We start from the raw sequence: 57,671 nt of genomic DNA, 5'->3' as shown, positions 1-57,671 counted from the left end.
GCACGTTGCTGATCCGATCACAACCGCCTCGATCTCGACTCCATTTCCGTAAATTCTGCAAAGGCGTCTCGATCGCACTTTCGACGTGGCGTGGTTGGTAAAGCAAGAAGCAGGGACGCAATCGCAATGCACGAGGAGACGAATGGGTAAGTGCCGTCTCGCGAGTTTCATGCCGACATCAACGGCGCAAACACCAGGTGATTGCCGTGGAACTCCAAGTCACTGGCCAAGCAATCCGGCATGCCATTGGTCCCGGTGCGCTCCCCAATAAGCTTATGCTTCCGTCCAGCTGGAGAACGTGGCAGCCTGCCCCAGCCGTATTCCGGCTTCTGACCGCAGTTCCCAGACGAGCCCGTCCTCCATCCAAAAATGCGCGCCGGACTTGCGAACTCTAAGTCCACGGTAATTCGCGATAAATCCTTGCCGTGCGACTGCATCGAGAAGCGCCTGGCGCTCCAGTCGATCCGGCGCTTCAGCTGATAATCGAGAAGGCAATTTCGTAAACTCGTCCCACGAGTATCCGAAACATCGCTGTGCCGTGAGATTTGCATAAATGAACCGAGGGTCCCGCTCGGTATTGTGAGCGACAACCACAAAAGGGGCGTCAAAGAAGAGCCATTCGGCTCCCTGCCCTGGCTCAACAAGCGGTCGGCCGACAGCACGCAGACAGCTTTGCGCAAGGAGTTCGAAGAAGGCTTGACTGGTTGAAGGCTCATCAGGCGACATTTGGCTATCCTTACTCCCGTTTGGGCTCTTGTTGAGGCGCGCCATGATGCCGCCGACTTTGACACCAAGAACCAGGATAAGGTCGCTGGCGTGTGATCCGGCCACCTTAAGCTATTTTTCAAATCCACTACCGATATCGGAGTTGCAATGAAAACGATACTTACCTGGGCAGTCATGGCCTCTTGCGGCGTTGCCGCTCTATTGCCGATGGCCGCGCCTGCATCTGCCCAGGAGTGGCGAAGGCCACATTATGACGATCCGCCGCCTCCACGGCGGCGCCATCACCATCACGACAATGGCGCCGCGATTGCCGGTGGTCTGGCTGCCGGCGTCATCGGCGGTTTGATCGGTGGCGCGATCGTAAACAACAGCGGGCCCCGCTACATCGATCCGCCGCCTCCACCACCGCCGCGTTGCTGGTTCGAAGACCGGCGAGTGCCAAATGCCTACGATGGTGGATGGCATATGGAGAGCATGCGCGTTTGCCAGTAGCAATTGGCTGATGTTTTTCAGGTCTCAGCGCCTCGTTGCAATGTCAACGTGGCGCTGGCCACGCTGCATAGATCAGACGCTAGATATCAACGACAATTTCGGGATGGCTTCAAACGTGCTCGCAGGTGCCCGGCCAGCGCGCTTGGCTGGGTAAGAAATGGCTGGGATTCAGATTTATTGCACGACTTGAAGCCAATGGCTGTTGTCGCTTAGGCGAGGACGGCAGGCAGCACAATCACTTGTGAAGCGCAGCGGTAAGCCACGACGAGGCCCGGTCGATCGCCACCGTCCTTCTGGATTTCAATGGCAGCAGGACATTGTACCGGCCTTCCGGGGACAGTCTCGTCTCATCGAGCGCCACCAACGTGCCGTCATCAAGGAATGTCTGAACAAGGGTGCCCCAGCCAAGCGCAACCCCCTGACCAGCGCGCGCAGCGAAGATCGTCTCCGTGTAGTGACTGAAGCGCAGAGACGGCTTCACCTCGAAGTGCACGCCAAGTTCGGCGAGCCATTGGCCCCACGACAGCCAGGATCGGTCTTCAGCATCGGTCTCGATGAACTCGTCAGTCGCGGCCAATGGGCCGTTGCCGCGCCGGTCGAGGTAGCCCGGCGAGCAGACGAGCATTATGACGTCACCGCGCGAGGCGACCACCGTTGCGTCGTTGAAAGGTGGCAGCCCGAAACGGATGGCAAGATCGACGGCACCGCTGTCCAGATCGATTTTCGCATCCTGGGAGATGACGCGGATCTGAATGCCCGGATTCTGGGCGCGAAAATCGGCGAGACGCGGAAGCAGCCAGAAAGACGAGAAGGCCACGGTCGCGCCGATGGTGACGACATCCTGAGCCGCCCCCTTGATGGCATCGATCGCATCGGAAATGTTCGAGAAACTCTGCGCGAGCGACGCACCCAGCACGAGGCAGGCGGCAGTCGGCTCGATCGCGCGGTGCTTGCGCACGAACATTGGCTGCCCCAGCTCTTCTTCCAGCAGCGCGATTTGCCTGCTGACGGCCGCCTGGGTAACCCCGAGCTCGCCTGCCGCAAGGGTAAAACTCTTTCGGCGAAGGACCGCTTCCAGCATGATCAGCGCCGTCATCGACGGCAAGCGCCTGCGAAACTGCATTTCATGCCCCGTCACATTACCATTCGTTATGCGAACGTGAGAATTAATGCCGTTGAAGAGCCTTGAGAGCAAGAGCAGTTTGCATGAAGGCAAGCATAAGGGGCTCTCATGCTAAACAAACTTCCCTCTTCCATCTCCGCCCTTCTCGACGCTCGCACGAACGGGCACTCGCTGCCCGCCGGCCTCTATACGCGTGAAGACGTCTTCGAAGCGGATATCGACGTTTTCTTCCACAAACACTGGATCTGCATCGGTCTCGACTGCGATGTGCCGGAAGCTGGCGACGCCACTGTCATCGACATCGGCAAGACGAGCCTCATCCTTTTGCGAGATGACGACGGCGACATTCGGGTGCTGCACAACGTCTGTCGCCACCGTGGCTCGCGCCTGTTGGATGCAGGAAAGACGATCGTTTCAAAGCTGGTCTGCCCCTACCACACCTGGACCTACGAGCTTACGGGAGAGCTCAGCTATGCTCCCCACATGGGCAAGGACTTCGACAAGGACTGTCACGGACTGAAGCCCGTGACCTTCAAGTCGATCGGCGGGCTTATCTATGCCTGCCTTTCCGACACCCCACCAGAGGACATCGACGTCCTCGAACGCACGATGGTCGAGCGCCTTGCTCCCTACGACATCCGCAATGCGAAGGTTGCGCATCAGACAGACGTGATCGAGGACGGCAACTGGAAGCTGACGATGGAGAACAATCGTGAGTGCTACCACTGTTCGGCAAACCATCCCGAGCTCTGCGTATCCTTCGTCGACCTCGACTTCGGCTTCGACCCGGAAACCTTGAGCCCGGAGGATCGTGCGCAGGCTGAAGAGCATTTCCGGCTGTATGAGGAGCGGACCAGGGCATGGGAGGCGGATGGCTTCCCATCTGCTGCCGTCGAGCAACTCTCCGACTGCGCCACGAATTTCCGCACGCAAAGGCTGATCATCGCCGGCGCAGGCGAGTCCCAGACCCATGACGCCACCGCAGCGTCATCGAAGCTGCTCGGCCAGATAACGCGGAAGGACCTGGGGGACACCCATCTCTGGGGTCACAACTCCTGGAACCACTTCATGGGCGATCATGCTGTGATCGCCATCGTGATCCCGCTGTCCGCGGGCAAGACGCTCGTGCGGACGAAGTGGCTGGTGCACAAGGATGCAGTCGAGGGCGTCGATTACGATCATGACAAGCTCACTGACGTCTGGATTGCAACAACCGACCAGGACGCTGACCTGGTGGCGCGCTCCCATGCCGGCGCGCTCGATCCTGCTTACCTGCCGGGCCCCTACTCGCAATTCTCGGAGACGAACCTCGACAAGTTCGCAAGCTGGTATATCGATCGGATGCGCGCAAATGGATATTGATTTCGCACTGAAACAGGGCGGCTCAGTCTCGCGCGATACATGGGATCCCGAGCACGACGACACATTGGTGTGCCTGGACGTCCATCAGGAAACCCACGACGTCAAGAGCTTCACCTTTGCGTCGCCGCAAGGCAAGCGCTTCAGCTTCGATGGCGGGCAATACTTCCTCTTCGACTTCCCGATTGGCGATGACGCCGAGGCCCGCTGCTACAGCATCTCCTCGTCACCGCACCGCTCCAACGCTTTCACCGTGACGGTGAAGCGCGTCGTGAACGGAAGAATATCGAACTGGCTTCATGACAACATGCAAAGCGGGATGACCGTGAAGGCTCAGGGCCCGCTCGGCTATTTCGTCTGCCCGCGCGTTGCCGCGCCGAAGCTTCTGCTTCTTTCCGGCGGCTCCGGCATTACGCCCGTCATGTCCATTCTGCGCGGTCTGGCGGATCGCTGCGAGCCTGCCGACATCGTCTTTCTTCATGCCGCCCGCTCGCCGGTCGACCTGATCTTTCGCGATGAGTTGAGCTGTCTTGCGGCACGAATGAAGGGTCTTCGCCTGCAGTTTCTGCCCGAAAGCGTCGATGGAGAGCCATCCTGGCCGGGGCTGACGGGGCGCATCTCGCCCGAATTCCTGAAGCTCGCCGTGCCTGATATCGCGGAAAGAACCGTGATGTGCTGCGGTCCAGCACCTTTCATGGCCGCGGCACGCTCGATCACCGCACAACTCGGCGTGCCCCAGGGGAGCTACATCGAAGAGAGCTTCGATGCCGCCATCATCGAGGAACCGGCGGCCATCGGCGAGGCCACGATGCCAAACAAGGTTTTCCAGGTCGAGTTCGCCAAACAATCGAAAAAGATAGAGGTCGCAGACGACCAGACGGTGCTTTCCTGCGCCAAGAAATCGGGCGTGCGGCTGCCGTCATCCTGCTCCAACGGCGTCTGCGGTACCTGCAAGTCGAAGCTGGTTTCCGGTGCGGTGGATATGAACCACAATGGCGGCATAAGGCAAAGAGAGATCGACGCCGGATTATTCCTGCCTTGCTGCTCCAAGCCTCTCAGCGACTTGGTGATTGACCGCTAGGCCCGGCACAGGCCCGGCACACTATCCTTCGACAACAATTAGGGATCGACCATGCTGCTTAGCGACAGCATTTCCGACCAGGGCTCCTCGGTATTCAAGGACGAACGCAAGCAGGCCTATCTCAATCCGGCAGGAGCCGACCGGCCGCTCATCAGTCCGATCCCCCTCCAGACGCTCGATGCCGCGCGGCGATATCGTCTGAACCGCCTTCGATCGAAAATGCGGGAATGGGATTGTTCGGCGCTACTCTTATACGATCCCGTCAACATCCGTTATGCGTTCGATTCATCGAACATGAGCATCTGGACAATGCATAACCCATCCCGATATGCGCTCATTCTGGCTGATGGGCCTGCAATCATGTTCGAATTCGAGGGCGCGGAGCACGTCAATGACGGACTTCCCGGTATCGATGAAATCCGGACGTCGAAATCCTTCCTGTTCTTCACGTCAGGCAATCTGGTCGAGCAAAGGAAGCAGGACTGGGCCGACGAGATTGCAGATGTCCTGACGTCCCATGGTCGCAATAAGAGGCTAGCGGTCGACAGGCTGGAACCAGCGCCAGCATCCGAGCTTCGAAAGCGCGGTTTTCAGTTGCTCGACGGCCAGGAGCTGGCCGAACGAGCGCGCTCGATCAAAAGCCCCGAAGAAATCGAACTGATGCGCTGGACGATCCGGGTGTGTGAAGCCGGCATGGCGCGCATGTACGAGATGTCCGAGCCCGGACGAACCGAGCGGGAAATCTGGGCGGAGCTACACTTTGAAAACGCCCGAAGCGGCGGCGAGTGGCTCGAGACGAAGCTGTTGACCGCCGGCCCACGGACGAATCCCTGGTACCAGGAGTGCTCCGACTACGTGACAAAGCGCGGCGAGATGATCTCTTTCGATACCGACATGATCGGACCATACGGATATTGCGCCGACCTCTCGCGCTCATGGACCTGCGGCCATGTGCCAATGAATGACAGGCAAAGGGAGCTTTATTCCGCAGCACTGGACCAGATCGAGCACAACCTCTCGATCATTCGTCCGGGCATGACATTCGTCGAATTCAACGAAAGAAGCTGGCGCATTCCTGAAAAGTACCAGCCTTATCGCTATACTCTGGCAGTGCATGGGACAGGAATGGCCGACGAATGGCCCGGCATCCTGCTCCACCCCGATTTCGACCCGAACTTCGGCGGTTTCATTGAAGAGAACATGGTTCTCAATGTCGAAAGTCTGATCGCGGAGGCAGGCTCGGAGAGCATAAAGCTGGAAACTCAAGTGCTTGTCACATCCCGTGGGGCGGAGCGGCTGGATTCTTTCCCCTGGGAGGACATCTGAAGCAGTGGCGGCGCCCGGTCTGGCAACGCATCAGGATTGGCAGATGACGGAAAGGCGAATGAGCGACTTCACCATCTCGTCTGCACTGTTTTCAGACTGTGGCTGCTACCGTTACCGGCTGGAGCGGCAGTGGGACCCTCGCAAGGAAGCTGTTGGCTTCCTGATGCTCAATCCGTCCACCGCCGACGCCCACAGCGTTGATCCGACGCTTCGCAGATGTATCGCCTTTGCAAAATCATGGGGGTTCGGTGGTCTTGTTGTCGGAAATCTCTTTGCTCTCCGATCGCCCAAGCCAAAGCTGATCTACGAATGCGCGGACCCCGTTGGGCCGGAAAACGATCGCTACTTGCGTAAAATGCCCGAAAGCTGCGAGCGCATCGTCTGCGGTTGGGGAAGGCATGGCGCCTACCTTGATCGAGCCTCCGGCGTTTGTCGAATGCTTGCAACATCGAAGCTCTACGCGCTTGAGGTCACGGCGGGCGGGTACCCGTCCCACCCGCTCTATATTTCCGCCGCAGCCGAACCAAAGCCATTCCAAATCCTGAACCCATGATTTCCCCAGCCGCACCCGATCGACAAGGCGCATTATCGCTGGGCTAGACGGACTGCCCCAGCTCCGGCAGGACGTCGAAGAGATCGGCGACGAGGCCGTAGTCGGCAACCTGGAAGATCGGAGCTTCCTCGTCCTTGTTGATGGCGACGATGACCTTCGAATCCTTCATGCCGGCGAGGTGCTGGATGGCGCCTGAGATGCCGCAGGCGATGTAGAGATCAGGAGCGACGACCTTGCCGGTCTGGCCGACCTGCCAGTCGTTCGGGGCGTAACCGGCATCGACGGCAGCGCGCGAGGCGCCGACGGCAGCACCGAGCTTGTCGGCGACCGGCAGGATGACTTCCTTGAACTTCTCGGCAGAGCCGAGGGCACGGCCACCGGAGATGATGATCTTCGCAGACGTCAGTTCCGGGCGGTCGGAGGCCGACAGTGCGTCCTTGACGAAGGTCGACAGTGGCGATGAAGAAAGAGCTGCCGTCGAGATTTCCTCGACGGCAGCAGTTAGGCCTTGGGGAACGGCCTGGGAGAACGACGCGGTACGCACGGTGATGACTCGTCTGACGTCGGTCGCCTGCACCGTCTGGATGGCGTTGCCGGCATAGATCGGCCGCTTGAAGGTGTCAGCGGAAACCACCTCGATGATCTCGGAGACCTGCGCGACATCGAGCAGGGCTGCGACGCGCGGCATGACGTTCTTGCCGGTCGAGGTGGCGGCGGCGATGATCGTATCATAGCTTGCGGCCAGCGAAACGATCAGGGCGGCCAGCGGCTCGGCCAGATTGTTGGCAAGGCTTGCGTCCTCGGCAACCAGCACCCTGGACACGCCCGAGAGCTTGGCAGCCTGTTCGGCCGCGGCCTTGGCGCCGGCGCCGGCGACAAGCACGGTCACTTCGCTTCCCTGTTCCTTGGCGATCTGTGTCGCCGCCGTCAGCGTCTTGGCGGTCTGGTCGGAAAGGTGGCTGCCGTCGTGATCAGCCAGAAGAAGAATGGCCATGGATATATCTCCCTTTCTCGAACCTTTAAAGCACGCCGGCTTCGACTTTAAGCTTCTCGACCAGCTCGGCGACCGACTTGACCTTGACGCCTGCCTTGCGGCCGGACGGCTCCTCGGTCTTCAAGACCATCAGACGCGGCGCGGTGGAGACGCCGAAGTCGGCCGGCGTCTTCTTGTCGAGCGGCTTCTTCTTCGCCTTCATGATGTTCGGCAGCGAGGCGTAGCGCGGCTCGTTCAAGCGCAGATCTGATGTGACGACGGCCGGCAGCTTGACCTCGATCGTCTGCAGGCCGCCATCGACCTCGCGGGTCACCTGGGCCTTGCCCCCAGGGCCAGCAGCTTCGATCTCGATCTTCGAGGCGAAGGTCGCTTGCGCCGTGCCGAGCAGGGCCGCCAGCATCTGGCCGGTCTGGTTGCTGTCGTCATCGATCGCCTGCTTGCCTGTGATGATCAGGCCCGGCAGTTCGGCGTCGACGACGCCCTTGAGGATCTTGGCCACAGTGAGCGGTTCGACGGCATCGTCGGTCTCCACCAGGATGGCGCGGTCGGCACCCATGGCAAGTGCTGTGCGCAGCGTCTCTTCGGCCTTGGCCGGGCCGATCGAGACGACGATCACCTCCTCGGCCTTGCCGGCTTCCTTCAGCCGCAGCGCCTCCTCGACCGAGATCTCGTCGAACGGGTTCATCGACATCTTCACATTCGAAAGCTCGACGCCTGTGCCATCCGGCTTCACGCGGATCTTCACGTTGTAATCAACCACCCGCTTGACGGGGACGAGAATTTTCATGGCTGCACCTGTCCGTTAGAGTTCGGGGTCGAACCAGCGCCTCGTTTGGGCAGGAGCACCCAGAACGCAAACAGCGGCTGATCCGTCGATCGCATGGCATGCCTTATCCCTGGCGGGTTGTAGAAGGATCCGCCGATACCAGGTGAGAACCAGCCAGAGTCCCCATGCCGGAACTCTCCCTCGGACATCACCAGATAGATCTCTTCGGGGGCATGGTCGTGATCGGGATATCGCACATTCGGCGCCATCAATGTGGCACCAAACCAGACGTCGTTGCGCTCCTCCAGGCCTCCCGGCCCGACGATCATCGCGTTCGCATGCCCGTCCTGAAAGTTTTCACTTGCGGTGCCGGATATGTCCTGGCGATGCCGCCAGATAAGGAGGGGTTCAACTGCCTGGAAGCAAGCGAGGAGTTCCCCAAGCACCGGTGAACCGACGTCGACCGAAATCTTCGACAAGAACTGGCACACCGGTAGCTGTCGCCCGTTTTCCGACAGCTGTCCGCCTGACGTCTGAAGCACCGAAAATGCCTGACCGAGCGAACGGCGGGCTTCCGGATCCCTGGCATGTTCATCGAACGCCAGATAGGCGGCGTCGATTAGAAGCTGTAGCTGTTCGGCCCGTTGTGCCACTGACAAACCTCCGTCTGCTAGGATGCGTCTTTCGTGGTCTAGAGATCCTTCGCGATGCGCAGGCCATCGTAGATGGCCGCATGGGTATTGCGCGCTGCGACCGCATCGCCGATGCGGAAGAGCTGGAATGTTCCCTCCACATTGCGGACGACGGACTGCCGCTCGCCTGACAGGAGTTGGTCGTACGAGGTCTCGCCGAGATTGCTCGACAGAGGCTTGAGGTCGAAATAGAGGTCGTCGAGCGGGATCGTGCCGTGGTTGACGACAATCTGGTCGACGACGCGCTGTTTTGATACGCCGCCGTAATCACTTCCGACGCTGGCAACGATCTGGTTTCCGTTCCTTTCGGCGGCCTCGAGGCGGAATGTAACTGTGAATGTCACGTCCAGCTTCTGAAGAGACCGCATGTAGGGAACAAGGTTCATGGCCATGACCTCGGGCGCGAAGGAACGATCGGGCGTCATGATCTCGACCTTTGCTCCGGCCTTGGCCAGAAATTCGGCGGCCTGCAGGCCCGCGTGGTCTCCGGCATCGTCGAAGACGAGAACGTTCGAACCCGGCTTCACGTCTCCTGAGATGATATCCCAGGACGACACGACAAGATCGTTGCCCTTGGTCAGAACCTCCGTGTGAGGAAGGCCGCCTGTCGCGATGATGACGACGTCTGGCTTCTCCGCGGTGATCGTGTCCTCCTCGGCCCATGTATTGAAACGGAAGACGACGCCGTGTTTTTCGCACTGGGCCATCCGCCAGTCGATGATGCTGATCATCTCTCGGCGACGTTCGCTCTGGGCGGTCAGCCGGATCTGTCCGCCCGGATTGCTTGCCGCCTCGAAGACGATCACCTCGTGACCGCGCTCGGCGGCGACCCGGGCCGCTTCGAGGCCGGCCGGGCCAGCTCCGACCACGACAACTTTCCTGCGGACTTCGGCCTTTGGGACGATGTGCGGCATCGTCTCCTCTCGCCCGGTGGCAGCGTTGTGGATACAGAACGCCATGCCGCCCTGATAAATGCGGTCAAGACAGTAATTGGCCCCGACGCATGGGCGAATGTCTTCTTCCCGTTTCTCAATGATCTTGCGGACGATATGAGGATCGGTCATGTGCGCACGCGTCATGCCGACCATGTCGACCTTCCCGGCCGCAATTGCGTGACGAGCCGTGGCGACATCGGGGATCTTGGCGGCATGGAAGGTTGGGAAGTTGGTCGCCGCCCTGATTTCCCCGGCAAAGTCGAGGTGCGGCGAGTTGGCCATACCCTGGATCGGAATGACATCCGTCAGCCCCGGATCAGTGTCGATATGACCACGGATGACGTTCAAATAGTCGATGAGGCCGCTGTCGCGTAGCCTGCGGGAGATTTCAATGCCCTCTTCCTTGCCGGTGCCGCCAGGAAGGCGTTCGTCAGCGGTGTAGCGAACACCGAGGATGAAGTCGTTGCCGACCCTCTCGCGCATCGCCTTGAAGACATCGAGACAGAAGCGCATGCGGTTTTCGAGCGATCCGCCGTAAGGGCCCTCGAGTTCGTTGGTCAATGGCGAAGCGAACTGGTCGATCAGATGGCCGTAGGCCTCGAGTTCAACGCCGTCCATCCCGCCGGCTTTCATGCGCTCGGCGGCGTCGGCAAAGTCCTTGATGATGCGCTCGATATCCCAATCTTCCAGCTTCTTCGGAAATGCTCGATGTGCAGCTTCGCGGTGGTGAGACGGAGCAACGACGGGGAGCCAGTCACCCTTGTCCCAGCGCGTTCGCCTGCCGAGGTGCGTGAGCTGAATCATGATCGCAGCGCCCTCTTCATGGACGGCGTCCGTCATCTCCCTGACCCAGGGCACGATCTCGTCCTTGTACGCCAGGAGATTGTTGAAGACCGGTGGACTGTCCTTGGACACGGCTGCCGATCCGGCAGTCATAGTCATGGCAACGCCGCCTTTGGCCCGCTCGACCGTATAGGCCCGGTAGCGCTCCTTGGGCATGCCATCCTCGGGATAGGCTGGCTCATGGGATGTCACGATGATGCGGTTGCGTAGCGTCAGATGCTTGAGTTGATACGGCTGCAGCAGGGGATCGTTCGACATCTGTCATGCTCCGAATTAGGAAGTGGTCGGAACGCTAGGCGGAATGTACACATGTGTCAACGGTGAAAACACGACAGTCAAATTTAATAGACAGTCATGTACATTTTGATTGTGCGGAGCTTAACGATTTGCTAGGAATTGAACATGGACCAGAATTTGAGCGACAGTGGCTGGCGTGGATCGCAGGAGGGATGGCTCGAGGCAGCCTATGACTCCCTGCTGGAGTCCGGGATAGACTCCGTGAAGATCCTGCCCCTGGCAAAGAAGCTCAACCTGTCGCGCACCAGCTTCTATTGGTTCTTCAAGGATCGCGAAGAGCTTCTGGACGGGCTGGTCTCGCGCTGGCGGGAGAAGAATACAGGTTCGATCGTCAAGCAGTCGGAAGCCTATGCGGAGACCCTGGCGGAAGCGATGCTGAACGTCTTCGACTGCTGGCTGGACAGCCGGCTGTTCGACAGCAAGTTCGAGTTTGCCGTGCGAAGCTGGGCGCTACAGTCGGAGGAGATCCTTCAGGAGGTTCAAGAGGCCGATCGAACGCGGATGGACGCGCTTGCCAGCATGTTCAAACGCTTTGGCCATCCAGAAATCGGCGCGGATGTTCGCGCACGGACAACCTACCTCGTTCAGATCGGCTATATTTCGATGCAGTCGAACGAAAGTATCAGCGTCCGCATGAAGCGCATCCCCGAGTATATCGCAATCTACACGGGTGAAACTCCGCAGCAGCGAGAGCTTGACCGGTTCTTTGCGAGACATAGCTACAAGCCAGGCTAGGGATGAGATGAGCGGAAAAGCAAGGATCGGGATCATTGGTGGCGCAGGTTGGCTTGGCGGTTCCATCGCAGAGGCGATCCTTCGCACAGGCCTCGCCGATCCTGACGATCTGACGCTCTCCTATCGCCGCTCTCGGCCAGACCGCCTCGCCGCCTCACACTGGACAACGGACAATCAACTCCTTGCGGACCGTTCGGATGTGGTGATCTTGTCTGTGCGCCCGGAAGACTGGGGTTCGGTGCCTGTAAAGCTGGAGGGGAAGCTCCTGATCTCGGTCATGGCCGGTATCCGCGTCTCGGCGCTGATCGAAAGGCATGCGACCGAAAGAGTTGTCAGAGCCCTCCCCAACGCTGCCGCCGAAGTCTCCTGTTCCTACACGCCCTGGATGGCATCGGCCGGTGTCTATACCGATGATCGCAGTCTGGTGCGAAAGATCTTTGGCGCCTGTGGTGTCGAAGACGAAGTGGGCAGCGAAACGCACATCGATTACCTGACGGGCATGTCTGGCACCGGCCCCGCCTTTCCCGCGCTCCTTGCCGCGGCAATGATGAAGCACGCGATCAGTCAAGGTTTGCCTGCGGAGATTGCCCGGCGAGCTGTCCTGACGATGCTGACGGGAACCGGACGCCTGCTGGAACGACAACAGGACGACCCGGCCGAGATCGTCAATCGCTTTCTCGGATATCGCGGCGTGACCGCGGCGGGCATTGAAGAGATGCGCGCTTCGGGCTTCGACCAGGCTGTTTCCAATGGCTTGTCCGCAGCTTTCAAGAAATCGGTGAGTATGGGAGACGCTTCCTAACGACCGTTGCAGCGGGTTTTCGCGGCGTCCCGCTCAGGAAGACATGCCGCTAAAAAAAGGGAACGATAATGACCAAGTTATTGGCTTCTACGTGCATGGTATTTGGGCTGCTGGGAGTGGCCTCTTACGCAAATGCAGCAGAGTGTGGCAGCGTCACAATCGCGAGCATGAACTGGCAGAGTGCCGAAGTCCTGTCGAACCTGGATAAGATCATCCTGAACGAGGGATATGGCTGCCAGGCGGAAATCACTGTGGGTGATACCGTTCCAACGATCACGTCGATGGCGGAGAAGGGCGAACCCGACATCGCTCCCGAAGCCTGGATAGACCTTCTTCCTGAGGTCGTGAAGAAGGGCACAGATGAGGGACGTATCATCAAGGTCGGTTCGCCACTTCCCGATGGAGGCATCCAGGGTTGGTGGATCCCCAAATATCTGGCGGACGCCCATCCTGACGTAAAAACGATTCCTGACATGCTCAAGCACCCGGAATTGTTCCCGGACGCGGAAGACGCCTCGAAGGGAGCAATTTACAACGGACCGCAGGGCTGGGGCGGCACGGTGGTCACGTCGCAGCTCTTCAAGGCGTTCGATGCTGAAAAGGCGGGCTTCAAGCTCGTGGACACTGGTTCCGGCGCGGGCCTTGATGGCTCGATCGCAAAGGCATACGAGCGCAAGCAGGGCTGGGTCGGCTACTACTGGGCCCCGACGGCTTTGCTTGGCAAGTATGAAATGGTGAAACTCGAAGCCGGCGTCCCAGCCGACGCTGCCGAGTGGAAACGCTGCAATACCGTTGCTGACTGTGCCGATCCGAAGCCGAACGCATGGCCGGTCGATACAATCGTCACGCTCGTTGCAAAGCCATTCTCCGAAAAGGCCGGGCCCGATGTGATGGCCTACCTGGAGAAACGCTCGTGGAGCAATGACACCGTCAACAAGCTGATGGCATGGATGACTGACAATCAGGCGAGCGGCGAGGACGGCGCCAAGCACTTCCTGAAGGAAAACAAAGACATCTGGGCAAAGTGGGTGTCGGCAGACGCAGCAAAGAAAATCGAAGCCTCGCTTTGATTGTTGAATGGGCGGCGCGTTTTGACACGCGCCGCCACTTCAGAAGCCGGAAAACAACCAGAAGACTTGTCACGGCTCTTTCAGAGAAAGGGGAACCGAATGGAATGGTTTTACAAATTTCCGCACATGAATGACGACAGTCTTCGCGACCTCAAGAAGATGATCGACGACGGATTTCGCGCCTTCACGAGGGCATACGGCGATTCAATCGAGAGCTTCTTTTCTCCGTTGCAACACTTCCTGATCGCCGTCGACCGCTTCATGACCCAAACGCCGTGGCCGATCATAACGCTGATGGTCCTCGTTGTTGCGTGGCTCGGAAGCCGCAGCTTGAAGATCGTGCTGGGCTGTCTCGTGACGTTGCTGCTCATCGGCTACTTCGACATGTGGGAAGACACGATGCGGACCGTGTCGATGATCTTCGTCTGCACGGTCTTGTCCATCGCGCTCGGCTTGCCCATCGGGATCGTGATGGCGCGATCCGACCGGTTCCAGCGCGTCGTCCATCCGATCCTCGACGTGATGCAGACCATGCCGAGTTTCGTCTATCTCATCCCCGTCGTCATGCTGCTCGGGATTGGCCGTGTTCCCGGTCTCATCGCCGTCGTGATTTATGCAATTCCGCCGATGATCCGATTGACCGACCTCGGCATTCGACTGGTCGACAAGGACGTGCTTGAGGCAGCTGACGCCTTCGGGGTTTCAAATTCCCAGAAGCTTTTCAAGGTGCAGATGCCGCTTGCCCTGCCAACCATCATGGCCGGGATCAACCAGACCATCATGATGGCGCTGGCAATGGTCGTGATAGCCTCGATGATCGGCGTCCAGGGGCTTGGACAACCGGTCCTGAAGGCGATCGCCAATCAATACTTCACGCTGGGCATTTTCAACGGCCTTGCCATTGTCGGCATTGCTATCATCTTCGATCGGGTCAGCCAGGCATATGGCAAGCGGCTCCAGAAGCATCGGGAGATCGTTCATGGCTGATCACGATTTCGGCGGCATCAAGATCCGCCATCTCTTCAAGATCTTCGGTCCGAACGCGAGATCGCACATCGAGGCGGTCCAGAACGGACTGACAAAGGCCGAGTTGAACCGGAAGCACGGTCACGTACTTGGGCTTCGCGATATCAATATCGAAATGCCGTCGGGCTCCATCCAGGTCATCATGGGCCTGTCCGGCTCGGGGAAGTCGACGCTCATTCGCCACATCAACCGACTGATCGACCCGACCGCTGGCGAGGTGCTTGTCGACGGCGTGGACGTGGTCAAGATGGATGAGACCGAGCTTCGCACATTCCGCCGGCATCAGACGGCGATGGTGTTTCAAAAGTTCGCCCTCCTGCCGCATCGCAACGTTCTCGACAACACGCTATTTGGCTTAGAAGTCCAGGGTATGGAGCGTTCGAAGGCGGTCGACGTGGCGATGCGATGGCTGGAGCGCGTCGGATTGAAGGGCTTCGAGGAGAAATACCCGAACCAGCTTTCGGGCGGCATGCAGCAGCGCGTCGGCCTGGCGCGCGCCCTTTCGAATGACGCACCCGTTCTCTTGATGGACGAGGCCTATTCCGCGCTCGATCCGCTGATCCGCACGGATATGCAGTCGGTGCTGCTCGACATTCAGCGGGAGATCAAGAAGACCATCGTCTTCATCACGCATGATCTCGACGAGGCGCTGCGACTGGGAGACCAGATCGCCATCCTGCGCGATGGCGAAATCATCCAGCAAGGCAGCAGTCAGGACATCGTGTTGCGACCGGCAGACGAATACGTCGCCAACTTCGTCAAGGAGGTCAACCGCGGCCGCGTGGTTCAGGTCAGCGCCATCATGAGTCCGATGCGACCCGGAGCTGCCGTCAGCGGTGTCACCGTCGATGCTACGACGACGGTCGAGGAGGCCGTTCGCCTGCTTGCGTCGGTTCCGGATGGCGATGTGACTGTCATCGGGCAAGGATCTCGTCCCGTCGGGATGGTCACCTTCCGTCAGCTTGCGACCGCGATGGTCAACTCGGATACGGTCCAAACGCGCGAGGATGCCATTGCGCTCGCGCAGTAAGGCTCCCGCGAAGAGGTCCGGCCCTGATGTCCGCTGAACGCGTGTGCGGAATTCATCGCGAGTTCCGTGCCCACACGTCCCCAAGGGACAGTCGTTCGGCCCGGCAGGTCCCCTCACAGCAAGTTCAGTCCAGACAAAGACACGTGGCGCCTCCCTCCGCCAGGTGTCAATGGATCCTGCCCAAGGCCACGGCGTCGATAAGACCGTCATAGCCAGAAACCTAGCAACGACCCACATCCGGGAGCGACCATGCCCGAAAAGTTCCCCCGCCTCTTCAGTCCGCTTCAGATTCGCGGGCACACGCTCCGCAATCGCATCGTGTTTGGCGCTCACACTGCGAACATGGCTGTCGACGGGTTGCCGACCGAGCGCCATGTCGCCTACTACGCCGAGCGTGCTATCGGCGGCGCCGGGATGATTGTCGTCGAACCGATGCCGGTCCATGCTGCCGCGGTTCTGACGCAGAGAAACTTCCGTCATTGCGACGATACCGTGATTCCGCACTTTGCCAGGCTTGTTCGCGCCATCAAGGAGAATGGAGCCGTCGCAATCCAGCAGCTCTACCACGTCGGGGCGCATGGAGACTCCGACAACTCCTTCCATCCCCATTGGTCGCCGTCCGGTCTGCCGAGCTACCACGATAGTGACGGCTCGCATCCAATGACGGAAGCCGAGATTTGGGAGACCATCGACGGGTTTGTTCAGGCGGCGCGCCGATGTCGCGAGGCCGGCTTCGACGGTGTCGAAGTATGGGCAGCCTATCTGGGGATGGTCGACCAATTCTGGACGCCTTGGAGCAATCGACGCGAAGACCAGTGGGGAGGCTCGCTCGAAAACCGCACGCGCATGTCTCGCGAGATTCTCTTTCGGATCAGAGAAACATGCGGACCCGATTTCATCATAGGCCTCGCAGTGAGCGACGAGCCGGATGTGAAGGCCGCGCTGCAGCGAGACGAGCTCGCGGAGATCGTGAAGCTGCACGACGAGCTCGGCCTGATGGACTATGTCACATGCGGGTCTGGCGGATACCTCGACTTCTACAAGCTCATGCCGACATTCATTTATCCCGAAAAGCTCGGCGCCGATCTTGCCTCCTGCCTCAAGAAGGTCGTGAGAAATTCCGCCGTCATTGCCGAAAGCCATATCCGAACACCTGAAAACGCGGAGACGGTTCTTGGCGAAGGCGCATGCGACCTTGTGTCGATCGTTCGTGGACAGATCGCCGACCCTCAGCTGGCGCGCAAGGCAGGTGAAGGCCGCCCCGAAGACATCCGCGGCTGCATATCCTGCAACCAGATGTGCTGGGGGCGCCGTTCCCGGGACTACTGGATAAGCTGTCTGATCAATCCTTCGGCGGGACGAGAATTCGAATGGAACGGCGATCGTTTCACCAAAGCATCCAATCCAAAACGCGTATTTGTCGTCGGTGGCGGCCCGGCGGGGCTGGAAGCGGCAAGGGTAGCGGCTGAACGCGGCCACAGGGTCGTCCTCTCGGAAGCCGGAACGCGTCTCGGTGGCAATTTTCTCCTCGCCGGCCTGCAGCCGAGGCGTGGCCAGATCCTTGATCTGCTTGCCTGGTATGAACGCCAACTGGAAAAGCTCGCCGTTGACGTCAGATTGAATAGCTATGTGGAAGCAGATGACATCGACCCGTCGAAGGTGGACGTCGTGATCGTCGCGACCGGCTCCTATTCTCCGGAGACCGGGTTCCAGAAGGCCTTACCGACGATTGCAGCGATGCCCGGGCTAGACAAGGGCGGCGTGTTCACCGTCGAGGCAGTCATGGCAAGGCAGGCAAGGCCAGGCAAGCAAGTCCTTCTCTTGGACGAGGGCGGCGGCTGGCGCGGTTGCGGGACGGCTTGGAAGCTGGCGGAGGACGGCCATCAGGTCACGATCGTCACACCCGACCCGTTCGTCGGAAAGGAGCTTCAAAGAACGGCTGCCGATCTTCCGATGCGGCAGGCTTTGAAAAAGCTTGGCGTGCAGTGGATCACGGAGGTCAGCATCGCTGAATGGCACGGAAACGGTGCAACGGTTCTGGATCACAACACTGGTGAGCGCAACTTTGTAGAGGCGGACAGCCTGGTCACAGCAACGACAAATCATCCGATGGACTGGCTGATGCCAGGCCTGCTCGAACTGGGTGTTCCCGCGCGACAGATCGGCGATTGCGCGGCACCGCGGCAAGCTCCTTACGCCTTCTACGAAGGCAGAAAAGCGGGATTGGAGATCTGACATGTCCGAGGAGATCTTGCTCAAAAGGAAGGACGCCGAGGAACTTGCAATGAAGGCGTGCCTGGCCTCGGGCGCGGCTCGCGCGAGCGCACGCTCCCTCGTGGACGCCACGCTTTCGGCGGCAAGCTTCGGTCCCCCTACCCTCGGGTTTCCGCACTTCGTGGATTATCTCGATGGATTTCGCGAGGGACGAATAAATCGCGAGCCCAAGCCGCGATTGGACCGCGCCTTCCCCGCATTTCTCGTTTCCGATGCAGATCGCGGCATCGCTCAGCTCGGCTTCGATCTCGCTTTTAAAGATCTGCTCGACGCGGTTCGCAGCTTTGGAGTTGCTGTCTTCACGCAAACCAACAGCTACACCACCGGCGAACTCGGATACTACGTCCGCAGACTTTGCAATGAGGGTGTGATTGGACTGGCGGCAACCAACGCAAATGCCATGATGGTCGCGCAAGCCGGCGGACCTGTCGTCTACAGTACAAATCCGATGGCGTTCGGATTTCCGCTCGGCGAGCACACGCCCATGATCATTGATCAGGCGTCGAGCGCCACCGCCTTCGTCAACATCGTCAGAGCGGCCGAAGAGAAAGAGCCAATCCCGAAGGGTTGGGCAGTCGACGCAGGAGGCAACGCGACTGAGGATGCGGAAGAGGCGTTGACGGGAGCTCTGTTGCCCTTCGGCGGCCGCAAAGGAGCCAATGTAGCACTGCTGGTGGAGATGCTGTCTGCTGGCCTTTCCGGTGGCCCCTGGTCTCTGGACACGCCGGATTTCAGGTCGGGGACCACGTCGCCCGCGGTGGGGCTCAGCGTGATTGCAATCATGCCCGGTCCGGGAGCTGACGGACGGATCGAGCGGGCACTTCGCCAAGTAGAACGCCTGCAAGAAAAAAGCGTGTTCGTGCCGGGCGTTACGGGAGTTAATTCTACTCACGCATCAGGAGAATTCTCCATCCCCCGAAGCGTATATGAAAAGATCGCCACCATCGCAAAGCCAGCTTTAGACGGGGAGCCCTCCAACCGCAAACATTGCGACGGCTATCCAAAATAGCAGGCACACTTCTGTCGCAACCAAGAAGCCCATTGCACGATCGCTCATCATCCCCTCCTCGACCGCGCTGCGTTGAAGCGCTCACTCGGCTAAGATATGCCTTTGTCGCCAGGCGATATCGCGCTTACGCAGCAACTCGATAGACCGCTTTCGAAGAGTGGAAATGTTGATGTCTACGCACTCACTCCCAACCACCCTTCGAACTCCTCACACAATTCAAGAGGCCCGACCTTTTTGGCACGGTTGAATGCCCCTGCTGTATGCCGAGCTTCGATCGATCTCACTCCCTCAACCGAAGCCTGTTAGAAAGCTAGAATCGAGCATGGCGGCGCACCACCAACCAGCGCGCGAATTTCGACATTGCCACACCGTTTTCGTTAAGGCGTTGCTAAATTACAGCAAGATGCCATTGCCGTTCCGGCAATGTAAAATGTTTCTTCCTTCGAGCCATGTCTTGACCGGCTGCGTGCTGGCCAACTGATTGCGCATTCTAGGCGGATCCGACGCCAGACGATCGGCATTGTCTTCGACCTAGTCATGCGGATATATATGACGAAAGGAAAAATATCGGAGATAGGCGTGCAGAGAGAGACTGCGGACGAAACTGTCGCTGAAAGCAGCTACAGGCAGATACGGGCGGACATAATCTTCGGTCGCCTTGCGCCGGGCCTGAAGCTCAAGCTTGATAATTTGAAGAGTGCCTACGAGACGAGCGTCAGCACTCTGCGGGAGATTCTCAACCGCCTGACGTCCGAAGGGCTCGTCGTGGCTGAAGGACAGCGGGGTTTTGAGGTTGCCCGCGTGTCGGTTGCTGACCTGAAAGAGGTCGCGGCTCTCCGTTTGCTTCTCGAAGAGCATGCGCTTGAGCAGTCGTTCGAACAGGGCGATGTAGAGTGGGAAGCGAGGCTGGTGTCTGCCCACTACAAGCTGGCACGCATGGAAGAGGTCATGGCTTCGGGCGATTCCAGCAGGGCGGAAGACTGGAAGCGCTATGACTGGGAGTTTCACCAAGCGCTCATTTCCGCCTGTGGATCACGTCTGCTCATGGAGACCCATTCGGCCGTCTTCGACAAGTACCTGCGTTATCAGATGGTTGCGCTGTCTTACCGTGGACGTGTTGCCGAGCAGGAACATAGGCAGCTCCTGGAAGCCGCCCTGCAACGCGACAGCAAGACGGCAAAGAAAATCCTGCAGCGTCACATACAAGGCGGCGTCGAGCATGCGCTCGAAAAGGGATCGCTATCGGCCCTTTCGTCACAAACGTGATAGATGCCGACCTGGCGCTTGATCAAAGCAGAGGATCTCATGCTCAAAATTGCTGCTGAAACAGCCGAGACTGTCAGCGACATCGTCTTTCGACAGATCCGTCAGGATATCATTTCGGGGACCTTGGCGCCTGGTGCAAAGATCAAGCTTGAGCAGGCCAAGGAGCGGTATTCCATCAGTGTCTCGTCACTGCGCGAGATATTGAGCCGCCTGACCACGGAGAACCTGGTGTTGGCCGAGGGCCAGCGCGGTTTCGAAGTCAGTCCCGCAACCCGCAAGGAACTCGAGGAGCTTGCCGATCTTCGCACCGTGCTGGAAACGCATGCGATCGGATTGTCATTTTCGACTGGAAATCTCGAGTGGGAGGGACGCATCGTTGCCGCCCACCATAAGCTGGCGGCTGCGGAAAAGAAGCTGCTTGCAGGCGATGCCTCGCGTACCATCGACTGGGTTCGCTATGACTGGGAGTTTCACCAGGCGATCGTATCGGCCTGCAATTCGGCCACGCTGATGGCGGCACTATCTTCGGTGTTCGACAGGTTTCTGCGCTATCATATGCTTGCCCAGAGCTTTCGCGGTCGGGCGGTTGTCGAAGACCACAAGCTCCTCTTCGAACTCGCCTTGAAGCGTGACGTCGAAGGCGCCCGTTCTGTCATCCGCCGACATATAGAGAGCGGCGTGGCACACGTTCTGAGGAGCGGGCGCATTACCTGACGAGGAGCCGCTCAGACGGCGTCCTTCGGAATGCCCTCCGGCCGCATCTGCTTCTTGAGAGCTGCGATACGGAAAATGGCATTTGGCGCCCCATAGCCCCGATAGCCGCGTCGTTCGACGATTTCGAAGAAGAAGCCCTCGCCATAGGTGCCGCTGTAGAGCTGAAAATAGTCTCCGTGCTCGTCACGGTCATAGAGGATGTTTTCTGCTTTCAGGCGCTCGGTCAGATCGGGGTCAAGTCCGAAGCGGGCTTCAATATCATCATAATAGTTGGGCGAGATATGGAGTGGCTTGAAGCCCTGGCTACGGAGTGATCTGGCGGTGACGAAAATGTCGTCGGTGGAAAACGCCAGATGCTGAATGCCCGAACCGAATTTCTCGGCGATGAAGTGCCCCGCCAGCGTACGGCGGTTTTCGGCACCGTTCATGGTAATCCGCAGCGTCCCGGGCTCATTCTCGACGACCTGGCTGCGCACGATGCCGCTCGGGTCGATGATATCGACCATCGGCGTTTTTCTGGTTTCGAAGATCGATGTGTAGAAGAGCAGCCAGGTCAGCATTTCGTCATAGGCAACCGTCTGGGCGACATGGTCGAACTGCAGCAGTCCGGAACCAACGGTGCCGCTTTCATCCGAAACCGCCTCGAAGTCGATCTCCGGGAACCGGCCGAGCGGGCTCGTGTCGTCGATCAGGTAGATCAGGCCGCCGCCGACACCCCGGACAGTGGGAAATTCGAGCTCCCCATCGACAACAGGCTGTCGGAATGGTTCTGCGTCCAGGGCAAGGGCACGCTGGTAGGCCTTTGCGGCATCCTCGACATTGAGTGCGATCGCATAAGCAAATGTGCCGTGGACTGCATAGGCTGCGCTGGCAAAGCCAAGCGGATCTGTGTTGACCAGAATGCGAATGCTGCCCTGTTCGAACAGCGTGACCTTCTTGGACCGATGAATTGCCGTCTTGCGGAAACCAAGGGTCCGCAAGAGGGAGACCAGTTCGACGGACTCGTCTGCGTCTGTGGCGAATTCGACGAAGCCGACGCCCTTGACCAATGCCCGCTCCGGCATGGCGGCGCCGATCGGCGTATGGACATTGCGACGAACCTGATCTGCCAGATAGATCAGGGAGCGATGGCCATCGGCAGCGATGGCCCGCGTCGAGCCGCCGCGGAATTGATCGTTGAAGATCTCGAGCGAGAAATAGCCGTCATACCCGGTCGAGGCGACCGCCTCGGTGAACGCTGTCACCGGCAGATCGCCCTCGCCTGGCATGTTGCGAAAATGGCGGCTCCAATAGAGCAGATCCATGTCGATCAGCGGCGCATCGGCCAGCTGGACGATGAAGATCTTCTCCTTTGGAATGGAACGGATCGAGTTGATGTCGATCTTGCGCGAGAGCGAATGGAAGCTGTCGAGGATGAGCCCGACATTCGGATGATCGGCACGCCGCACGATTTCCCAGGCATCACGGTGGTCATTGACATAGCGCCCCCAGGCAAGCGCTTCATAGCCCACCTTGAGGCCGCGCCTGGCCGCTCGTTCACCCAGTTCCTGAAAGTCGGCGGCCGCGCGATCAATGCCGCCAAGGGCCGCCTGCGAGACATTCGAGCAGACAAGAACCATGTCGGTTCCGAGCTCCTGCATGACGTCGAACTTACGCTCCGCCCGATCGAAGGTGCGGCTTCGAAGTGCATCGGGCATGCCTTCGAAATCGCGAAAGGGCTGGAAGAGCGTGATCTTGAGCCCCAGATCCCTCGCCATCTTGCCAACATCGGCTGGGCTTCCATCAAAGGCAAGGAAGTCGTTCTCGAAAATCTCGACGCCATCGAATCCTGCTCGTGCAATGGCCTCAAGCTTGTCGGGCAGTTCACCGCTGAGCGTCACCGTCGCAATCGAGGTCTTCATAACCCAATACCTTTCTGTTGGCGCCACGAGAGCGCTGCGAACGGCCGATTTCGCCTCACGCGCCGCCCTCGATCATGGCATTATGTCAAATGTCGTGAGCATTTCAAATCAATTGGTCAAATCAAAAGTCTCATACGATTTTCAAAAACTCGGTTGATTTGCGCACGATCCTCTGGCAAAAAGCTGAACATGCAGTCGGGAGAGGAAGACTGTTGGGTCCAAGCGACCGTTCAAAGGAGGAGGAATCAATGTTCAAGTCGATGCTGACGCGCCGAAACGCGATGCTGGGTGTCGCTGCTGCCGTGGCTGCGATCGGGCTCGCCAACCCCGCTGCCGCAGTCACCCCCGAAGAAATCAAGGCCAAAGGAAAGCTCGTCGTTGGCATCCAGGGCGACAACCCGCCATGGGGCTTCGTGACATCAGGTGGCAAGCAGGACGGCCTCGATGCTGATATTGCAACGCTCTACGCAAAGGAACTCGGCGTCTCTGTCGAGTTCGTGCCTTTGGAAGTCAACAACCGCATTCCCGCCCTGACAACTGGTCGTGTCGATGTTCTCTTCGCGACGATGGCCATGCTGCCGGAGCGTGCCAAAGCCGTTCAGTTCAGCAAGCCCTACGTTGCAAACGCCATTGTGCTGATTGCGCCGAAGTCCATGTCGGTCAAGACGAATGATGACATGGCCAATCTTTCGATTGGCGTTGCCAAGGGTGCGGCTCAAGATACCCAGGTCACCAAGAATGCACCCCAGAGCGCCACGATCCGCCGCTTCGATGGTGATGCGCCAAGCGTCCAGGCGCTCGTGTCGGGCCAGGTTCAGGCGCTTGGCGGCAACATCTTCTACATGGACCGTGTCGAAAAGGCTCGTCCAGGCGAGTTCGAAAACAAGCTTGAGTTCCAGAAGCTCTACAATGGCGCTTGCACGCGGCTTGGCGAGAAGGAAATCAACGCTTCGATCAATGCCTTCATCGACAAGATCAAGGCCAATGGCGAGCTCAAGAAGATCTACGACAAGTGGATGAAGGTGCCGGTTCCGGAATTCCCCGCGAGCCTCGAAGGCATTCCGTTCACCGCAAACTGAGCCACAAGCGCTCAAGCAAAAGCAAACTGGCGGGCGTTTCGATGCCCGCCGACGGTGTCGCGACGCCACGGCTTTGCGCATTTCGAGGAGCGCAATCATGAACAAGACGATTTTTGTGCTCAACGGGCCAAACCTGAACCTGCTCGGACAGCGGGAGCCCGCCATCTACGGCACGACAACGCTTGGGGACATCAAGGAAAAATGCCTCGCCAAGGCGAATGACCTCGGATTCGACGCCGACTTTCGCCAGACAAATTTCGAGGGCGAACTGGTGGAGAGCGTGCATCAGGCCCGCAACGAGGCCTGCGGCATCATCATCAACCCGGCAGGCTACACGTTCACGTCGATCGCGCTACTCGACGCGCTGAAGACGTTCGATCACCCGAAGATCGAGCTCCACATTTCGAACGTGCATGCGCGCGAGAGCATCTACCATAATTCCCTTATCTCTCGCGTCGCGACGGCAATCATGATCGGCTTTGGAGCAGCTGGTTATGAACTGGCGATCCAGGCCATGGCCGGCATGGTCGGACGCGATTGAGGAGACGCGATGAACTACACGCTGGATTTCACGCCTGTCATTGACGGCCTGCCAAGCCTGCTGCTTGGCTGTCTCGGCACGTTGCTGCTTGCCATCTGTGGCATGCTGCTGGCAATCGTGATCGGCATAGGCGGTGTGGCCTTGCGGGATTCTCGCTACAAACCGCTGCGCTGGCTGGTGATCAGCTTTGTCGAGCTCATCCGCAACACGCCGTTCCTGGTTCAGATCTTCTTCCTGTACTTCGCCCTTCCCCTTGCAGGCATCAGGCTCGATCCGACGCCAACAGCGATCATTGCTCTTGGGATCAACGGCGGCGCCTACGCCATCGAGATTATCCGCGGTGGCGTCCAGTCGATTTCCAAGGGCCAGATGGAGGCCGGCCTCGCTCTTGGCCTGCACAAGGCGCAGGTCTTCCGGCTGATCATCCTCAAGCCGGCGCTCAGGGCGATCTATCCATCGCTGACCAGCCAGTTCGTGTTGCTGACGCTGTCGACCAGCATTGCCTCGGCGATCTCGGCCTATGAGCTCACCTCGGTTTCGCAGCGCATCGAGTCCGAAAGCTTCCGCAGCTTCGAGGTCTATTTCACGGTGACGGTTTTCTACCTCGTCATTTCCTGGCTGATGATGCGCCTCTTTGCGTTCTTTTCGGCACGTTACTTCACCTATCCGGTCAAGTAGGAGCATTCGATGGGCAGCGAAGAATTCGTCTTCCTTCTGATCGGTCTGAAATGGACCGTCGTCTTGTCCGCGGTTGGCTTTGTCTGCGGATGCGTTGCCGGGCTTGGTGTGGCGCTCGCTCGGACATCGGAAATTCCTCTGCTGGAGCGAGTGACGGCCGGCTATATCGCGGTCTTCCAAGGCACTCCTCTCCTGATGCAGCTGTTCGTGGTTTATTACGGTCTAGCCCTCATCGGCTTCAAGCTCGATGCCTGGGTGGCAGTTGCCATCGGTCTGACCCTGCATGCCAGCGCCTATCTGGGCGAAATCTGGCGCGGCTCGATCGAAGCGGTTCCGCGCGGCCAGAGCGAGGCCGCAAGAGCGCTCAGCCTCAAATATGTCTCGCGCATGAGGGACGTGATCCTGCCACAGGCACTGCGCATCTCGCTGCCGGCAACGATCGGTTTCCTGGTGCAGTTGATCAAGGGAACCTCGCTCGCCTCCATCGTCGGCTTCACGGAACTTACCCGCGCCGGCAACATCATTTCCAACCAGATCTTCGAGCCGCTGACGGTCTTCGGGATCGTGGGCGCACTGTATTTCCTGATGTGCTGCCCGTTGACGATCTTCGGTGCCCGTCTTGAACGGAAGTTCGCCGCGGCATCGCGGTGATCTCCGGCGACGACCACGAAAGAGACGGAACCATGAACAGTCCTTCGCCCGCATCGACCGCCGAGACCATGATCACCATGAGCCACGTGGAGAAGTGGTATGGCGCCTTTCAGGCCCTGCACGACATCAACCTGTCGGTTCGCAAGGGCGAGAGAATCGTGCTCTGCGGCCCCTCCGGCAGTGGAAAATCGACGCTGATCCGCTGCATCAACCATCTGGAGACCTATCAGAAGGGCGAAATCCGCGTCGGCGGCATCCTGCTCGGAAACCAGGCAAAGGCGATCGACGCGATCCGCCGTGAAGTCGGCATGGTTTTCCAGCAGTTCAATCTCTTTCCGCATCTGACCGTGCTGCAAAACTGCATGCTGGCACCGATACGTGCGCTTGGCATCGGAAAGGCGGAGGCAGAGGACCGCGCACGCTCTCTGCTTGCCCGCGTCAAGATCCTCGAACAGGCCAGCAAATATCCTGTGCAGCTTTCCGGTGGCCAACAGCAGCGTGTCGCAATTGCGCGGGCGCTCTGCATGCGGCCGAAGATCATGCTCTTCGATGAGCCAACCTCGGCACTCGATCCGGAGATGGTCAAGGAAGTCCTCGACACCATGATCAGCCTTGCTGACGAAGGCATGACGATGGTCTGCGTGACGCATGAAATGGGCTTCGCCCGGCAAGTTGCGAACCGCGTCATCTTCATGGCGAGCGGCGCGATCGTCGAGGAAGCGCCACCCGGGGAATTCTTCACCAACCCCCGCCATGAGCGCACACGCAAATTCCTCGGTGAAATCCTGCGCAACTAGGATCTGTGAGGGAATTTTCATGTCAGCACAATCGCAGACGCCTCCCCTGAAGATCGCGGTGATGGGTGCCGGTCTTATCGGAAGGCGCCATATCGAAGGCATTCTGGGCGAGCCGCGCACGACACTATCGGCCGTGATCGATCCCTCCGATGCCGGGCGCGACTTTGTGACAAGCAAGGGTGCTGCATGGTTTTCAACGTTTGGCGAAGCCATAGCACGCGACCGACCGGACGGCGTCATCGTTGCCACCCCGAACCAGCTTCATGTCACCAACGCCCTTAATGTCATCGCCGCAGGAATTCCGGTCCTTGTCGAAAAGCCGATTGCTGACAAGGCGCAAGCAGCGGTGGCTCTTGTCGATGCTGGTTCAAAGGCAGGTGTCCCTATCCTCGTTGGTCACCATCGCCGCCACAACCCGATGATACGACAAGCAAAGCAAATCCTGGACAGCGGTCGGCTCGGCAAGATCCTGACCGTTCAGGGAACATTCTGGGTTGCCAAGCCGGACGGTTACTTCGATGTCTCCTGGCGCCGGGAGGAAGGTGCAGGGCCGGCCTTCATCAACCTGATCCATGACGTTGATCTCTTCCGTTATTTCTTCGGAGAGGTGGAAGCTGTCCATGCGATGGAGTCGAATTCGGTGCGTGTGCACTCCGTCGAGGATAGCATTGCTATCCTGCTTCGTTTCGCGAGCGGTGTCCTTGGAACGTTAAATGCATCCGACGCCGTCCCGTCTCCCTGGAGCTGGGAGATGACGACGGCAGAGAACCCCGCCTTTCCGCAGCAGGATCAATCTTGCTACCAGATCGGTGGGACAGGGGGATCGCTCGCCATTCCCCAGCTTGCACTTTGGACCAATGCGTCGAAACCGGATTGGCTGGAGCCGCTTGACAAAGAGCGCGTGCCATTTGAACCAGCCGACCCGCTGGCGATACAGCTTCGTCACTTCTGCGACGTCATTCGCCGCGAGGCCGAACCGCTTGTTAGCGGAGCGGAAGGTCTCGCCACCTTGCGCGTCATCGAGGCGATCAAGGCATCCGCGCGCTCGGGCGAAACGATCCAGCTGGATGAACGCAGCGTGAGGCCCCTGATATGATCACCGGAACCACAAAGCTTATCGCGCACCTCGGCTATCCAACAGAATCCTTCAAGGCGCCTCTCATCTACAATCCCTATTTCGAAAACAGCGGCATCGACGCTGTCGTCGTACCGATGGGCTGCAAGCCGGAAGACTATCCTTCGTTTCTCAAGCTTATCTTCAGGCTCTCGAACATCCATGGTGCCCTCATCACCATGCCGCACAAGATTACGACGATCGGATTGCTCGATGGGGTCTCGACCAACGCCAAGGTTGCCGGCTCCTGCAACGCCGTCCGACTCCAGCCGGATGGCAAGCTAATCGGCGATATGTTCGATGGTGAAGGCTTTGTCCGCGGCTTGTTGCGCAAAGGACAATGGGTGGCGGGAGCCCAGGTGCTGATCGTGGGTGCTGGCGGCGTCGGCTCCGCGATCGCTGCCTCGTTGGCAGGAGCCGGCGCAAGACGGATTGCGCTTTACGATGACAACCCGGCTACGTCGGCGGGACTCGGCAACCGGCTGAAGACACACTACCCAATGACTGAGGTGAGCATGGGTTCGACCGATCCAGCCGGTTTCGACATCGTCGTCAACGCAACCCCCCTCGGGATGCGCAAGGACGATCCCCTGCCGCTTGACGTATCGCGCCTTTCACCCACCACTTTCGTCGGCGAAGTCGTCATGAAAGAGGAAATCACGCCGTTTCTCGCGGCAGCCCGCGAACGGGGGTGCGCCTTTCAGGTCGGGACGGACATGCTGTTCGAGCAAATACCGGCCTATCTGGAGTTCTTTGGCTTTCCCACGACAAGCGCAGAATACCTGCGCTCGATCGCACAGCTTCCGTAGGGAAGCTGCCGCAGGCGTCAGTAACAGGTGCGAACTGCTTGCAACTGGAGAGCCGAAACGGGCCCTGTTGCCGAAGAGCGGCAAGAGATCAATCGGGACATTCGGCACCTGTGTTCGTCCACGCGGCGATCAGGGCGGCAAGTGCCTCCTGTGAGCCGGGAGGTGTGCTACGTCCCGCGCCCGGATGCCATGCCCACCCTACCAGATGGTCTTCACCCATGTGGCGAACGAGATCGGCATGAGACCGATTGCCGTTCCGGCTCGTGTCTTGCACCTGCCTGCATATTTCACCCACCGTTAGCCCTTGCCATGCCATACTGGCCGGTGCCAGCGACCAGTGCGCATTGCCCGGAATGGATTTCAGGCGGCTGCCAACGATCGGACGGTTCTCGGCACCGTGGCACGTGCTGCAGGCAAGCCCCGGCGGGCCCAACGGACCTTGGCTGGCGTTCATCAATGGCACATGCGGATGTTTGTCTTCACCTTGCGTCGGGCTACGCGTCGCCGGGTGGCAGTTGATGCAGCGCGGATGCGTCAGGACCCGGCTCGCCTCTTCGAAGATGGCCTTCGAGCGCGCGCTGGTGTCCGCGATGGCATCAAAGTCGGAGACGGCCTTGAGGGCTCCGCCGTCCGATGTTTCGGCGTAGCCGTTCAGGGGGCCGACAAGGGCAGCAATAGCTGCCGTGCCGAGAATGGCGGCCAACGGCACAGCGACGATCCGCTTCCTCACCATCACACCCTCCGCAAGTCGTTCTGGTCGATTGGCAGCGACCGCAACCGCTTGCCGGTTGCCATGAAGATCGCATTGAAAAGCGATGGCGCGACACCGGGTGTGCCGACCTCCCCTATGCCACCTGGGGCCTCGGAACTCGGCACGATGTGGACCTCGATCTTCGGCGTCTCGTATATTCTGAGAACCGGAGAGTCATCGAAGTTGCCTTCCACGACAGCACCATTGCGGACCGTGATGCGACCGTAGAGGGCTGCGCTCAGCCCGTAGATGATGCCGCTCTGTATCTGGGCTTCCACCGTGTCAGGATTGATCACCTGGCCGCAATCGACGGCGCAAACGATACGGTCGGTCTTGAGCGTGCCGTCCTCTCCGACGCTTACCTCCGAGATCGTGGCTGCAAAGCTACCAAAATCCTCCGAAATGGCGATACCTCTTCCCTTTCCCTGCGGAAGGGTGGTTGACCAACCGGCCTTCTCCGCCGCGAGATCGAGCGCTGCGAGGAGACGCGGCTTATGCTGAAGCAGCCGCCTGCGGTATTCGAGCGGATCAATGTTCGCGACGTGGGCCAACTCGTCAATCCCGCCTTCAATGACGGGGATGTTGCGTGTTGCGCCGACGCCGCGCCAGTTGCCCGTCAGCATTCCATCAGGCGCCTCGTGTCGGGCGAATTCCGTATATTTGTTAGGGATTGCATAGGGCGACTCCGCGCCGCCCATGCTATCGAGGTCAATACCGTCACGGGTGAAAGCCGGCAGCCAGCGCGCCATGACGGACGGCCCAATCACCCGGTGCCGCCAGGAAACGGGCATGCCGTCGGCACCGAGTGTTGCCGTGACCTTGCTGTAGTTGAGATAGCGGTAACAGTCGTGGCGGATATCTTCCTCGCGGCTCCAGGTGACCTTGACCGGGCCCTGCACCTGCTTGGCGATCTTCGCAGCCAGAATGACGCCGTCGACATCAAGCCGGCGCCCGAAGCCGCCGCCCAAAAGATGATTGTGTACGATGACCTTGTCCAAGGGCAGCCCCGTCACATCGGCGACGGCCTGCCGCGCACGTCCGAGGACCTGGGTTCCGACCCACACGTCGCAACCGTCGCTTCGGACGTGGAGCGTGCAGTTCATTGGCTCCATCGCCGAATGTGTGAGGATCGGCAGGCGGTAGATGAACTCAACGGGAGGTCCGTGCTCGGCCTCCGCCTTGGCGACGTCGCCTTCATTTATGTGTGGCAGAGCATTGCCGCTGATGGCATCTTCCATGCGCTTTTCGAGATCGGCAAGCGAGAGATCCCCGCTGACACCTGGATCCCATTCAAGGGAAAGTGCTGCCAGCCCCTTGCGTGCGGCACCCGTGTTGTCGGCCACGACTGCGACCGCATCCTCAATGCGCACGACCTGCTTGACGCCCTTTACCGCCATGGCCGGTCGGTCGTCGACCGAACGCAGCTTGCCGCCAAAATGGGGACAGATGGTGATTGCGGCGTAGGACACGCCTTCCGGACGGGCATCGATACCGAACTTCGCGGTACCGTTGACCTTCTGCGGACTGTCCAGACGCTTGATAGATTGGCCGATCAGCTTGAAGCTCGACGCAGGCTTCAATGGCATTTCCTGCGGAACGGGCTGCAACGCAGCAGCCTGAATCAGGCTGCCATAGGTAATCCGGCGGTCACTCGCCGTATGGACGACGTGTCCCGCCTCGGCTTTGCAGCTATCCGGTTCCACACCCCAACCACGGGCAGCAGCATTCACCAGCATGATGCGCGCAGCGGCTCCCGCCTTGCGCATCTGGTCATAAACGGCGCGAATGGCAAGGGAACCGCCAGTGATCTGATCGCCCAGCAAGGGGTTCGAATACCGCGTGGGATCGGCGGGCGCATGCTCGAGAACCACCTGATCAAGAGGGACTTCCAGCTCTTCTGCCAACAGCATCGCAACCGAAGTGTAGATCCCTTGTCCCATCTCCACGGAGGGCATGACCAGGACAATCTTGCCTTCGGCAGGGATCCGAATGAAGGCGCTGGGCTCAAACGCCTCTGCTGCGTATGAGGGCGAAGGCCGCAGGCCAATGACGAGGCCCGCTCCCGTTAGCGATGCGCCGATCAGAAAGTGCCGGCGTGAGACGGAAAGGTTGATTTTGTCGTGAAGAGACATCGCATCACCCCGCCGCGGCCAGCTTGATCGCGGCGCGAATGCGCGGATACGTGCCACATCGACAGATATTTCCCGCCATGACCGCATCGATATCATCGTCAGTCGGCGACGGATTTGCCGCCAGCAGCGCTGTCGCGGACATGATCTGACCAGACTGACAATAACCGCATTGAACGACATCGATGTCGAGCCAGGCTCTCTGGATCCGTGCGCCTTCGGCAGTCTCGCCAATTGCCTCGATGGTGGTGATCGACTTGGACACCGCATCTGCAACCGGCATCACGCACGACCTGACGGGCACGCCATCGACATGCACCGTGCAAGCACCGCACATGGCAATGCCACAGCCGAATTTCGTTCCGGTGAGACCTATGCTGTCACGAAGAACCCATAGAAGCGGGATATCGCCATCCACATCGACGGCGTATTTCTTACCATTCACCTCGAGATCGTAAGACATACAACTACCGGCTGAAAGCCGTCCCCCAACGTACATGCAGCTCAGGCAAGCTAGCAGCAAAGCGGGGAAATCCGCCAGTTACATTCTTGTGAAGGTTAGGATACGGCGCAACCACAAGGAACATGGCCGGCAACCTCGGTCATTGCAGAGCTCGCGAGGGCGCAACGCCAGGTTTCGCGATGGGGGTTCGACAACATGCTTGTCATTTGTGGGCTGCGCCAAGCCTTGCAAGAACCTCGCCGGGTATCTGATAAAGCCTTATGACATCCCAATCGTTGTGGAAGCCGCACATCTCGCGCTGGATGAACAAGGCCCAGACGGCGTCGGAAGCGTCATCGAGGAGGGTTTGCCTGTCGGTCCCGCAATTGGTCTCCGGCGACCAGGAGGCAAGCCTGGCCAACGCGGCCTCCGTCTTGCGGCCCTGGCGGCCCAATGCGTCCGCCCGCGCGGAAGCGAGTTCGTATTCCAAGGGGCTCAACCCGGTGCTCGACTGTCCTGAGATTGATCGTGGCGGCCTGAGACTCACGATTGCCTCCTTTTCCCGGATATTCAGGTCACCCTGCACCGTGCGATGCGCTGCGGCGACCCTCCCCGACGCCTAGCAACAGGCTCAGTCGGCGTGACATGTTTCTCGCTTCCCTTCACGCGTCAATGTGGCTTCCTTGCCCTTGATCCAGAATTCCACATCGCTATTGGCGTAACGGCCGCCATCGGCCGAAACGACCTGCGGCAGTATGATCAAGCGTCGTGCGCCCGCAAAGACAAGGATGACACTTCCCGGCGAAACATTAGGCGAGGAAAAAGTTGCGCTGAGACGAGTGCCGGTCGAGCACTCGTAGTGCGCTTCGATCGGGCCTGGACTGGCCGCGAAAGCCGGAAGCGCAACAAGCGCAAACATCACGGTCGTCCTCGCGGGCATCACGCCTCCTTCGCCGGCGGGCACATGTCATCCAATCAAGCCAATCTAACGCGGAGACGCTCGTGAAGGAAGAGGTGCGTCCCTAGCTGCGTGGGCGCCAGAAATAGCACCGGGCCCACATTTCGGGACAAGTTGGTCGCATGGAAATGTCGGACATCCGGACAGCCCCGCGGCGCCGTCCGCCCCCGCAGCGTACTTCCGGTAAAACCTGGAGCTGCGAGAAGGCATGGGCAGTATCGCCCTTGCCCGATGATATAGTCCCGTCCTCGTCAAAGGTTTCACCCGCTGCCGGCGGCGGCCAGCAGTGTCGCTGCGACGGATACACGATACTCAGAACCGGCCGCGTATTTTATCGTAAAGGTCGCGCATATCATCAAGCGCGCGGTCATAAGTGGACTGTCGCGCCGAGGCTTGCAATCGCCCGGCGATCGTTAAACCGAATACCGCAGCGACGGCGGCAACTGTCACCAGGCTGGATACGGGATAAAACTTTACGGTCGCTTTCGTCTGTCGGACAGCTACACTAGCGCCGGCCTTGACGGCCGCAGAAGCGTCGGCCACTTGCCTGCGAAGGATCTCCACCTGCGACCGGAGAAGGCCGATCTCCTCTTCGGCATTGAACTCGGGTTGCGGAGGAATTCCAATGGAAGCCGTGTTTACGTCAACCACGGCGCGCGGCACTGGCTCGCCGATCTTGGCGCCGTCAGCAACGAGAGGTCTCGTGGTGGTCTTTTTTTCCGCGGGCATTTTTGTTCTCCGTCCAGATGGTGCTCGAAGAGCGCATAGTGAAATCGGACAGATACGCCTCGCGGCCGCAGATTGTTCCAATCTAATCAGATCGGCTCGCAAAGTGGAACGAGCTTGTACTCGCGCAGAGCTTGCGGTTCGTCTTGAAATTCAGAAAAGGCGGGTACTTGCCGTCACTAAACGAGCCGGGCTTTTTTACGGCATTAGAGACGTTTCCGGGACTATTGGTAACCAGTGTTCATGAGCCGCCAGGGCATTGATCTCGATCGCTCCACCGTGGCCGATCGGGTGCTGCCGAGACGTTCGGTCCGGCTGTATAGTGCACGCCATCGTTGTCGTCGTCAAAGCCGCGCTCGTGTTCTCATAGCTGAATATCTCAGCTTTCAGCCCGCTCTGCCTGACAAGATCGACAAACGCCGGAATCTCGGGATCTACAAACCGGTCTTTGCCCGCCAGGTTGAGGAGGAGAGGCGTCTTGTCGGCTAGCGACCATCTTGGTTTGGCCGCCGTCGACGACGTCGAGGCCACGGATAGCAGCTCCGAAATCCGAGGCCGTGTTCGGCTTTTCAGACGCACAAGGACTCTAGCCAATGCGCTTGTCCAGACGCCCATCTCAATAGTCAGGCGAGCAGCGTTTACGAGTGCGTTTACCGTTGTGTACTTCCGTTACGGCTTGAACGAGATGAGGCTTCCGCAGGATCAAGAAGAGATGGCATCAATGATCATAGATATCTTCGCCTGGCTCGTGCTCGTCGTGCTGACGGCCAGTACTGCTTTCGTTATCGTCTTTATGGCGATGCTTCCCGGCATCATCGCCAAGCGCCGGAACCATCCCTGGAAGGATGCGGTCACCGTCGGCGGCTGGGTTACGCTCTTTCTCGGCTTCGCGCTTTGGCCCCTCGTCCTGATCTGGGCCCATGTTGACGTTCCGCAGGCCTCGAAGCCGGAGGCACTGCGATGATCGTCGTACTTCTCAACGTTTATCTTGCTATTCTCTTTTGCCTGGTGAAATTCCGGATCGTACCGTTCAATCTGTTCTGGAAAGTCTCGCCGGTCCTGGTCCTTCTGTTGCTCCTCATCGGCCTGTTCGTCCCAATGGGTTGGGGCGCGCCGCAGGGCAAGGTGCTGGTGGTACGCAATTCGGTCGCAATCGTCCCCGATGTCGCCGGGGAGGTCACGGAGGTGCCGGTGGTAGCCAATACCCCGCTCAAGGCCGGCGACATTCTCTTCAAGATCGACCCATTGCCCTATCAAGCGAAGCTCGACGCCTTTCAGGCACAGCTGAACCTCAACAAGCAACGACTGGCAGAGACGACACGGCTGCAGACAAGCGGTGCCGGTCGAACCTACGACGTCGAGCAGCGCCAGGCCGAGGTCGAACAGCTGACGGCCCAAATAGCGGGCGCTCAATGGGATCTCGACAAGACGGTGGTGCGTGCGCCGGCTGACGGCTACGTCACCAATCTTGCGCTTCGCAAGGGAGCGCGCGTTACCAGCCTGCCGTTGTCTCCAGTCAGGGCATTCATTGACACCTCGGACACGATCATCGGCGTTGAGATTCCGCAGATCAACGCGCGCTATATCGAGCCTGGCCAGATTGTGGAGGCAACTTTCAAGTTCGCGCCAGGTAAGGTCTATACCGGCAAAGTCGAAAGCGTGATCCAGGCCGTCGCCAGCGGCCAGGCCCGAACGTCAGGCACTGCAATCGCGCCCACAGCCATCCAGAGCCTGCCGTTTGTCGTTCGCATTCGTCTCGATGATCCGGCTTTTGCTGCCGCCCTGCCTGCCGGCAGCACCGGTGACGCAGCAATCTTTACCGATCATGTCAACGCAGCGCATGTGATCCGCCGCGTCTTGCTTCGCCAGGTTGCGATCACCAATTACATCAATCCGCTCTAGCCCGGCCCTTTTTTGGCTCGAGCCGCTTCGTATTGCTTTTGGTCGCGCAACGCTCTATCAGCCGGGCGGCTCCACAATATGGAGAAATCCAGTCATGTTTTTACGATGCGGGCTCTTGGCCGACCAGTCCAATCCCCATTCGTTTGCGAGTATTTGAATGCTGCGTCGCTTCTTCTCCTATTACCGGCCCTATCGAGGCCTTTTCATTCTCGATTTCTCCTGTTCCATTGTTTCGGGGCTGCTCGAACTCGGCTTTCCCATGGCCGTGAAGTTGTTCGTCGACCGGCTTTTGCTCAGCCAGGAATGGCTGCTGATCCTGCTAGCGTCTGCGGCCCTTCTTGCGATCTATGTAATCAACACCGGTCTGATGGCGGTCGTCACCTATTGGGGCCATATGCTCGGCATCAATATCGAAACCGACATGCGTCGTGCGGCGTTCAATCACATACAGAAGTTGTCGTTCAGCTATTTCGACAACCAGAAGACCGGGCACATCGTCGGACGGCTGACGAAGGATCTTGAAGAGATTGGCGAAGTCGCCCATCACGGGCCTGAGGATCTGTTCATCGCACTGATGACCTTTGCCGGCGCCTTGCTGCTGATGTTCTCGGTCAACTGGCAACTGGCGCTGATAACGGCTGTCGTCGTACCGCTGACGGCCTGGGTGACGAGCCACTTCGGTAGCCGCATGACCCAAAATTTCCGGCGCCTCTTCGAGCGGGTTGGCGACTTCAATACGCGGATCGAGGAAAATGTCGGCGGTATCCGCGTGGTGCAGGCCTTCGCCAACGAGAACCACGAGCGCACACTTTTCGAAAAAGACAATCAGAGCTACCGACGCGTCAAGCTCGACGCCTACAAGCTCATGGCGGCGAGCAGTTCGCTGAGCTACATGAGCATGCGGCTGACGCAGATGGTGGTGATGATCGCCGGGGCTTATTTCGTTCTTTCCGGTACGCTGACGGCCGGCGGCTTCATCGGCTTCCTGCTTCTGGTTGGCGTCTTTTTCGGTCCTGTCGAAAAGATCAACTCGGTCATTGAAACCTATCCAAAGGGAATCGCCGGTTTTCGCCGGTTCACCGAGCTTATCGATACCGAGCCGGATATCGCCGATGCGCCGGACGCCATTGCGGTTGATCACCTCAAGGGCGCAATCGCCTATGAGGATGTCTCTTTTGGATACAATCCGGAAGCGCCCGTGTTCGAGCATGTCGGTCTGACGATCGATGCCGGAGAAACGATTGCCTTCGTCGGCCCTTCGGGGGCCGGAAAGACGACTATCTGTTCGCTGCTGCCGCGGTTCTACGAGGTCGGCGGTGGCCGCATCACGATTGACGGCGTCGACATCAGGGACATGACAAAGGTGTCGCTGCGCCAACAGATCGGCATCGTACAGCAGGACGTTTTCCTCTTCGGCGGCACGATTCGCGAGAACATCGCCTACGGCCGTCTGGGCGCCAGCGAAAGGGACATCCTCGAAGCCGCCAGGCGGGCGAGGCTGGAAGAGATGCTTGCGGGCCTTCCCGCCGGTCTCGATACGGTCATCGGCGAGCGCGGCGTCAAGCTTTCAGGCGGCCAGAAGCAGCGCGTCGCGATTGCCCGCATGTTCCTGAAGAACCCTCCGATCCTGATCCTCGACGAAGCGACGTCTGCTCTCGATACGGAGACGGAACGAGCAATACAGCGATCGCTGAGCGAATTGTCTGAGGGACGCACGACGCTGGTCATCGCTCATCGGCTTGCCACCATCCAGGGTGCCGATCGCATTGTCGTCGTCGACGCCAACGGAATCGTTGAGCAAGGCACCCATCAGGACCTCATCGCCAAACGCGGCGCATACAACCGTCTCCATGACGCGCAGATGAGGAGCCACTGAAAAACAAAGGCGATTGATGCGATGCAATAAACTTGATAATCACGCACATGTTTTACGCCTACAGGACATCGCCATGACATTTCAGCCGCGCATGCAGAACGCGATCGAGGGTTTCTCGGTCATTGGCGGGCTCAGGCGTCGCAACTGGAACGGCATTACCGCCGATCTCTGGGATGTCGAGTGCAGCCCTTACGCGGGTGGTCACTACGTGGCGCGCGATCCGCGCCTCTTCATCCTTCTCGACCATCTCGGACGCGGCCGCCCCTCCGTCAAGCTCTCCTCGACCGCCGCCGGCGCTCCCCAAGACCGACGGGCGAGCCCGATTTCCTATATCCCGGCGGAGATGGAGCTCTGGGTAGACATCAGAGACGTGCAATCGATGCGCCATCTCGATATCCATTTCGATGCCGACGTCCTCGGCCAGCGGCTGATGGAGGATATCGATCCGCAGAAGCTGAAGGATCCGCAGTTGCTCTTCTTCGACCAGCGTATCATGGCCCTCGCCGAGCTTATCGCTTCGGAGATTGCAAGCGCCGCTCCACTCCACGATCTCTATGGCGACGGCCTGGCGCTTTCACTGCTGATCGACGTCCTGAAGATGGCAAAGACACCGCCGCGCAAACGCGGTGCCCTGGCTTCGTGGCAGTTGCGGCGCGCCACCGAGTTCATCGAGGACAACTGCGCCCGCAGCATACGTCTCCACGAGCTGGCGGAACTGACGGGGCTATCACAGTCGCATTTCAGCCATTCGTTCAAGGCCTCTACCGGCACGAGCCCGCATGATTGGCAAATGAATGCCAGGCTCGAGCGAGCCAAGCAGCTGCTCCGCCATGAGGCGCAGGCGTTGACCACCATCGCGGTAGAGACCGGCTTTTCCGATCAGGCGCATTTCACCCGTGTCTTTCGCAAACATGTCGGCACGACACCGGCTCGCTGGCAAAGATCGCAGTGCAAGTGATGCATTTTTGCAAAGATCTGCCCACGAATTTTGGAAACGCCCAAAATCATTCAATCGCCACCGATCGCGCCAAGCCTGGCCATTAAATTTGAGTTAATCGCTCATCTTATTAAGCCGACGCCTAACGGCCGCCGACGAATAGCATGAGTGGGGTCTTTGGAATGCATGAAGTAAAAGGTTTACAGCGCATGCGACGCGCTCTGGGCACGAGCGTGGCGATGATTGGTCTTTGCGCCGCCGGGGCGGCACAGGCAGAGAACGCCGATACAGCGCTTGCGCCGATCGTTGTTCAGGGCCAGAGCGTCGGCAACGGCGCTATCGGGCCGGTAAAGGGCTACGTCGCCAAGGAAACGACGACGGGATCCAAGACCGACACGCCGCTCAACGAAATCCCGCAGGCTGTGTCCGTCATCGGAAGGCAGGAAATGGACGACCGCGGCGTCGTCAACAAGGTCGACGAGGCGTTGCGCTACACGCCCGGTGTCACGGCTGCTCCTTTCGGTGTCGATGCCGACACCGACTGGATTTACATTCGCGGTTTCGACGCGACGCAGACTGGCGTCTATCTCGACGGACTGCAGCTCTTTACCTATGGCTTCGGTGGCTTCCAGATCGATCCCTTCATGCTGGAGCGGGTCGAGGTGCTGAAGGGTCCGGCATCGGTGCTCTATGGCGGAGGCAACGCTGGCGGCATCGTGAATTATGTCCGCAAACGCCCCACGGACGAGCCCTTCTACTACACCGAGGCAGGCATTAACACCGACGGAAATGCCTTCACCGGCTTCGATATATCGGACAAGCTTGGCCAAAGTGACACGGTAACCTATCGCCTCACCGGCAAGATCGCGGGTGGCGACAACTATTCGGACTTCTCCCACGACCTGCGCGGATTCGTCATGCCGCAGGTGACCGTCTCGCCCGACGATGGCACGACGCTCACGGCCTGGGCCTATGCGGGAGCGCTTGATCAGGTTCACGTCGGCAACGGATTTTTCCCCTATGTCGGGACCGTGGTCGATGCTCCATTTGGCAAGATCGATCGCGCCTTCTTCCCCGGTGAACCGGACATCGATACCGGCAGATATGACCAGCAGATGGGGGGCTACGAGTTTGAACACGAGTTCGACAGCGGCATCAAGTTCTCATCGAATGCCCGCTATGGCCACCTGCAGAAATACGAGGTGGGTCCCTACGCCTATGGCTATGTCAATACAACGGTCCCTCTCGATCCGGGCTATTTCCAGCTCAATCGTCTCGGCTTCGAAGGGCATTCCGAGGTCGACACGTTCGCAATCGACAACCATCTGGAAGGCGCCTTTCAGACTGGCGCCCTCGATCACGAGGTCATGGTCGGCCTCGACTACAAGTACTATCGGCTCGACAACGTGCAGGCATCGACGCTCGCCACGTCCATTGACCCGGTCAACCCCGTCTATGGTGCCCCCCAGCCGATCAACCGGATTTACAGCAACCAGCTGATCACCCAGCAACAGCTCGGCATCTACGCCCAGGACCAGATCCGCTTCGACGACGGCTGGCTCGTTACGCTCAACGGGCGCTACGATTTCGTCAATACCGACACCGACAACCGCCCGACGGCCTACAGTTCGACCTATAGCAGCTACAGCTACGACAACTCGGCGGCCAGCGGTCGCATCGGCATCGCCTACGAATTCGACAATGGTCTCACGCCTTACGCCAGCGTGGGCACCTTCTTCAATCCAACGGTCGCTCCGAGCGCCACCCCGAACAATGAACCGGAAGAAGGCGAGCAGTACGAAATTGGCCTGAAGTACGACCCGACCTTTATCGACGGCACATTCACGGCCTCGCTCTTCCAGTTGAACCGTCGCAACGTCGTCGTGACTGACCCGGCGACTTTCCTTGCCAATCAGATCGGCGAAGTCGAATCCCGCGGTATCGAGCTGGAGGCCAAGGTCAACCTCAACGACAATTGGAAGCTTCTCGGCTCGTTCTCCTACACCGATCTCGAAGTGAAGGAGGACATTGTCGCAGCCTATGTTGGCAAGAAGCCCTATCTAGTACCCGATATGACCGCCGGACTGTGGGTCGACTATACCGTAACGCAGGGCGCATTGGAGGGTGTCAGCGTCGGAGGCGGCGTGCGTTACCAGGGCGAAAGCTGGGCAGATCGGCTGAACACTTTGAAGGTTCCTGATGCAACCGTGTTTGACGCGGCGATCCGCTACAAGAAGGAAGGCTGGGAAGGCTCCGTCAACGTCACCAACCTCTTCGACAAGGAATATGTGAAGGGCTGCGGCGGCGAATTCACCTGCGGCTACGGCGACGCGCGCACCGTATGGTTCAAGTTGAGCAAGACCTGGTAACCCGTTGTTCTAATGATTGCTTTCAGGGGGGCCTGGCTTGGGCCTCCCTTACTGACTGGAGATGAAATTGAGCGCAGCACGGCTCACACGCAGGACCTTTCTGGCCGGAGCAGCCACGCTTGTCGGGGGCGTAGCGCAAGGTCAGCCGTTCCAGCCGAGGGTTGCCACGCTCGACTGGGCGCTCCTGGAAACGCTGCTCGCGATCGGCGCCAATGTGGTCGCGGCAACGGAACTTCGCCAGTTCCGACAGGTCGCCGTAACGCCTGAAGTGCCTGATACGGTGGCTGACCTCGGACTTCGCGGGACGCCGAACCTGGAGGTCCTGCGCTTCGCGCGCCCCGACGTGATCTTCAATTCCAACTTCTACGCCTGGGCCGATGCGCTGATGAGCCGTATCGCCACGGTCGAAAGCCACGCGATATACATGCCGGGAAAGAGCCCGTACAGGCTGGCCGAACAGGCAACGCTCGCGATCGGAGAGCGTCTGGCGCTTCCGGCGGCCGGAAAGCTGGTGGAAGGTCTCGCGGCAAAACTCGATCGCTACAAGTCTCAATTCGCCGCCAACGGCGATGGACGTTCCGTCCTGCCGATCAATCTCGGCGATGCCCGCCACTACCGGGTGTTCGGTTCCGACAGCATGTTCGGCGAGGTATTGCAGCGCGTCGGCATTGCCAATGCCTGGGCCGGTGCCACCAGCTACTCCGCTACGGCACCTGTCGGCATCGAGACCTTGGCATCCATGCCGGACGCATGGATCATCCTCATTCCGCCGCATCCGCAAGACGCGTTCGAAGCCCTCACCGGAAGTGCATTCTGGAAGGCTCTTCCGGCCGTGCGGGAGAACCGCGTCCTGACCCTCGGTTCGGTCAACCCCTATGGCGCGCTTCCAGCCGCAAGTCGCTTCGCTGACTTTCTCGCCGAAGGATTTTCCCGTGTCCGAAACGGCTAGCCTTTCCATACCGCATATATATTCACGCAAAGCGATCATCCCGGCCTTGGCGCTTGCCTTTGCATGCGTTGCAGCTTTTGCCCTGCTTTTGATCTTGCGCCCTCATGTGCCTGGCGATCCCGAGCAAGCCAAGGCGCTTGATGCCATCCTTTTCTGGAGCAGCTTCATGCCGCGGGCTGCGATCGCGCTGGTGTCGGGCGCAGCACTCGGCCTTGCAGGCGCACTTCTGCAGCGCATTCTGCGCAACCCGATAGCCGACGCCTCGACGCTCGGTATCGCTTCTGGCGCACAACTGGCACTGACGCTTGGTTTGAGCTTCTCGCCGATCCTGGCCGGCGTCTCGCGCGAACTTGTCGCCTTCGCCGGTGGCCTTTGCGCCGTTGGCCTTGTGCTCGCCTTGAGCTGGCGCCGCGGTCTCGATCCGGTCACCGTTGCAATCTGCGGCATGATCGTCAGCATGGTTGCAGCCTCGCTCAGTGTCACGCTGGTACTGGCGCGGGGCGAGTATGCAATGTCGATCCATATCTGGGGCGCCGGTGCCCTCAACCAGCAGGATTGGGCCGGCGTGGCTTCGCTTTCGCCCCAGCTTGCTGCTGGCATGCTCGCCGCTCTGCTTCTCTTCAGGCCGCTCAATGTGCTTGCCTTGGACGATGCCAGCGCCAAGGGTCTCGGCGTTTCGCTGCACGCCGTACGGTTCGCAGTCCTGATGATTGCCGTATGGCTTTCGGCCTCCGTTACGGCCACAGTCGGAATCATCGGTTTCCTCGGGCTTGCCGCACCCGCGATTGCGCGGCTCTGCGGCGCTCGCACCACGCCTCAGGTGATGACGACGGCGCCCCTTGCCGGTGCTGCTGTGCTGTTTCTGACGGATTGTCTGACGCAGTTGCTTGGTCCCGGCTTTTCCGACCTTGCGCCGACAGGAGCTGCTACCGCCCTCATCGGTGGCCCTCTACTGTTGTTTTTGCTGCCGCGCGTGCACGGGCCGGCGGTGCCCACGTCAACGTCGAACGGGACCGCGCGACGTCTGTCGCGACGGGCATTGGCGCTTCTGCTCCTCGGCGTCGCCTTTCTGGTTGTCTTCCTGGCTGTTCTCGTCGTTGGACCGACCGATAGAGGCTGGCAAATTGCCGTCGGCTCGCTACTCTCAGATCTTTTGCCGTTCAGGCTGCCGCGGATTGTCGTGGCCGCCGGAACAGGCGCAATGCTCGGCGCGGCCGGCTTCGTCATGCAGCGCGTGACCGGCAACCCGCTCGCAAGCCCCGAAGTGCTCGGTGTCTCTTCCGGTGCCGGGGCTGGACTGACGCTGACGCTGTTCGTATTCGCCTTCCCTTCTCCGGCAATCATGATCGCCGGCATGTCGCTTGGCGCACTCGTCTCGTTCCTGGCCATGATCGCTATTGCGCGACGCGCTGGCCTATCAGCGGACGTGCTCCTGCTTTCAGGCGTCGCCATCAGCGCTTTTTGCCTTGCAATCATCAGCGTGGTGCTTTCGCAAGGCGACATGCGAAGCTACATTCTTCTGACCTGGATTTCGGGCTCGACCAACCGTGCCGGCACGTTCGAAGCCTGGACCGCAATCATCTCACTGGCTGTGCTGACAGCACCGCTCTTCCTGATGACGCGCTGGTTCGCCATCCTGCCGCTTGGCGCGGGGCTGGCGCGCAGTGTCGGACTTCGTGTCACATCGACACGGCTTCTGCTTGCCGCACTTGCCGCGACAATGACGGCGATCTCTTCCTTCCTCATTGGACCGCTGAGCCTGACCGGCCTGATCGCGCCCCACTTGTCGCGGCTGATCGGCTTTCACCGGAGCCGCGACCATCTGCTCGCAGCCATGCTGATCGGCGCCGAACTGCTCGTACTGGCCGACTGGTTATCCCGCGTCATTATATACCCCTACCAGGTGCCCGTTGGCCTGTTCGCCGCGCTGATCGGAGGGCCATATCTTCTTTGGCTTCTCGGTCGAAAGGAACCGCTTGCCTCGTTCTAAGTCGCTGCGGCGGTGGGACTGTGCCAAGGAGATCCCTTGCTCGGTCACACCGACCAAGGTTACATTCCGTAACAGCAAGCCGATGCACAGGGTGCAAGCGCGATATCAGCCGTCCTCGCCAACCGATTGATTACCTGATGACTTCGATCACGCGATGGGTATGCGGATCAACGATCACACGTCGCTTGTTGACCACGGTGTAACCGTATGCATCGCTGCTGGGGATGGTGTGGATTTCTACCGAAGACGGCAATTCCGTCCCGACGACGATGTCGCCATCATAAACGACTGACGGAACCTCTTGTTCGGTTATGTAGGTCCTCACCTCGCCAGGCACGGTCACGACCGTGGTCTGAGCCGAAGCGGGACCGGCCAACAAAAGTCCTGTGATTGCCGCTGTCATGAGAGCTTTCATATCTACCTCCATGTGTGAAAAGGGGAACTCCCCTTTCACGTGAAGGTTCCCTCACGAAGAGCAGAGCCGATCGGCATTATTGAAGCGTTCGGCTGGCGTCTCCTGGGGGCACTTCGGCGGTCAGGAGGAGCTTGTCGATCCTGCGCCCGTCAAGATCGACGACCTCGAATCGCCAGCCGTTCATGACAAAGCTTTCGCCCACTTCCGGCAGGTGCTTCATCTCCTCAAGTACGAGTCCGGCAACCGTCTGATATTCCCGGTCGTTCTCGACCTGGAAGCTCATGAAGTCGGCAAACTCGTCGATCGGCGTCCAGCCGGATACCAGATAGCTGCCGTCATGGCGGCGAACGATGGCCTTCTCTCCAAACGCGTCCTCCTGAACGGCGCCCAAGATTGCTTCCAGAATGTCGCCAGAGGTAATCACGCCTTCGAAGTGGCCGTATTCGTCATAGACCAGCACCATATGGCAGGGTGAGCGACGAATGGCCTGGATGACATCAAGCGAGCCCGACAAGTCCGACACAATCGGCACTTCCTTGGTGAGCGTGGCGACGTCGGCATAGCCGGACGAGGCAATTGCGTCGTAGAAGTCTTTGGTCAAAAGCACCCCGATGATCTCATCGGAGCTGTTTCTTCGCACCGGCAATCGCGCCTGAACGCTCCCGCGGAGCTGATCTCGGATCTCATCGAAACCGTCCTCGACGTCGATCACCTCGACATCCCGGCGAGGCGTCATCAAGGCTCTGGCACTTCGGTCCGCCAGCCTCATGACACCGGAAATCATCGCCGACTCTTCCGTCTCAATCACACCGGCGCTCTGCGCTTCTGCCAGGACGGTCTTGATTTCCTCGTCGGTGACCATATCGGCGGACTTGCCCGATTGACCAAGAACACGAAGGATCATGCGACCGGAAGCGTCGAGGAACCAGACGAGTGGGGCGGCCAGGCGAGACAGGAACATCATTGCCGGGGCGACTTTGCTTGCCACTGTCTCCGGCGCGCGAAGCGCGATCTGCTTCGGCACCAGCTCACCGACAATCAGCGACAGGTATGTGATTGCGACAACGACCGAGCCGACCCCAAGCGCATCGGCAGCGGCCGGTGAAAGGCCGTGCGTGCCGAGCCAGCCGGCCAGTCTCGCACCAAGCGTCGCACCTGAGAACGCACCGGACAGCACGCCGACGAGGGTAATGCCGATCTGCACGGTCGACAGGAACCGCCCTGGCTCCTCGCCCAGTCGGATGGCAATGGCGGCCCCACGGCTTCCCTGGTCGGCCAGCACTTTGAGGCGTGCGGGACGCGAGGATACGACCGCGAGCTCCGACATGGCAAGGACGCCATTCAAGATGGTGAGAATGGCAACAATTGAAATTTCGAGAAGCAAAAAAGGAACCCTGTAATTTTAGAAACTACGGGAAACATAGGCATTCTCCCACAGAACACCAGCTGCAAGCCACTCGTAATGATGGTTTCTTCGCTTATTCCGGGATCGCTGGATTGGAGAATCCCCGATCGCCGGTCCGCAGGTGCGCAAAAGGTGGTTCGTTGGCCACAGAAACCTGAGGCCACCAAGGCTGGCTTTCATCTGTGGTATGAAGCATCGAAAACAGATCCGACGCCGAGACACGGTCCACGCGGCTCGACGAAGCCGAGCGTTTCGGCTGAGACCATCACCCGCGTCTCCAAGTGCCCGAGCGCGCGGAGCGTCGCGCCATTTCGCGCCTGACCGCATAAGCACTGACCCCGACGAGGATTGCAGCCAAAGCCAGCGCGATTAACACGTGAAGATGAAGCTCCAGCCGGCCGATCAATATCTCAACGGCGTGTCCGGCCAGGAATCCAATCGCCGTTATCGCGACGCCCCAGATCAGCGCTGCAATCGCATTGAGTATAATGAACTTCCGCGTCGAGACGTTCGAGACGCCGATTGCAACAGGGCTGATCGTTCGCATGCCGTAGATGAAGCGAAAGGCGAGGATAAAGCCTGTCGGATGCGCTTCGAGGAGCTTCGTCACCCTCGCGATCGGTCCCGATTCCAGCAGCTTTTGAACATAGGACCACTTGGTGGCGTAGCGACCTGACAAGAAGAAGAACTGGTCTGCAGCAAAGGATCCGAGACACGCGGCCAGAGCGACCTGCCAGTATGGAACAAGCTGACGATGAGCGAGGACACCACCCAGAAACGCTGCCGTTTCCCCTTCGACACCGGCCCCGATAAAAACGGCCAAGACGCCGTATTCGCCAATCAGCCTCTCCAGCAATGCCTAGCCTCCGGCCGCCCAACAACCCGCAATCTGCCCTGAATTGCGTCGTGCAGCAACGTCTGCAGGCGTATGCGAGGCGTGAAGAGCGCCAAGCTGCCATTTCCCCGGTTTGTTGCGAAAGTAGTTGCCCTGAGCACAACGACACACTCACGCAACACGCCAAGAATGTGTTAGCCTCGTCAGTAGGCGGCTTTGGCCTAGCGGCTTGGGGGAAGCGCGATGCAGGACAAAGATCCGAATGGCGCCAGAAAACCACCGGCCGGAAACGTCCGGAGGAAGCCAGAGGCCGTATCCAGCGCGATCGAGCGCCGGATCGTTACGGCGCTTTGCTACGATCTGGTCGATTCAACGGAACTCTTCCACCGCATGGATCTCGAAGATTATCGCGAGTTGATATCCGCGTTTCAGGCAGCCGCCAACAAATCAATCGTCGCCCAATCGGGCGTACTTCGGGTGGAGACTGGTGATGGCGGGCTCGCCTTGTTTCCGATTGATATCGGAGCGCGGGATGCCGCTTCCCTTGCCATTCGTGCGGGCTTGCAAATCATCGAGACCTGCAGGCGCGTCGGGGAGACGGCCGGTCGTTCGGATCTGCAAGTTCGTGTCGGCATTGCCACCTCCGTTGCCCTTGTTCAGGAGCCTCAGAAGCAAAGCTGGACCCATGAGCCTGTTGTCGGAGTGGCACTTGCGCTCGCCACCCGTCTTGAGACCGTCGCTGCTCCCAATACAGTCTTCGTGTCTGACGAAACCAGCAGGCTGGCGGGCCGCTCGCATGCGTTCTCCTTCGAGGGCATCTGGAACCTCAAGGGGTTCGAGGCGCCTGAACGAGCATGGCGCGCACTCGGTCATAAGAATGAAGTGGACAGGTTCTATGCCTTCGGAAGGCTCGGCAATCCTTTCGTTGGCCGCATAGATGAGCTCAGCACGCTATCGAAAGCGTGGAAAAGCGTCGTTGCCGGAAACGGACAGACGGTCATTATCGAGGGGGACGCCGGCATTGGAAAATCACGCCTTCTGCATGAGTTCCGCAGACTGACCCGTGCAGAGCGATCGAAATCCTTCTTCTTCCAATGCGTGCCCGGCGGCTTTCACTCGACGCTGCATCCTTTGGCCAACAGCCTTACCGGCATGCCCGAGACGGGTGGACAGACGAAATTGACGGCATCCGCAGTCGCCAGCCGGTTTCGCCGCCACGGCATACGGGACAATGACATCGTCGAGCTCTTCTCCTATCTGCTCGGAGCCGAGGGGCGAAGCGAAAACCTCGCCGGCAGCAATCCCAGACTGATCCGGGAGAGAGCGCGACAAGCAATCCCGAAGGCGATGCAGGCACTCTGTGAAAACGGGCCCCTTCTCTTTGTCGTCGAGGATGTTCACTGGATAGATCCGACTTCTCGAGAGTTCTTGATTGAGGCGGCCCGCGCCATCCTGGGGCTACCGATCCTCCTGATTGCGACCACACGCCCTGAGGCGACCATGGAATGGCCGGAGGACGCCCGTCCCTCGCGACTGCCTCTAAACCCTCTCGATGCAGACCAGACGAGGCTTGCAATCGAGCGCAACTGGCCACAGCACAGAGTGGCGGAGTTTGAAGACCTGGTTGAGGTAACCGAGCGGATTTCGGGCGGCGTGCCGCTTTTCATCGAGCAGATATGCCAATGGATGTCCGAGACCACGATTACGGGTGTCACGATCCCGGAAAGCGGATCGTCGGCACATATCTCGACATTTGAAGAGATCCTCGAAGCACGGCTCGGCAATCTCGGCCCAATTAGAGACGTGGCACGCGCCGGAGCCGTTGCCGGCTCCCGCTTTACCTTGTCGCTTCTTCAGACTCTGCTTCCCGACTATGACAGGAAGGCGCTGGCAAACGCGGCGGATACACTGTGTAACACCGGCTTCGTAACGCATGTGCGAGCCGGCGGAACCGTTACCTATGGCTTTCGCCATTCACTGATCCAGGAGACGATATACAAACTGCTGCTGCGGCGACAAAGCCAGGCGCTTCATCGCCGCCTCTTCGACGCACTGACCGAAGACCCCACGATCGCACCGTGGATCGATGGCGGTGCGCGTGCCGAGCATGCGGAACGTGCTGGTCTCAAGGAGACCGCCGTGGAACTGTTCATTACGGCCGGTCAGGAGGCCGCGCGTCGGTCGGCCCTGGTCGAAGCTCGCCATCATCTCGAGCATGGCCTCTCAATCTGCGACGAGCTCGGCATGAACGAGCGGGTTGATCGGCTGCGGCTATCGGCCGTCATTGCATTGGGACCCGTGCTTACCGGGACAATCGGCCTGAATTCGCCGCCGGCGCGAAAGCTTTACGAAGATGGGGTGGAAATCGCCAATCGACAACCGCTGGAAGAGAAGTCGCGATGGTTTCCAATCTACTGGGGTTGGTGGCTGACGGGTTCCGACTTTTTGACGATGCACGAACGCGCCATGGAGGTTCAGGTCATGCTGGCAGGCATCCGGGACCCCGAGGTACGCCTGCAGATGAACCATTGCATCTGGGCAATCGACTTCAATCTCGGACGTCACAGGGAAACGCAGAATGCTGTGCGGGAAGGCCTGGCTCTCTACGACACACAGAGGGCGACCGAAGCGCGAACCATCTACGGTGGGCACGATGCCTGTGCCTGTGGCCTGGGCCAACTGGCCCACTCGCTGTGGCTGACAGGCCAAACGCATGAATCAGACCGCGTACTGAAAGAGATGATCCAGTTCGTGAATGGCATTTCCCACCTGCCGAGCAAAGCACACTCTCTCGACGTGGAAGCTGTCGCGGCATTCTATCGCAATGATTACAAACGCTTGACAGCCATCTCGGAAGAGATGTCTGAATTTTCCAGACAGCATGAAATGCAATCTTTGGCCGGACTTTCGCTCCTTTTTGGCGGATGGGCCGAAGCACATCTTGGAAACGTCGCAGGCGGTTATGAGAGGTTCTGCAAGGGATTTGACCTTTTGGGAGAGCTCGGCACGGTCGTCGACCTGCCGATCTATCTCTCGATGCAGGCTGCAATGCTCGGCCTTGACGATAAGGTCGATCGCGCCATCGAGGTCGCCAGCCAGGCGATCGTCAAGGCAAGGGAAACAGGTCACGCCTATTGGCTTGCGGAATTGTACCGCGTTCGGGCCATGCTGCGCGCCCGCTCCGGCGCGATGCGCGAGCTCGTCATGGAAGATTTGCATCTTGCTGCAGAGATCGCCCAATCGCAGGGGGCGGCCGCACTCCAGGACAGAATAAGGCAGTCGCTCGAGGAGCTTGGCCTTGTTGTCGACCGATGAACCCAACGGCGCCATTTCAGGGGGCGACCTCCTGGACGAGTTTGCGGCAGAGGTCACCGCCAACCGGGGGGCATCGTTGGGCCGGGCCGAGGTCGATCCGCCATGTGAGTACCTGCGAAGGCTCCTGCCAATCTGCCGGCATGCAGGAATAACACGCGTCGCAGACCTCACCGGCCTTGACCGGTTGGGGCTTCCCACGGTCCAGGCAATCCGTCCAGCAGCCCTTTCCGAGGTGACCTCGCTTGGCCGCGGCCGATCCATGGCTCATGCCGCCATCGGCGCGATCATGGAGACACTTGAGCGCCATTACGCCGAGTTGGTTCCCGCCACCAGCGCCGTCCTTGGAAGCGCCGATGAGCTCGCCATCCCGGAGGGCCTCTTCGATCGTCAGCTTGACGACCACGCAACATCGGCCTGGCGGTCGAAACCAACCCTCTGGATCATGGGCCATGACCTTTGCCTCCGACACACCCAAATGGTTCCTCTTGAACTCGTGCACACACGCTATACGGATCCGCCCCCGGATTTCGACGGGCTCTTCCTGCGCACCACCACCGGGCTTGCCTGCCATTCAACCTGGCATCAAGCGACTGCGCATGCGCTCTTCGAGTGTATAGAACGCGACGCAATTGCCCGGGCGTTCGACACGCACGGCTTCTTCGACAGATACCGGCTTTCCCCCGGGAGCCTCGGTCCCGCCGTTAATCACCTGACCGGTCTTCTTGCGGAACACAATATATCGGCCGGGTTCTGGCATGCCCCCTCCCCGACTGGCGTTACCGTCGTCTGGTGCCAGACGATCGAACTCGGTGGCGGCCATCCCGTGCTCGCATTGCCGACGGAAGGTTATTCGGCTGGGCAAGACCTCGCCGAGGCGGCAGAAAATGCCTTGTGCGAGGCGCTGGCGGCCCGTGCCGGAGCCATCTCAGGCGCCCGCGACGATCAGACGACGCGGCACTATCACAAGCGTGTCGACAGCATTGTCGCAAAGGCCCGGCAGCTCATCCTCAATCCAGTTTCTTTCACGCAAATCGTTGAGGCCCCTCCTATTTCCAGCCTCCAGGATCTCCTCGACCGCGTCGAAGACACCGAGCTTGGACCCGTTCTTGCGGTTCCGTTGGGTTCGCATCCAGACGGGCCCGTTCGTTGCGTCAGGATGCTGATGCCCCGAGCCCGCCCGTTCAACGTCGTGCGCTAGGAGGTCAAAATGAGTGTGGCAGATCTAACCGGACCGATACTGGTTTTTCTGGGGCCGACACTGCGACTGCCTGAGGCTCAGGCGGCACTTGACGCCGTTTACCTGCAGCCGGTGGCACAGGGTGACATCCTGCTTGCCGCCCATGCATTTCGTCCAAGAGCGATGGTCATCATCGACGGGCAGTTCGAAGACCGCCCATCGGTCCGGCACAAGGAGATTTTATGGGCGCTGGCGCAAGGGATCGTCGTGATCGGAGCAGCAAGCATGGGAGCGCTTCGGGCTGCGGAGTTGGGTCCATACGGCATGATCGGCGTCGGATTGATCTTCCGGTGGTACAGGCGCTGGGTGCTGACCCCAGACGATGCCGTCGCCGTTCAGTCGGGGCCGGCCGAATTGGGCTTCCCGCCGGTGACAGATGCATTGATCGATCTGCAAAGAACGTTTTCCCATCTGATGCGGCTCGGCCATATAAGCGCCGCGCAACGCGACAGCCTTACCGCAACTGCCCGGCGAATGAATTTTCGCGATCGATCCATTGATAAGATACTTCGCGCAGAGGGGTGGCCGCGAGAAGAAATCGGCCGATTGCGTCCTCAAATCGTCCGACAGAAGGGTATTGACGCACTAGCGGCACTTAAATTCGCGCCAGAGTTGTCTGAGAGATTTTCCGGCCGGCGCCCAGCTGAAGCCTGGGTTGCAACGAATACTTTCATTCGCGATCTCGAAGCAACCAATATTGACACTGATCTAATTAATATTTACTAAATAAACGTAAAGTTGTTTCTACATATGGGGCGGGACCAACATGGATTTGCACCCGCATGTTATGACGGCCTCTACCGAGGCCGGCACGGGAACTCGATTCTGGATTTTTCCTCAGCCTCCGTTCATCCCAGGCTATGAGCAGCCAGATCGCGTCTGGCTGTCGATTCTACCCAACGAGATTTTCCCTGGGCCGAGCGACGCCCGCATGTATGTGGCTGATCCGCTCTACAGCAAGCAGCCCTACGGCTATTCGCGCCTGCCACCCTTTAACGGCATCAGCCGTCCACCAGTGCATGCGGGCCCTGACGGCCATTTCGACAGCCTGGATCCGCTATCGCGACCTTATCTCGGCGTTCATGCCTATGCCTGCATCCATCGTGTGCTCGAAATCTGGCAGAGTTACCTCGGTCATCGGGTTCAGTGGTTTTTCGATGCCACCTTTCCGAGACTGGAGATCATTCCCTTGGTCGAGTGGGACAACGCCCAGGCAGGCTATGGCTTCCTGGAACTTGGACGCTCGGATGTCGGTGGAACACCAAGACCTTACGCGCTGAATTTCGATGCGATCGCCCATGAGGTCGGCCACCTGATCATCTTCTCGGAAATAGGCGTTCCGGTCGGAGCCTCCCGCGAGAGCGAGTTCTTTCCCTTCTCTGAGGGCTTTTCCGACTGTGTATCGCTGATCTCTTTTCTCTCCTTCGATTCCGCCATCGACCGGTTGCTGCGAAGGACAAAGGGAGATCTGCTGCTCTACAACGAGCTCAATCGCTTCGCCGAAACCAGCCCGGAAACCCAGATTCGCCTCGCGACCAACTTCAGGCGCATGTCGGAAGTCACACGCGACCCGCACGACCGCGCGCTGCCTTTCGTCGGCGCCGTCTTCGACACTATCGTTGAACTCTACCATCGCAATCTCGTGGCCAACGGTTCTGCCGAACGGCGGCTTCTCGAGGTGGATCTGCGCCATCTGACACTTGACGAGTTTGATCACTTCCGCGAACTGACGGCGCAATCTTTTCGCACAAGACCCCTTTATTTTCAGCTGGCTTTGGAGAAGGCGAGGGACGACGTCGGACGTGCGCTCGCCATTTCACTGAAGAGCCTCGACGCTCGGACTTTGACATTCAACCAGGCCGCAGGGTCGATCCTTGATGCCGCCGATGGTGCAGTGGCGGAAGCTTTCAGGGCAAGTTTTGCATGGCGTGAAATCACCTATTGAGGCAACCCGAAAGGAGAGGACCATGAGCGATTGCTGCAGAAATCCAAACGTCGGAACGTCCGGCCCTTACGACCCGAGCGAGGTGCGACTATATGGACGCCCAGCGACAGACAGCGTCAAAGTCGATGCCAAAGACGCCGAAAAGGCGAAAGCGGGTGTGAACATTTCGCTGCGGCATGATCATGAGGCCATCTGCCTGCCGATAGCACTGGGGCTGCCGTGGGTCGACTTTGGTGACCCCTGCAAAGGCTATCTCAAGAGCATTGGCGTTATCTACGGCTACGCCTACGAAGGGCACTGCTACAAGATGCCAAAACCGCTGATCATGCTGCTTCCGGAGAAGCCAAAACCCATTGCGTATGACGATTGTGGCTGTGATTGCGGTTACTCGCCGGCCCTTGGATACCTCGTCTGGCAGCTGGACAAAAGGCAGAGTGTCGTTACCCTCGATGTCAGGACGGACGACCTCAAGACGCTCGTACTCGATGAAAACATGCCCGGAAACAGATCGCCGCAAGCCTATTCACATTCCATGTCGCTGGCACCCATGCGTGCGCGGGAGTAATCATTTCGAGTTGCGGGTCGATCGTCCGAGCGGCCCGCCTGCCTTGCCACATGGCGCGCGGAACGCTATTGCGCTGTTCGGGCAATGTCCGGCCTGACCACGCAACAGGGGGAAGTGGCGTGCAGACAGAAAAAATCGGCTTCATCGGAACCGGGGCCATCAGCGACGCCATGGTCAGAGGCCTGTTGACGAAGCCTGCCGCCGTCGCACGGGTGACCATTTCGCCTCGCAACGCCGAGATCGCCCAGCGACTGGCTGCCGACTTTGCGGAAGTCTCGGTTGCCGCCGACAATCAGGCCGTCATCGACGCGAGCGACGTGGTTGTCCTTGCGGTGCGCCCGCAAATTGCGAAGGAGGTTCTCGGCGGATTGACGTTCCGAAAGGGTCAATCCGTTCTCAGCGTCATTGCAGCGACCGATCGCAAGGCACTTCTTGAATGGATCGGGGCCGATGTTCACCTCGTCCAGGCCATTCCACTGCCTTTTGTCGCCGACCGCGAAGGCGTGACGGCCGTTTTTCCGCCGGATTCTCGCATTGCGGCGCTCTTTTCCGTTATGGGTACCGCGGTCGAATGCGAGACCAAGGAGGAGTACGACCTCCTGGCAGCGGCCAGCTCCCTGATGTCGACCGTCCTCGGAATCATGGACATTTCGGCCGCGTGGCTGGAAGAACGTGGCCTCACCAAAGGCAAGGGACGCGCCTATATCGCGCCGCTGTTTACCAATCTCACGCAGACTGCGCTGCGCTCGAAAACCGTTCCGCTTAAAGAACTCAGCAGCGAGTTTGCGACGAAGGGCGGCCTCAACGAACAGGTGCTGTCCGACTTCGAGAAAAACGGCGGGCGCGATGCACTGATCCTGGCGCTTGACCGCGTCCTGGCGAGAATACAGGGCGCCAAAGCCTGAACGGTCTAGAATGTCGGCGGTGTGCAGGCGCTGATGACCTCGCATGCAATCGGCCCGACGCATCGGAACCGGTGCGGTCGCCGGCTTTCGAAATAATAGGCATCGCCCGGCCCAAGGATCCGTCGCTCGTCGTCAACCGTCACTTCGAGCCGTCCGGAAAGAACGATACCGCCCTCTTCCCCCTCGTGAACGAGGGGAACCTTGCCGGTGTCGGAGCCCGGCTGGTAGCACTCCTTCAGGATCTGCAGGCTGCGCCCGAACAGGCTTTCTCCAACCTGACGATAGGAGATCGGCCCCTTGCCGATCTCGACGAGTTCCTCTGCCGCGTAGAATGCCTTTCGCGGCCGCTCCGGTTCGAAGGCAAAAAACTCCGCCAGACCGATGGGGATGCCGTCAAGAATACGCTTCAGTGCCCCGACGGAAGGGTTGGAGGAGTTCGACTCGATCAACGAGATCGTTGAATTCGTGACACCAGCCCGCTTGGCCAGTTCGCGTTGCGAGAAATTGTGCATCATCCTCAGATGACGAAGGCGGTTGCCGATATCGACGGACATAGGGCGCGTTTCACCTGTTGCGAATATCGAACATATTCAACGCATAGGCATAGATTTCAAGAGTTTACATGAACAAAGAAAAGGACTTGTCCATCGGCGCAAATCACCCAACATGTCGCCACGCACAATGGAGACTATAGCGGTGGACCAGATCAGCATTTCAAACCGGCCTTCCCTCGATAATTTCTGGATGCCGTTTACGGCAAACCGCCAATTCAGGGCCGCACCCCGGCTGCTCGCCTCAGCCGAAGGCATGTATTACACGGATATTGACGGCAACAAGGTGCTGGACGGCACGGCTGGCCTCTGGTGCGTCAATGCCGGCCACGGTCGCCAGCGCATCGCGGATGCTGTTGCTCGCCAGCTGCAGACGATGGACTTTGCCCCGACCTTTCAGATGGGCCATCCCGTCGCCTTCGACTTTGCCGAAAGGCTCGCAAGGATCGCGCCGGGTGGCTTAAGCGCAAAACTCGATCGCGTGTTCTTCACCGGCTCCGGCTCGGAATCGGTCGATACAGCGTTGAAGATTGCGATCGCCTACCAGCGCGCCATCGGCCAGGGCACCCGCACCCGCATCATCGGTCGCGAGAAGGGATATCACGGCGTCGGCTTCGGCGGCATCTCGGTCGGCGGTCTCGTCAACAACCGCCGCGTCTTCCCGCAGATACCTGCCGACCATATGCGCCATACCCTCGACATCGAGCGAAATGGTTTCTCCAAGGGGCTCCCGCAGCATGGGGTCGAGCTGGCCGACGATCTGGAGCGGCTGGTTGCGCTGCATGGCGCAGAAACGATCGCCGCCGTCATCGTCGAGCCGATGTCTGGATCCGCTGGCGTCATCCTGCCGCCGAAGGGGTATCTGGAGCGTCTGCGCGCTATTGCCGACAAGCATGGCATCCTCCTGATCTTCGACGAGGTCATCACCGGCTTTGGCCGGCTTGGGACGCCATTTGCGACCGACTATTTCGGTGTTGTTCCCGATCTTGTCACCACCGCCAAGGGTCTGACGAACGGCGCCATTCCGATGGGAGCGGTCTTTGCGCGCCGTAAGGTGTACGACTCCTTGATGGTGGGACCCGAGAGCCAGATCGAACTCTTCCACGGCTATACGTATTCCGGTCACCCGGTTGCCAGTGCTGCCGGCATTGCCACATTGGAGATCTACGAGGAGGAAGGCTTGCTGACCCGTGCCGCCTCCTTGACCGACACCTGGGAGGAGGCTCTTCACTCCTTGAAGGGACTGAGGCATGTCGTCGACATCCGCAACCTCGGGCTCGTCGGCGCAATCGAACTTGCATCCCGCGACGGCGCGCCTGGTGCGCGCGCCTATGACGTCTTCGTCGACTGCTTCCAGAAGGGGCTGTTGATCCGTGTCACGGGCGATACGATCGCGCTTTCCCCGCCGCTGATCATTGAGAGCGGCGAAATCGGAAATATCGTCTCGATCCTGGGAGATGCCCTGAAACGAGCAGAATAGGACCGGCTCGGCGCGTTTCTGTTTGGCGGTCAACCGCCGAGCAGAAACGCAAGGCATTGGGGTGAGGATTCCTGCCAAGCGCATGCGGCCGCGGTCAACATGTTCGGAAATGGTGCTTCGAACGGTTTGCTTTTTGATCCGGCCGGGATAAGGATCGCCTCATGTGATCAAGGAGCGTTCCATACCGATGTCGAAACCCCGGTTGAGAAGGGAAGCAGATCTCCTTCTGCATCGTGGGACCAGGGCTGCCAGTGGCGACTATCCAGTGAGCCGCGCCCGCAGGCCTGTCGCCGTGCAACGCCTGATCGGCGCGCTGGGAAACATCATGCTGTCCGACGCTGCTCCATTCATGGAGAAATTTGTCGCGGGGAAAGTATTCCACCTGCTCCAGGAACCGGGCGCCATCGCAAACAAACCGGCCACCTCGCTGCCCCTGGCTCCGCAATTGCAGTTTGCGCTGCGCATTTTGGCTTTGACGGGTGAGCCTTTCGCAGAGGTCGCTGCGGCCATCAACGACGTCGCCAAGAGCCTCGAATGGGTTGCGAGCAAAACCGGCCCGTTTGCCAGCATCAACATAGAACATACGCATGCGCATGCGGTCGTGGCCGGTATATCCGGCGTGGAAGAGCGAAGCGACGTGGCTCTCGGCCTCACGATCATGGCGCCTTACAGCCGTTTCCCTGACCACATACAGTATCGCTCCCGGGTTTTTCTGGCGCTATCCGACTGCGAGTTCTCCTGCGACGACAAGGGCTGGCAGCGCGGTTCCATCGGTTCGATTTTTTTCAACGAAGCGGGGCACAATGTCGCGATGCGGTGCACCGCACGTCCGCTTCTGGCCGCCTGGTGCCATGTCGAACGATAACTGAGTGCCTTCTTGCATTGCCTCTTGACGTCTGCGCGCCAAACCTTTGAATTACAAGGGCACTCTAGAGAGGACAAACCCCTGCGCAGCAGCGACACATATTCCGTATCCGGCGAGATGGCCGGTCGCATTTACGACCGCGACTGGGAAGCAAGCGGCATCGGTCCCTTTTCCTCGTGGCCGGCCGGATTGAAATCGGCCGTCGACATCATGCTGCCCGCCAAGGCGCAGATCGTCATATTCTGGGGCCGTGATTTTATCGCTCTCTATAATGACGCCTATGCCCCTACAATCGGGCGCAAGCATCCTCAGGCGCTCGGCCGCCCCGCCCGCGAGCACTGGAGCGAATTGTGGAGCGATCTGGAACCGCTCCTGCGACGTGTTCTTGATCACGGAGAGACAGTGGTTGCCAAGGACCGCCCATTCTATATCGAGCGACAC

54 protein-coding genes (1 of these 54 only partly in view) are annotated in these 57,671 nt (G+C 59.5%); 37 read left to right on the top strand and 17 right to left on the bottom strand.

Annotated elements, in window-relative coordinates; genetic code table 11:
* Positions 1-273: 273 nt before the first annotated feature.
* Positions 274-726: an MEKHLA domain-containing protein gene (locus C934_RS0107755; protein ID WP_026371650.1), complete on the bottom strand. Its 453-nt coding sequence runs from the start codon at positions 724-726 to the stop codon at positions 274-276.
* Positions 727-933: 207 nt separating this feature from the next.
* On the opposite strand from C934_RS0107755, the gene C934_RS0107750 reads away from it, so the two are divergent.
* Complete coding sequence (locus C934_RS0107750) at positions 934-1,218, top strand: hypothetical protein (protein ID WP_245267923.1); 285 nt, start codon at positions 934-936, stop codon at positions 1,216-1,218.
* A 235-nt stretch (positions 1,219-1,453) separates the two neighbouring features.
* On the opposite strand, the gene C934_RS0107745 is transcribed toward C934_RS0107750, so the two are convergent.
* Entirely contained in the window at positions 1,454-2,341 is an 888-nt protein-coding gene (locus tag C934_RS0107745) for a LysR substrate-binding domain-containing protein (protein WP_026371649.1), read from the bottom strand.
* A gap of 108 nt (positions 2,342-2,449) precedes the next feature.
* On the opposite strand from C934_RS0107745, the gene C934_RS0107740 reads away from it, so the two are divergent.
* From C934_RS0107740 to C934_RS0107725, 4 genes are read left to right on the top strand one after another with little or no spacing between them, the layout of a single operon-like run.
* A complete protein-coding gene (locus C934_RS0107740; protein ID WP_018856135.1) occupies positions 2,450-3,703 on the top strand; it encodes an aromatic ring-hydroxylating oxygenase subunit alpha in 1,254 nt (417 codons plus the stop codon).
* On the top strand, positions 3,693-4,781 hold the full coding sequence (locus C934_RS0107735) for an FAD-binding oxidoreductase (RefSeq protein ID WP_018856134.1): 1,089 nt from the start codon (positions 3,693-3,695) through the stop codon (positions 4,779-4,781). Before C934_RS0107740 ends, C934_RS0107735 begins: the two co-directional genes overlap by 11 nt.
* 51 nt (positions 4,782-4,832) lie before the next feature.
* On the top strand, positions 4,833-6,107 hold the full coding sequence (locus tag C934_RS0107730; protein WP_018856133.1) for a M24 family metallopeptidase: 1,275 nt from the start codon (positions 4,833-4,835) through the stop codon (positions 6,105-6,107).
* Positions 6,108-6,165: 58 nt separating this feature from the next.
* A complete protein-coding gene (locus C934_RS0107725; RefSeq protein WP_018856132.1) occupies positions 6,166-6,660 on the top strand; it encodes a DUF1643 domain-containing protein in 495 nt (164 codons plus the stop codon).
* Positions 6,661-6,703: 43 nt separating this feature from the next.
* On the opposite strand, the gene C934_RS0107720 is transcribed toward C934_RS0107725, so the two are convergent.
* From C934_RS0107720 to C934_RS0107705, 4 genes are read right to left on the bottom strand one after another with little or no spacing between them, the layout of a single operon-like run.
* On the bottom strand, positions 6,704-7,654 hold the full coding sequence (locus C934_RS0107720; RefSeq protein WP_018856131.1) for an electron transfer flavoprotein subunit alpha/FixB family protein: 951 nt from the start codon (positions 7,652-7,654) through the stop codon (positions 6,704-6,706).
* Positions 7,655-7,679: 25 nt separating this feature from the next.
* Entirely contained in the window at positions 7,680-8,441 is a 762-nt protein-coding gene (locus tag C934_RS0107715) for an electron transfer flavoprotein subunit beta/FixA family protein (RefSeq protein WP_018856130.1), read from the bottom strand.
* Positions 8,438-9,073 carry a dimethylsulfonioproprionate lyase family protein gene (locus tag C934_RS31710; protein ID WP_018856129.1) on the bottom strand — a complete coding sequence of 212 codons (636 nt, stop codon included), beginning with the start codon at positions 9,071-9,073 and terminating at the stop codon, positions 8,438-8,440. The genes C934_RS0107715 and C934_RS31710 overlap by 4 nt, the downstream gene beginning before the upstream one ends.
* 38 nt (positions 9,074-9,111) lie before the next feature.
* On the bottom strand, positions 9,112-11,148 hold the full coding sequence (locus C934_RS0107705; RefSeq protein WP_018856128.1) for an NADH:flavin oxidoreductase: 2,037 nt from the start codon (positions 11,146-11,148) through the stop codon (positions 9,112-9,114).
* A gap of 144 nt (positions 11,149-11,292) precedes the next feature.
* Between C934_RS0107705 and C934_RS0107700 the strand changes: the two genes are divergently transcribed.
* From C934_RS0107700 to C934_RS0107660, 9 genes are all read left to right on the top strand, one after another.
* A complete protein-coding gene (locus tag C934_RS0107700; protein ID WP_018856127.1) occupies positions 11,293-11,922 on the top strand; it encodes a TetR/AcrR family transcriptional regulator in 630 nt (209 codons plus the stop codon).
* Between the two features lie 7 nt (positions 11,923-11,929).
* Positions 11,930-12,724 (top strand): pyrroline-5-carboxylate reductase family protein, encoded by a 795-nt coding sequence (locus tag C934_RS0107695; RefSeq protein ID WP_018856126.1) that lies wholly within the window; start codon positions 11,930-11,932, stop codon positions 12,722-12,724.
* Between the two features lie 68 nt (positions 12,725-12,792).
* On the top strand, positions 12,793-13,794 hold the full coding sequence (locus C934_RS0107690; RefSeq protein WP_026371647.1) for an ABC transporter substrate-binding protein: 1,002 nt from the start codon (positions 12,793-12,795) through the stop codon (positions 13,792-13,794).
* 99 nt (positions 13,795-13,893) lie between these two features.
* Positions 13,894-14,781 carry an ABC transporter permease gene (locus C934_RS0107685; protein WP_018856124.1) on the top strand — a complete coding sequence of 296 codons (888 nt, stop codon included), beginning with the start codon at positions 13,894-13,896 and terminating at the stop codon, positions 14,779-14,781.
* On the top strand, positions 14,774-15,850 hold the full coding sequence (locus C934_RS0107680) for a quaternary amine ABC transporter ATP-binding protein (RefSeq protein WP_018856123.1): 1,077 nt from the start codon (positions 14,774-14,776) through the stop codon (positions 15,848-15,850). Before C934_RS0107685 ends, C934_RS0107680 begins: the two co-directional genes overlap by 8 nt.
* Positions 15,851-16,099: 249 nt before the next feature.
* Positions 16,100-18,085, top strand: a complete 1,986-nt coding sequence (locus tag C934_RS0107675; protein ID WP_018856122.1) for an oxidoreductase — start codon at positions 16,100-16,102, stop codon at positions 18,083-18,085.
* A gap of 1 nt (position 18,086) precedes the next feature.
* Complete coding sequence (locus C934_RS0107670; RefSeq protein ID WP_018856121.1) at positions 18,087-19,133, top strand: Ldh family oxidoreductase; 1,047 nt, start codon at positions 18,087-18,089, stop codon at positions 19,131-19,133.
* Positions 19,134-19,712: 579 nt separating this feature from the next.
* A complete protein-coding gene (locus tag C934_RS0107665; protein ID WP_018856120.1) occupies positions 19,713-20,399 on the top strand; it encodes a GntR family transcriptional regulator in 687 nt (228 codons plus the stop codon).
* Between the two features lie 39 nt (positions 20,400-20,438).
* Entirely contained in the window at positions 20,439-21,113 is a 675-nt protein-coding gene (locus C934_RS0107660) for a GntR family transcriptional regulator (protein WP_026371646.1), read from the top strand.
* Positions 21,114-21,124: 11 nt separating this feature from the next.
* Here C934_RS0107660 and C934_RS0107655 read toward each other — a convergent pair whose 3' ends face one another.
* The gene (locus tag C934_RS0107655) at positions 21,125-23,014 is read right to left on the bottom strand and encodes a bifunctional sugar phosphate isomerase/epimerase/4-hydroxyphenylpyruvate dioxygenase family protein (RefSeq protein WP_018856118.1); all 1,890 of its coding nucleotides are present in this window, start codon (positions 23,012-23,014) and stop codon (positions 21,125-21,127) included.
* A 248-nt stretch (positions 23,015-23,262) separates the two neighbouring features.
* On the opposite strand from C934_RS0107655, the gene C934_RS0107650 reads away from it, so the two are divergent.
* The 7 genes from C934_RS0107650 (at position 23,263) to C934_RS0107620 (ending at position 28,683) form a co-directional block, all read left to right on the top strand.
* Positions 23,263-24,093 (top strand): transporter substrate-binding domain-containing protein, encoded by an 831-nt coding sequence (locus tag C934_RS0107650; RefSeq protein ID WP_018856117.1) that lies wholly within the window; start codon positions 23,263-23,265, stop codon positions 24,091-24,093.
* A 97-nt stretch (positions 24,094-24,190) separates the two neighbouring features.
* Positions 24,191-24,634: a type II 3-dehydroquinate dehydratase gene (gene aroQ, locus C934_RS0107645; RefSeq protein WP_018856116.1), complete on the top strand. Its 444-nt coding sequence runs from the start codon at positions 24,191-24,193 to the stop codon at positions 24,632-24,634.
* A gap of 9 nt (positions 24,635-24,643) precedes the next feature.
* Positions 24,644-25,312, top strand: coding sequence for an amino acid ABC transporter permease (locus tag C934_RS0107640; RefSeq protein WP_018856115.1), 669 nt, complete (start codon positions 24,644-24,646; stop codon positions 25,310-25,312).
* A gap of 9 nt (positions 25,313-25,321) precedes the next feature.
* Positions 25,322-25,963 carry an amino acid ABC transporter permease gene (locus C934_RS0107635; protein WP_018856114.1) on the top strand — a complete coding sequence of 214 codons (642 nt, stop codon included), beginning with the start codon at positions 25,322-25,324 and terminating at the stop codon, positions 25,961-25,963.
* Between the two features lie 32 nt (positions 25,964-25,995).
* Positions 25,996-26,760 (top strand): amino acid ABC transporter ATP-binding protein, encoded by a 765-nt coding sequence (locus C934_RS0107630; RefSeq protein WP_026371645.1) that lies wholly within the window; start codon positions 25,996-25,998, stop codon positions 26,758-26,760.
* Between the two features lie 19 nt (positions 26,761-26,779).
* The gene (locus C934_RS0107625; RefSeq protein ID WP_018856112.1) at positions 26,780-27,856 is read left to right on the top strand and encodes a Gfo/Idh/MocA family protein; all 1,077 of its coding nucleotides are present in this window, start codon (positions 26,780-26,782) and stop codon (positions 27,854-27,856) included.
* Positions 27,853-28,683: a shikimate dehydrogenase family protein gene (locus C934_RS0107620; RefSeq protein ID WP_018856111.1), complete on the top strand. Its 831-nt coding sequence runs from the start codon at positions 27,853-27,855 to the stop codon at positions 28,681-28,683. Before C934_RS0107625 ends, C934_RS0107620 begins: the two co-directional genes overlap by 4 nt.
* 88 nt (positions 28,684-28,771) lie before the next feature.
* Here the strand turns inward: C934_RS0107620 and C934_RS0107615 are convergent, their stop codons facing one another.
* The 6 genes from C934_RS0107615 to C934_RS0107590 form a co-directional block, all read right to left on the bottom strand.
* Positions 28,772-29,416 carry a hypothetical protein gene (locus tag C934_RS0107615; protein ID WP_018856110.1) on the bottom strand — a complete coding sequence of 215 codons (645 nt, stop codon included), beginning with the start codon at positions 29,414-29,416 and terminating at the stop codon, positions 28,772-28,774.
* A complete protein-coding gene (locus C934_RS0107610) occupies positions 29,416-31,566 on the bottom strand; it encodes a xanthine dehydrogenase family protein molybdopterin-binding subunit (RefSeq protein ID WP_018856109.1) in 2,151 nt (716 codons plus the stop codon). Before C934_RS0107610 ends, C934_RS0107615 begins: the two co-directional genes overlap by 1 nt.
* 4 nt (positions 31,567-31,570) lie before the next feature.
* Complete coding sequence (locus C934_RS0107605; RefSeq protein ID WP_018856108.1) at positions 31,571-32,026, bottom strand: (2Fe-2S)-binding protein; 456 nt, start codon at positions 32,024-32,026, stop codon at positions 31,571-31,573.
* 202 nt (positions 32,027-32,228) lie between these two features.
* Positions 32,229-32,552, bottom strand: coding sequence for a DUF6665 family protein (locus C934_RS0107600; RefSeq protein WP_026371644.1), 324 nt, complete (start codon positions 32,550-32,552; stop codon positions 32,229-32,231).
* An 84-nt stretch (positions 32,553-32,636) separates the two neighbouring features.
* Positions 32,637-32,945, bottom strand: a complete 309-nt coding sequence (locus tag C934_RS0107595; protein WP_018856106.1) for an MliC family protein — start codon at positions 32,943-32,945, stop codon at positions 32,637-32,639.
* Positions 32,946-33,275: 330 nt separating this feature from the next.
* Complete coding sequence (locus tag C934_RS0107590) at positions 33,276-33,692, bottom strand: hypothetical protein (RefSeq protein WP_018856105.1); 417 nt, start codon at positions 33,690-33,692, stop codon at positions 33,276-33,278.
* Positions 33,693-34,410: 718 nt separating this feature from the next.
* On the opposite strand from C934_RS0107590, the gene C934_RS31705 reads away from it, so the two are divergent.
* The 7 genes from C934_RS31705 to fhuB all read left to right on the top strand — a co-directional run bounded on the left by C934_RS31705 (position 34,411) and on the right by fhuB (position 43,712).
* A complete protein-coding gene (locus C934_RS31705; RefSeq protein WP_037089440.1) occupies positions 34,411-34,653 on the top strand; it encodes a DUF3302 domain-containing protein in 243 nt (80 codons plus the stop codon).
* Positions 34,650-35,591, top strand: a complete 942-nt coding sequence (locus C934_RS0107575) for an HlyD family secretion protein (RefSeq protein WP_018856102.1) — start codon at positions 34,650-34,652, stop codon at positions 35,589-35,591. The genes C934_RS31705 and C934_RS0107575 overlap by 4 nt, the downstream gene beginning before the upstream one ends.
* 157 nt (positions 35,592-35,748) lie before the next feature.
* Positions 35,749-37,467 carry an ABC transporter ATP-binding protein gene (locus C934_RS0107570; protein WP_018856101.1) on the top strand — a complete coding sequence of 573 codons (1,719 nt, stop codon included), beginning with the start codon at positions 35,749-35,751 and terminating at the stop codon, positions 37,465-37,467.
* Between the two features lie 73 nt (positions 37,468-37,540).
* Positions 37,541-38,425 (top strand): AraC family transcriptional regulator, encoded by an 885-nt coding sequence (locus tag C934_RS0107565; protein ID WP_018856100.1) that lies wholly within the window; start codon positions 37,541-37,543, stop codon positions 38,423-38,425.
* Between the two features lie 188 nt (positions 38,426-38,613).
* Positions 38,614-40,773, top strand: coding sequence for a TonB-dependent siderophore receptor (locus tag C934_RS0107560; protein ID WP_018856099.1), 2,160 nt, complete (start codon positions 38,614-38,616; stop codon positions 40,771-40,773).
* Between the two features lie 61 nt (positions 40,774-40,834).
* Positions 40,835-41,722: an ABC transporter substrate-binding protein gene (locus C934_RS0107555; protein WP_037089411.1), complete on the top strand. Its 888-nt coding sequence runs from the start codon at positions 40,835-40,837 to the stop codon at positions 41,720-41,722.
* Positions 41,649-43,712 carry a Fe(3+)-hydroxamate ABC transporter permease FhuB gene (gene fhuB / locus C934_RS0107550; protein WP_018856097.1) on the top strand — a complete coding sequence of 688 codons (2,064 nt, stop codon included), beginning with the start codon at positions 41,649-41,651 and terminating at the stop codon, positions 43,710-43,712. The genes C934_RS0107555 and fhuB overlap by 74 nt, the downstream gene beginning before the upstream one ends.
* Positions 43,713-43,842: 130 nt before the next feature.
* Here the strand turns inward: fhuB and C934_RS0107545 are convergent, their stop codons facing one another.
* The 3 genes from C934_RS0107545 to C934_RS0107530 all read right to left on the bottom strand — a co-directional run bounded on the left by C934_RS0107545 (position 43,843) and on the right by C934_RS0107530 (position 46,388).
* Entirely contained in the window at positions 43,843-44,127 is a 285-nt protein-coding gene (locus tag C934_RS0107545) for a DUF1236 domain-containing protein (protein WP_018856096.1), read from the bottom strand.
* A 76-nt stretch (positions 44,128-44,203) separates the two neighbouring features.
* Positions 44,204-45,511, bottom strand: coding sequence for a hemolysin family protein (locus C934_RS0107540; RefSeq protein WP_018856095.1), 1,308 nt, complete (start codon positions 45,509-45,511; stop codon positions 44,204-44,206).
* Positions 45,512-45,797: 286 nt separating this feature from the next.
* The gene (locus C934_RS0107530; RefSeq protein WP_018856093.1) at positions 45,798-46,388 is read right to left on the bottom strand and encodes a DedA family protein; all 591 of its coding nucleotides are present in this window, start codon (positions 46,386-46,388) and stop codon (positions 45,798-45,800) included.
* A 222-nt stretch (positions 46,389-46,610) separates the two neighbouring features.
* On the opposite strand from C934_RS0107530, the gene C934_RS0107525 reads away from it, so the two are divergent.
* The 6 genes from C934_RS0107525 to C934_RS0107500 all read left to right on the top strand — a co-directional run bounded on the left by C934_RS0107525 (position 46,611) and on the right by C934_RS0107500 (position 54,334).
* Positions 46,611-49,682: an AAA family ATPase gene (locus C934_RS0107525; protein WP_018856092.1), complete on the top strand. Its 3,072-nt coding sequence runs from the start codon at positions 46,611-46,613 to the stop codon at positions 49,680-49,682.
* Entirely contained in the window at positions 49,666-50,880 is a 1,215-nt protein-coding gene (locus C934_RS0107520; protein ID WP_156828726.1) for a YcaO-like family protein, read from the top strand. The genes C934_RS0107525 and C934_RS0107520 overlap by 17 nt, the downstream gene beginning before the upstream one ends.
* Before the next feature lie 9 nt (positions 50,881-50,889).
* The gene (locus C934_RS0107515) at positions 50,890-51,645 is read left to right on the top strand and encodes a TfuA-like protein (protein ID WP_018856090.1); all 756 of its coding nucleotides are present in this window, start codon (positions 50,890-50,892) and stop codon (positions 51,643-51,645) included.
* 40 nt (positions 51,646-51,685) lie between these two features.
* Positions 51,686-52,864, top strand: coding sequence for a hypothetical protein (locus C934_RS0107510; RefSeq protein WP_018856089.1), 1,179 nt, complete (start codon positions 51,686-51,688; stop codon positions 52,862-52,864).
* Positions 52,865-52,886: 22 nt separating this feature from the next.
* Positions 52,887-53,429 carry a hypothetical protein gene (locus C934_RS0107505; protein ID WP_018856088.1) on the top strand — a complete coding sequence of 181 codons (543 nt, stop codon included), beginning with the start codon at positions 52,887-52,889 and terminating at the stop codon, positions 53,427-53,429.
* A 119-nt stretch (positions 53,430-53,548) separates the two neighbouring features.
* Complete coding sequence (locus C934_RS0107500; protein WP_018856087.1) at positions 53,549-54,334, top strand: pyrroline-5-carboxylate reductase; 786 nt, start codon at positions 53,549-53,551, stop codon at positions 54,332-54,334.
* Between the two features lie 5 nt (positions 54,335-54,339).
* Here C934_RS0107500 and C934_RS0107495 read toward each other — a convergent pair whose 3' ends face one another.
* Positions 54,340-54,888 carry a cupin domain-containing protein gene (locus C934_RS0107495; RefSeq protein WP_018856086.1) on the bottom strand — a complete coding sequence of 183 codons (549 nt, stop codon included), beginning with the start codon at positions 54,886-54,888 and terminating at the stop codon, positions 54,340-54,342.
* Between the two features lie 142 nt (positions 54,889-55,030).
* Here C934_RS0107495 and C934_RS0107490 point away from each other — a divergent pair, with 142 nt between their 5' ends.
* From C934_RS0107490 to C934_RS0107480, 3 genes are all read left to right on the top strand, one after another.
* Positions 55,031-56,365 (top strand): aspartate aminotransferase family protein, encoded by a 1,335-nt coding sequence (locus C934_RS0107490; protein WP_018856085.1) that lies wholly within the window; start codon positions 55,031-55,033, stop codon positions 56,363-56,365.
* A 187-nt stretch (positions 56,366-56,552) separates the two neighbouring features.
* Positions 56,553-57,230, top strand: coding sequence for a dimethylsulfonioproprionate lyase family protein (locus C934_RS0107485; protein ID WP_026371641.1), 678 nt, complete (start codon positions 56,553-56,555; stop codon positions 57,228-57,230).
* Between the two features lie 117 nt (positions 57,231-57,347).
* A protein-coding gene (locus C934_RS0107480; protein ID WP_018856083.1) for a PAS domain S-box protein crosses the window boundary here: on the top strand, positions 57,348-57,671 show its start. The gene runs 1,473 nt beyond the window's last position; the window shows 324 of its 1,797 coding nt (coding positions 1-324); it begins with the start codon at positions 57,348-57,350; the stop codon falls past the right edge of the window.

The sequence above is a fragment of the Rhizobium sp. 42MFCr.1 genome (assembly GCF_000377185.1).
Classification (GTDB): Bacteria; Pseudomonadota; Alphaproteobacteria; order Rhizobiales; family Rhizobiaceae; genus Rhizobium; species Rhizobium altiplani.
Note: the sequence above shows the minus strand (reverse complement) of the source record. Positions and strands in the feature narration are given on the sequence as shown.

Excerpts from the sequence above, each read along its gene's own strand:
- C934_RS0107755 (WP_026371650.1), bottom strand. The coding sequence starts at position 726 with ATGTCGCCTGATGAGCCTTCAACCAGTCAAGCCTTCTTCGAACTCCTT.
- C934_RS0107750 (WP_245267923.1), top strand. The coding sequence starts at position 934 with ATGGCCGCGCCTGCATCTGCCCAGGAGTGGCGAAGGCCACATTATGAC.
- C934_RS0107745 (WP_026371649.1), bottom strand. The coding sequence starts at position 2,341 with ATGCAGTTTCGCAGGCGCTTGCCGTCGATGACGGCGCTGATCATGCTG.
- C934_RS0107740 (WP_018856135.1), top strand. The coding sequence starts at position 2,450 with ATGCTAAACAAACTTCCCTCTTCCATCTCCGCCCTTCTCGACGCTCGC.
- C934_RS0107735 (WP_018856134.1), top strand. The coding sequence starts at position 3,693 with ATGGATATTGATTTCGCACTGAAACAGGGCGGCTCAGTCTCGCGCGAT.
- C934_RS0107730 (WP_018856133.1), top strand. The coding sequence starts at position 4,833 with ATGCTGCTTAGCGACAGCATTTCCGACCAGGGCTCCTCGGTATTCAAG.
- C934_RS0107725 (WP_018856132.1), top strand. The coding sequence starts at position 6,166 with ATGAGCGACTTCACCATCTCGTCTGCACTGTTTTCAGACTGTGGCTGC.
- C934_RS0107720 (WP_018856131.1), bottom strand. The coding sequence starts at position 7,654 with ATGGCCATTCTTCTTCTGGCTGATCACGACGGCAGCCACCTTTCCGAC.
- C934_RS0107715 (WP_018856130.1), bottom strand. The coding sequence starts at position 8,441 with ATGAAAATTCTCGTCCCCGTCAAGCGGGTGGTTGATTACAACGTGAAG.
- C934_RS0107705 (WP_018856128.1), bottom strand. The coding sequence starts at position 11,148 with ATGTCGAACGATCCCCTGCTGCAGCCGTATCAACTCAAGCATCTGACG.
- C934_RS0107700 (WP_018856127.1), top strand. The coding sequence starts at position 11,293 with ATGGACCAGAATTTGAGCGACAGTGGCTGGCGTGGATCGCAGGAGGGA.
- C934_RS0107695 (WP_018856126.1), top strand. The coding sequence starts at position 11,930 with ATGAGCGGAAAAGCAAGGATCGGGATCATTGGTGGCGCAGGTTGGCTT.
- C934_RS0107690 (WP_026371647.1), top strand. The coding sequence starts at position 12,793 with ATGACCAAGTTATTGGCTTCTACGTGCATGGTATTTGGGCTGCTGGGA.
- C934_RS0107685 (WP_018856124.1), top strand. The coding sequence starts at position 13,894 with ATGGAATGGTTTTACAAATTTCCGCACATGAATGACGACAGTCTTCGC.
- C934_RS0107680 (WP_018856123.1), top strand. The coding sequence starts at position 14,774 with ATGGCTGATCACGATTTCGGCGGCATCAAGATCCGCCATCTCTTCAAG.
- C934_RS0107675 (WP_018856122.1), top strand. The coding sequence starts at position 16,100 with ATGCCCGAAAAGTTCCCCCGCCTCTTCAGTCCGCTTCAGATTCGCGGG.
- C934_RS0107670 (WP_018856121.1), top strand. The coding sequence starts at position 18,087 with ATGTCCGAGGAGATCTTGCTCAAAAGGAAGGACGCCGAGGAACTTGCA.
- C934_RS0107660 (WP_026371646.1), top strand. The coding sequence starts at position 20,439 with ATGCTCAAAATTGCTGCTGAAACAGCCGAGACTGTCAGCGACATCGTC.
- C934_RS0107655 (WP_018856118.1), bottom strand. The coding sequence starts at position 23,014 with ATGAAGACCTCGATTGCGACGGTGACGCTCAGCGGTGAACTGCCCGAC.
- C934_RS0107650 (WP_018856117.1), top strand. The coding sequence starts at position 23,263 with ATGTTCAAGTCGATGCTGACGCGCCGAAACGCGATGCTGGGTGTCGCT.
- aroQ (WP_018856116.1), top strand. The coding sequence starts at position 24,191 with ATGAACAAGACGATTTTTGTGCTCAACGGGCCAAACCTGAACCTGCTC.
- C934_RS0107640 (WP_018856115.1), top strand. The coding sequence starts at position 24,644 with ATGAACTACACGCTGGATTTCACGCCTGTCATTGACGGCCTGCCAAGC.
- C934_RS0107635 (WP_018856114.1), top strand. The coding sequence starts at position 25,322 with ATGGGCAGCGAAGAATTCGTCTTCCTTCTGATCGGTCTGAAATGGACC.
- C934_RS0107630 (WP_026371645.1), top strand. The coding sequence starts at position 25,996 with ATGAACAGTCCTTCGCCCGCATCGACCGCCGAGACCATGATCACCATG.
- C934_RS0107625 (WP_018856112.1), top strand. The coding sequence starts at position 26,780 with ATGTCAGCACAATCGCAGACGCCTCCCCTGAAGATCGCGGTGATGGGT.
- C934_RS0107620 (WP_018856111.1), top strand. The coding sequence starts at position 27,853 with ATGATCACCGGAACCACAAAGCTTATCGCGCACCTCGGCTATCCAACA.
- C934_RS0107615 (WP_018856110.1), bottom strand. The coding sequence starts at position 29,416 with ATGGTGAGGAAGCGGATCGTCGCTGTGCCGTTGGCCGCCATTCTCGGC.
- C934_RS0107610 (WP_018856109.1), bottom strand. The coding sequence starts at position 31,566 with ATGTCTCTTCACGACAAAATCAACCTTTCCGTCTCACGCCGGCACTTT.
- C934_RS0107605 (WP_018856108.1), bottom strand. The coding sequence starts at position 32,026 with ATGTCTTACGATCTCGAGGTGAATGGTAAGAAATACGCCGTCGATGTG.
- C934_RS0107595 (WP_018856106.1), bottom strand. The coding sequence starts at position 32,945 with ATGCCCGCGAGGACGACCGTGATGTTTGCGCTTGTTGCGCTTCCGGCT.
- C934_RS0107590 (WP_018856105.1), bottom strand. The coding sequence starts at position 33,692 with ATGCCCGCGGAAAAAAAGACCACCACGAGACCTCTCGTTGCTGACGGC.
- C934_RS31705 (WP_037089440.1), top strand. The coding sequence starts at position 34,411 with ATGATCATAGATATCTTCGCCTGGCTCGTGCTCGTCGTGCTGACGGCC.
- C934_RS0107575 (WP_018856102.1), top strand. The coding sequence starts at position 34,650 with ATGATCGTCGTACTTCTCAACGTTTATCTTGCTATTCTCTTTTGCCTG.
- C934_RS0107570 (WP_018856101.1), top strand. The coding sequence starts at position 35,749 with ATGCTGCGTCGCTTCTTCTCCTATTACCGGCCCTATCGAGGCCTTTTC.
- C934_RS0107565 (WP_018856100.1), top strand. The coding sequence starts at position 37,541 with ATGACATTTCAGCCGCGCATGCAGAACGCGATCGAGGGTTTCTCGGTC.
- C934_RS0107560 (WP_018856099.1), top strand. The coding sequence starts at position 38,614 with ATGCGACGCGCTCTGGGCACGAGCGTGGCGATGATTGGTCTTTGCGCC.
- C934_RS0107555 (WP_037089411.1), top strand. The coding sequence starts at position 40,835 with ATGAAATTGAGCGCAGCACGGCTCACACGCAGGACCTTTCTGGCCGGA.
- fhuB (WP_018856097.1), top strand. The coding sequence starts at position 41,649 with ATGGCGCGCTTCCAGCCGCAAGTCGCTTCGCTGACTTTCTCGCCGAAG.
- C934_RS0107545 (WP_018856096.1), bottom strand. The coding sequence starts at position 44,127 with ATGAAAGCTCTCATGACAGCGGCAATCACAGGACTTTTGTTGGCCGGT.
- C934_RS0107525 (WP_018856092.1), top strand. The coding sequence starts at position 46,611 with ATGCAGGACAAAGATCCGAATGGCGCCAGAAAACCACCGGCCGGAAAC.
- C934_RS0107515 (WP_018856090.1), top strand. The coding sequence starts at position 50,890 with ATGAGTGTGGCAGATCTAACCGGACCGATACTGGTTTTTCTGGGGCCG.
- C934_RS0107510 (WP_018856089.1), top strand. The coding sequence starts at position 51,686 with ATGGATTTGCACCCGCATGTTATGACGGCCTCTACCGAGGCCGGCACG.
- C934_RS0107505 (WP_018856088.1), top strand. The coding sequence starts at position 52,887 with ATGAGCGATTGCTGCAGAAATCCAAACGTCGGAACGTCCGGCCCTTAC.
- C934_RS0107495 (WP_018856086.1), bottom strand. The coding sequence starts at position 54,888 with ATGTCCGTCGATATCGGCAACCGCCTTCGTCATCTGAGGATGATGCAC.
- C934_RS0107485 (WP_026371641.1), top strand. The coding sequence starts at position 56,553 with ATGTCGAAACCCCGGTTGAGAAGGGAAGCAGATCTCCTTCTGCATCGT.